Origin of the sequence: Streptomyces sp. NPDC047108, assembly GCF_040643575.1 — a bacterium.
Classification (GTDB): domain Bacteria; phylum Actinomycetota; class Actinomycetes; order Streptomycetales; family Streptomycetaceae; genus Streptomyces.
The window spans coordinates 57,138-111,088 of record NZ_JBEYUP010000007.1 but is presented as its reverse complement, the minus strand read 5'-3'; the positions used below and the strand labels follow the sequence as shown (position 1 = coordinate 111,088).

Here is a 53,951-nt window from a genome sequence, read left to right as displayed (position 1 = left end):
CCTGTGGGCTCCTGGGCCGGGCCGGGTCAGCCCTGTGCGAGTCCGACGGACTCGAAGCGCCAGCGGTGCACCGCCCGGCGCGCCAACTCCTCCGCCGGTTCCGGGAGTTCGGGCAGCTCGGTGTCGTAGGCGGCGTCCCACCAGGTGATGACGAGGACCCGGTCACCGGGGGCGGCGAACGTCTCGCGGCGCAGGGGGGACGGCGTCAGGGCCTGTTCCCGCGCCCAGTCCAGGAGTTCGGGGCCCCGCCCTTCGGCCGCCCTGGCCTCCCACATCAGCGCGACCGTCATGTGTAGAGGTTGTCCTTGCTCATCTCGTGGACATGGTCGTGGTCGTGGCTGTGGCCATGGGCGTGCCCCCCAGGCGCCGGGACGTGCGGGTCCGTCACCGGGAGCGAGGAGTCCGCCGAGAGATCCCAGGCCGAAGCCGGGCGGCCACGGGCCACCATCTCCGCGCCGAGCGCCGCCACCATCGCGCCGTTGTCCGTGCACAGCTTCGGCCGCGGTACGCGGAGCGCGATCCCGGCGTCCTCACAACGGCGCTGGGCCATCGCCCGGAGCCGGGAGTTGGCGGCGACGCCGCCGCCGATCATCAGATGCTCGACGCCGTTGTCCTTGCACGCCCGTACGGCCTTGCGCGTCAGCACGTCGACGACGGCCTCCTGGAAGGACGCGGAGACGTCGGCGACGGGTACCTCCTCGCCCGCGTTGCGCTTGGCCTCGATCCAGCGCGCGACGGCGGTCTTGAGGCCGGAGAAGGAGAAGTCGTAGACCGGGTCGCGTGGGCCGGTGAGCCCGCGGGGGAAGGCGATGGCGGCGGGGTCGCCCTCGCGCGCCCAGCGGTCGATGACCGGGCCGCCGGGGAAGCCGAGGTTGAGCACGCGGGCCACCTTGTCGAACGCCTCGCCCGCCGCATCGTCGATCGTCGAGCCCAGCGGCCGCACGTCCGTGGTGATGTCGGAGGACATCAGCAGGGAGGAGTGGCCGCCGGAGACGAGGAGCGCCATCGTCGGCTCGGGCAGCGCGCCGTGTTCGAGCTGGTCGACGCAGATGTGCGAGGCGAGGTGGTTCACGCCGTACAGCGGCTTGCCGAGGGCGTACGCGTACGCCTTCGCCGCCGAGACACCGACGAGCAGCGCGCCGGAGAGCCCGGGGCCCGCCGTGACCGCGATGCCGTCGAGGTCGCCGGCCGCGACGCCCGCTTCCTTCAGGGCCCGCTGGATGGTCGGGACCATCGCCTCCAGGTGGGCGCGGCTGGCGACTTCGGGCACGACGCCGCCGAAGCGGGCGTGCTCGTCGACGCTGGAGGCGATCGCGTCGGCCAGCAGCGTGTGGCCGCGGACGATGCCGACGCCGGTCTCGTCACAGGAGGTCTCGATACCGAGGACAAGCGGCTCGTCAGCCATCGTGGGTCATTCCCTGTTCGTGTGCGTCCATGGAACCGGCACCGGTTCCGTCGTGCTCGTCGTCCGCGATGGGCTCCACGCGGCGCATCACCACGGCGTCGACGTTGCCCGGCTGGTAGTAGTTCGGGCGCAGGCCGATGGGCTCGAAGCCGAAGCGCTCGTAGAGGCGCTGGGCGCGGGTGTTGTCGACCCGCACCTCCAGCAGCACTTCGCGGCACTCGAAGTCGGTCGCGCCGGCGAGCAGGTCGCCGAGGAGGCGGGCGCCGAGGCCCGTACCCCAGTAGGTGCGGGCGGCGGCGATCGTCTGGATGTCGCCGGTGCGGTCGACGGCGGCCAGGCCGCCGTAGCCGACGATGGTGCGGCCCGCGGCGGGGGCCTCCGCCTCGTCCGCGCCGGGCGCGTGGCTCGCGCGGATCTGAAGGTCCTCGCCCGACGCCTCGCCGTACGCCTCGGCGACGATGTAGCGGCGGGTGGCGTTCGGGCCGCGGGCGTGGGCCAGTTCGGACCAGAACAGGCCGCGCGACCAGGCGTCGTCGGGGAACAGCTCGCGCTCCAGCCCCAGCACGGGCTCGATGTCCCACCACCGCATCTCGCGCAGCGCGACCTTCCCGTTCGTCACCGCGGCGTGACCACCTTGTAGTTGGCCGGCACCTGGGCGTCCGGGCGGCGCAGGTAGAGCGGCCGGTCCGGCAGGAACTCCCCACCCCCGTCCAGCTTTTCGGCGGCGAGCGCGGCGAGCGCGGCCGCCGACTGGAGCTCGGGCATGCCGTCCGGTACGTCGGTGAAGACCTCGCGGTAGAGGTGGGCGCCGGCACCGACGGCCGGCAGTCCCGCCACCATGTCCGCGATGTCGGCGGGACGGTCGACGGACGGACCGGAGACGCGGGTGCGGGGGTCGGCGTAGCTCGCCCAGTAGACCTCTTTGCGGCGGGCGTCGGTGGCAACGGTGAAGGGGCCTTCGAGACCGGCCTGCCCCGCGGCGTACGCGATGCCGTCCAGCGTGCACAGGCCGTGGACGGGGGCGCCGGTCGCGGCGCTGAAGGCGGCGGCGGTCGCGAGGCCGACGCGCAGCCCGGTGTACGGGCCGGGTCCGACGCCGACGACGAACCCCGTCACCTCGGCCAGTTTCACCCCGGCCTCGCCCAGCACCCGGTCGACGGCGGGGAGCAGCAGCTCGCCGTGGCGCCGTGCGTCCACCTCGTGTGACCGGGCGACGACGCCGTCTCCGTCGTGCAGGGCCACGGTGACGGCGGGAGTGGCGGTATCAAGAGCGAGCAGCAGCACGAGTACAGCCTACGGCGCGTATCGCGGCCTCTGTCCCCCTCTTCCGGACTCTTCCGGTAGGAGTGCTCCGCTCCGTGGAAGCTCCTGGGGGCGGAGCGGGACGGCGTGGGGACGGCGTGGGGACGGCGCGCAGCCCGCGTCCGGGGTGCGTGGCCCGTATGCACCCGGCCAGGGCGCTCCGCGCCGAAAGTGGGTTCGGGCGGTGCTACCTTCGGGCGCGACGGCATACAGCGCACGGCACATGACGCTCGGCGCAGGGCGCAGGCGCATACGGGGCGAGAGGCGGAACGGCGTGGCACGGAGCAACTCGGGGCCGATCGTGGCGGGAATCACGGCCGCGGCCCTCGCCGTGGTCACCTTCCTCGCCTACCAGGCGTCCGCGACCGCGCCGGACGACCTCTCGACGGCCCGCCGCGACTCCTCGCAGTCCACCGACCGCCGCGACGGTTCCGGTGACGACAGCGACAAGCAGGAGAAGCACCCTCTCCCCGCCGCCTCGGGCAACGGCGTCCGCGTCGTCTACGCGCTCGACGAGCGGCGGGTGTGGCTGGTCGGCCAGGACGACAAGGTGGCGCGGACCTACCCGGTCACGCCGAGCACGGTCAGTCCGGAGCCCGGCCAGTACGCGGTGACCTCGCGGTCGGCGCGGATCGCGGGCTCGGACGGGGTGCCGGTCGAGCACGTCGTACGGTTCACGACCGTCGACGGCGTGGTGGTCGGCTTCAGCGCCGCGGTGAACGGCGAGATGCCCGACCCGGGCTCCGACCGGAAGACCGGCGGCATCCGCGAGGAGCGCGCCGACGGCAAGGCGATGTGGACCTTCGCGACGATCGGCACCAAGATCGTCGTGGTCGACTGAACCTGCGCCCGCCGCACGTGCGGGACGGACGGCGGACCGCCGAGCCGGGGCGGACAGGCCCGATCCGCGGGGGCAGGACTGCTCCCGCGGACATCACTCGTACGGACTACGCGGCGTCGCGCCGCACCTCACCCTCGGACTCCGGCATCCGGGAGCCGCCCCGGGGGTCCTCCGGGGGCGTGGACACGGCGTTGGCGGCCGCGCAGGCGGCCAGGAGCTGGCTCATCGACGGGCCGGACGCGGCCGGAGCTCCGGGCTCCGCCGGTTCCTCACCTGGGTGCCCGTGCGTCAGCACATCAGCGTCGGGCTCATGACGCGGCATGGGTGCCTCCTCGCGGGTTCGGACGGGCGAGCCGGGTGCTAACTTAGGTAGACCTAACCAAGTTCTCCGTCACCATGTGACCACGCCCGGCACCGGCGGCGCAACATCTTGCCGACGCTTTGTCGGAACGTACACACCGAGGAAGACGCACCTCTGAGCTGGTCGGGTTCCCCGGACGGGCACGAAAACGCGCAAGGAGCGGCGTGTGCCCGGGCACGGGGTGGTGACGGGTGCGCGGCCGGGCACGGCACGGCAGGTCAGGGCCCGGCGGCCGCGGGTCATCGCGGTCCGGGGCCGACGCGGCTCGAGCCCGGCCGGGGCGGCGGATCCGCACGGCTGACGCGGCCGTACGCGCTACGGAAGCGTGCAGGTCCGGGAGTTGTGCGGGGCCCGAGTCGCTGCGGGCCCCGGGGTCGTACGGCGGACCGGAGTCGTACGGCGTTCCGGCTCCGCGTCGTAGGGCGTTCGGGGCGCGCCGTCAGCCCGCGAGGGGCGAAAGGTCCGTGGCCGCCCAGCGCGGGCCGACGCCGGTGACGCTCACCTCGCGGACGTCGTCCTCCACGGTCTCGTCGCCCTCGGCACGCCCGATGACGACGTGCAACCGGTCCTCCGACAGGTCCTCGACCTTGCCGTCGCCCCACTCGACGATGACCACGGACTCGGGCAGCGACACGTCGAGGTCGAGGTCCTCCATCTCGTCGAGCCCGCCGCCCAGCCGGTAGGCGTCCACGTGCACGAGCGGCGGCCCGTCGCCCAGCGGCGGGTGGACCCGGGCGATGACGAAGGTCGGCGAGGTCACCGCGCCGCGCACGCCGAGCGCCTCGCCCAGGCCGCGCGCCAGCGTCGTCTTTCCGGCGCCCAACGGCCCGCTGAGCAGCACGAGATCACCGGGGCGCAGCATCTTCGCCAGCCGCCGCCCGAGGTCCTGCATCGCGTCCGGTCCGGCGATGGTGAGCTGTGCGGAGGTCATGGCTCCGGGGGCTGTCGTCAGCGACCCGCCGCCGGGGGCGGAAGCGGGTGCGCGGTCGTACGGGGCGTCCATATCCGCCGATGGTACGGGGCCCGGGAGCCCGGGCGGCGGTTCTCCCGCCGGCCGGACCGGCACCGGCGCGGCCGGTCCGGCGCCGCGCTCAGCCGCGGGCCGAGCGGGAGGAACGGGAGGGGCGGGGCGCGCGCTCGGTGGCGGACGGCGCCGCGCCCGTCCGCGTCAGGAGCTCCGCCAGCAGGTCCGTCACCGTCTCCGGGTGCTCCAGCATCACCAGGTGGCCCGCGTCGGGGACGAGGGCCAGCTCGGCGTCCGGCAGCAGCGCGGCGATGGCCTCGCTGTGCGAGCTGGGCGTCACCAGGTCACCGGTGCCGGCCAGGACCAGGACGGGCAGATCGCGGAACGCGGCCAGCGCCTCGGCCTTGTCGTGCTCCTGGAACGCCGGATAGAACTCCGCGACCACGTCGATCGGCGTCGACTCGATCATCCGTTCCGCGAACCGCGCGATCGCCGGGTCCACGTCCCGCGAACTGAACGAGTACCGCTTGATCAGCAGGGCGAAGAGGTCCGCGGTCGCCCGCCGCCCCCGTTCGACCAGATCCACCTGCCGCCCCAGCGCCTTGAGCACGCCTGGCACGAAGCGCCGCACCGCGTTGACGCCCGCCACCGGCAGGCCGTAGTTGACCTCGCCGAGCCGGCCCGAGGACGTGCCGACCAGGGCGACGCCGACGACCCGTTCCCGTACGTAGTCGGGGTAGTGCGCGGCCAGAGCCATGACCGTCATGCCGCCCATCGAGTGCCCCACCAGCACCACGGGCCCCTCCGGAACCGCCGCGTCCAGGACCGCCTTCAGGTCACGGCCGAGCTGGTCGATGCTGACGGGCATGCCATCGGCCTGTGCCAGGCCGCGCGCGGAACGGCCGTGGCTGCGCTGGTCCCAGTGGACGGTGCGGACGATGCCGCGCAGCGCGGCCCGCTGGAAGTGCCAGGAGTCCTGGTTCAGGCAGTAGCCGTGGGAGAAGACGACGGTCACGGGGGCGGGCCTGCGGCGCCCGAACAGGCGGCGCCTGCGCGGCGGATCGCCCGCCGGCTCGATCTCATCGGTCTCGTAGTAGAGCTGGGTGCCGTCGTCGGCGACGGCCCGGCCCGGCGTGCCGTGCAACTGGCCGTACGGGCTGGACGCGTCCAGCGCGAGCCGCGCCTTGGTGCGCATGCCGCGGCCCACGGTCATCCGCTCGATCGCCACTCCCGCGGCGGCGCCTGCCGCGACCACACCGATCGCGGCGCCCGCGATGCCGGCGCGGCGCCAACCGGCCGCCGTCCCCGCCGGATACACAGTGGTCTCGCCCATGGTCGTGCCTCCCCTGGCCCGTGGCAGAGGTGACCTCACCCCGTGGCTAGCATCTGCCCCTGCCCTGCGGCCTCATGCGTACGGCCTCCCCGGCCGCACACGTCGTCGGTCAACTACGGTGCCGCATCCGGCGCCCGTGCCCGAGGGTGGCCGGCGTGCCGTCGGTCACCCCCGGCACGGCCCGCGGTGCGGTCGCCGGACGGGGACGAGGCCGTTGCTCAGGCGCCGCTGTCCGCGGCGCCGCTCTCGTCCCCCTCGCCCACATAGACGCGCGGAACCCGCAATCCGATCCGTGTGACGATCTCGTACGCGATGGTGCCGGCCGCGCGGGCCCAGTCCTCGGCGGTCGGTTCGCCCCGGTCGCCCGGCCCGAACAGCACCGCCTCGTCGCCCGCTTCGGCGCTGTCGCCTCCGAGGTCGACGACGAACTGGTCCATCGCGACCCGGCCCGCGACCGTGCGCCACTTCCCGCCGACCAGCACGGGACCCGCGCTCGATGCGTGCCGCGGAATGCCGTCCGCGTAGCCGACGGGGACGAGCGCGAGCGTCGTGTCGCCCGGGGTGACGTACTGGTGGCCGTAGCCGACACCGTGTCCGGCCGGGACCCGCTTGACCAGGGCGAGGTCCGCGGAGAGCGTCATGACCTGGCGCAGGCCGAAGTCGGACGCGGAGCCGACGTCCGGGACCGGGGAGACCCCGTAGATCGCGACCCCGGTCCGTACGAGATCGAAGTGCGACTCCGGGAGCGTCAGCGTGGCGGGCGAGTTGGCAAGATGACGGACCTCGGGACGCAGCCCGACGCGCTCGGCCGCGGCGACGGCGTCGCGGTAGACCTCGAGCTGCGCAGCGATCGACGGATGGCCGGGCTCGTCGGCGCACGCGAAGTGGGACCAGACACCGGTCACCTTCAGCACGCCCTCGGACTCGGCGTCGCGGGCGGCATGGACGAGTTCCAGCCAGTCGTCGGGCTGGCAGCCGTTGCGCCCCAGACCGGAGTCGATCTTGAGCTGGACGCGGGGCGTGCGGCCCTGCGTACGGGCCTCCCGCGCCGCGGCGGTGACCTCCCGCATGGCCCACATGCCGCTCACCGACACGTCGATGTCCGCCTCGATGGCCTCGCGCCAGGGGCCGCCGGGCGTGAACAGCCAGCACAGCAGCCGGCCGGTGTCGCCCGCGGCACGCAGCGCCAGCGCCTCCTCGGGAGTGGCGGTGCCGAGCCAGCTCGCCCCGGCCGCACGGGCGGCGCGGGCACACGGTACGGCTCCGTGGCCGTACGCGTCCGACTTGACCACGGCCATCAGCTCCGAGCGCGGCGCGCGGGCGCGCAGCGCACGGATGTTGTCGCGCAGGGCGGCCAGGTCGACCACGGCGCGGGCGCGTAGCGGAAGGGCGGGACGGCTGGGGACACCGCCGGAGTGTGCTGTCATCGGGAACAGTGTCTCACCAGGCTCCCTGCATGCCCCTCCCGATACGGAGCGGGGACGTCACGAGGGTGTCGCGGTACGGGCGAGGGCGGTTCGCGGACGCGGCTACGCGGCTACGGCGGCACGGCGGCCATCCGGCGGCCGTGCGGCAGGCCCGCGTCGAGCCGTAGGGGCCGGGGCGGATCGCGGTGGCCCTACGGGCTCGGGGCGTCGCGGTGGCCGTAGGGGCGCGGGGCCGCGCGGGGGCGGTGGCTTGCGCGCCCGGACGCGGGCGCGGGCGCTGGTGCGGAACATATGGCTCCGCATCATGTGCCGGGGCGGCGACCCCAGGAGTAGACGCGGTCCCGCGCGAACAGCACGTTCCACAACTCCTTCGCGTCGTCGTAGCGGAGGTTGACGCAGCCGTGCGAGCCGCCGTTCGGGTCGTAGATGTTGCCGTAGACGCCGTGGAACGCCTGGCCGCCGTTGAAGAACTGGGCGAACGGCATGGGCGAGTCGTAGAGCGTCGAGACGTGGTCCTTGCTCCTCAGATAGACGGCGTTCCAGCCCACGCGGGTCGGGAAGCCGGCCATACCGCTGCGGATCGGGACGGGGCCGAAGACCACGTCCGCCCCGTGCTGGACCCACATCAACTGGCGCGGCAGGTCCACGCAGGCGACCCGGGCGGCCCGTACCGGGCAGGCGCCCGAGGCGTTGGGATCGCGCCGCGCCTCGGACAGCCGGACCATGCCCCAGCTCGTGGGCCCCGCGAACCCGATGGCCGGAACGATCTCCTCCTTGACCTGCCACGCGCGGATGGCGCGGCAGTCCTCCCGGGACTGCTTGCCGTCCACGGTCAGGCCCAGGAAGCGCTCGACTTCGCGCTGGTACGGGCCGGTTGAGGACGAGCACGTCACGGGCGGGGAATCCGCAGGACCGGCCTGCGCCTCCGCGGGCGGGACGAACTCGACCGCGGCGGGGGGAGAAGAAGGCGCGGAGGGGGCGGGGGCGGGGGGCGCTGGAGGAGCGGCGGGGGCAGATGCGGCCGGAGGCGCGGCCGGCGGCGGATTGCCGGACGTATCCTGCCCGTTGGGGCCGTTGCCGCCCTCCTCCCTGCCGGACGGAGTCCCGGCCTGCGGGACGACCGGCGGGAGGGCCTGGTCGGGGGTGTCGATGTGCTGCTCGTGGGGCCCGGGCGGGACGCCCGGCACGAGCCCGTCGAGCGGCACCGCGCCGCCGGCTTCCTCGCGCCCCGGAGGTACGGGGTCGGCGGCCGCCCGGGCTCCGCCGGCCGTCAGCGGCAGCAGTGCCGCCACGGCGACGGCGGTCGCCAGCGACCGCCCGCTCCTCTTCACCACTGACCGCATTCCGTCGCCTCTCCGGCAGCCGGTGCACGGAGGCGGCGCGCGGGCGCGGCGCCGGCACACGGCAGCACGATCCGAACCGAACGGAATCACCCATGCCGCCGGGCCACCGCGCCGCCACCGCGCGGGGCGGCACTCCACCCCGATGCCACGCGCATTCCGCCCGGCGGGCGTACGCGCGACGGCCCGCCGGGCGGCGCGAGTTCACGGCGCTACGGGGGCTGACGCCGTTCGCGGCATTCCAGGGCGGGCGACAGGGTGCGGCGCGGAGTGCCTACGTGCGTCCCCCGCGCGTCCCCTTTGCATCCCCCGCGCGTCGCCCCGCATCCCCGCATCCCCGCGCCCCGCGTCCCCGCGTCCCCGGCGAGCGTTCAGGCCGTCGCGGCGATGTCCCGCCATGCCGTGACGAGAGAGGCCGCCACGTCCGAGGCGCCGACCGGGCCGCCGTCCCGGCCCGCGGCGAGACGGCCGGCGAGGCCGTGCACGTACGCCGCCGCCGACGCCGCGTCCCGGGCCCCGAGCCCTGAGGCGAGGAACGCACCCGCGATCCCCGAGAGAACGTCCCCGCTGCCGGCCGTGGCAAGCCAGCCGGTGCCCGTCGGGTTGGCCCGCACGGGACCGCCCGTCGGGTCGGCGACCAGCGTGGTCGAGCCCTTGAGCAGCGCGGTCGCCCCGTACCTCGACGCCAGCCGCCGTACCGCCGCCAGCCGCCCGGCCTCGACCTCCTCCCGCGCGACGCCGAGCAGCGCGGCCGCCTCGCCCGCGTGCGGGGTGAGCAGGGTGGCCGCGCGGCGGGCGCGGACGCGTTCGCGGTCGAGCAGGCGCAGCCCGTCGGCGTCGACGAGGACCGGGACGTCGGAGGCGATGACCTCGTCCAGCGACTGCCGGGCGTCCTGGCCGTCGCCGAGGCCGGGGCCGACGATCCACGCCTGCACGCGGCCGGCCTTCGCGGGCGGCCCGGCGTGAACGAGCGTCTCGGGGAAGCGGGCGATGACGGCGTCGGCCGCCGGACCGACGTACCGCACGGCACCGGCGCCGCCGCGCAGCGCGCCCGACACCGCGAGCACGGCCGCGCCCGGGTAGCGCGCCGAGCCCGCCACGACACCGATCACCCCGCGCCGGTACTTGTCGCTCTCGGCCGTGGGCACCGGCAGCATGCGGGCGACGTCCGCGTGCTGCAGGGCCTCCACGTCGGGTGCGTCCGGCAGGAACGGGTCGAGACCGATACCGACGAGGCGCAGGGCGCCGGTCCGCGTCGCGGCGGGATCGATGAGCAGCCCGGGCTTGTACGCGCCGAAGGTGACGGTCGCGTCGGCGAGCACGGCCGGGCCGTCGACCTGACCGGAGTCCGCGTCGACACCGCTGGGAAGGTCGACGGCGAGGACCGCGGCTCCGGACGCGCGGGCGGCGTCCGCCAGCCGCGCCGCACCGGGACGGAGACCGCCGCGCCCGCCGATGCCGACGATGCCGTCGAGGACGAGGTCGGCGCGGGCGAGGACGCGTTCGTCCTCACCGCCCGCGGATCCGTCGGCCTCCCCGCCTGCGGAACCGTCGGCCCCGGCCGCGGGGAGCGCGCGGCCTCCGGCGGCGCGCAGAGCGGCGAGGCCGCCGGGGTGGGTGCGGTCGGGGGCGAGCAGGACGGCGGTGACGCCGGCGCCGCGGCGCGCGAGCCGGGCACCGGCGTAGAGCGCGTCGCCGCCGTTGTCCCCGCTGCCGACGAGGAGAACGACGCGGGCGCCGTAGACCCGACCGAGCAGATCGGCGCAGGCGGCGGCCAGGCCGGCGGCGGCGCGCTGCATCAGCGCTCCTTCGGGCAGCCGCGCCATCAACTCCCGCTCGGCGCCCCGTACGGTCTCCACGCTGTAGGCAGTCCTCATGCCCCCAGTCTTCCGAAGACCCGGACGCGGCGCGCGACCTCGGTGCGATCTTCCGCGGGGCCCGGAGCACTGCCGGTGCGTGCCGCCGGGGCCGGTCAGCCCTCGGCGATGACCACGGCCGACGCCACTCCGGCATCGTGGCTGAGCGAGATGTGCCAGTCCCGGACGCCGAGTTCGGAGGCGCGGGCGGCGATCGTGCCCGTGACGCGCAGGCGCGGACGGCCACTGTCCTCCGAGACGACCTCGGCGTCCGTCCAGTGCAGACCGGCCGGGGCGCCGAGCGCCTTGGCCAGGGCCTCCTTCGCGGCGAAGCGCGCCGCCAAGGAGGCCACCCCGCGGCGCTCGCCGCTGGGCAGCCACAGCTCGGCCTCGGCGAAGAGGCGGCGTGCGAGACCCGGCGTACGCTCCAGTGCCGCCTCGAAGCGGTCGATCTCGGCCACGTCGATGCCGACCCCGATGATCACGCCCGCCCCGTCCCGATGGTCCGCCCCGTCCCGATGGTCCGCCCCGTCCTGGCGGTCCGCCCCGTCGCTGACCGCGTCACCGACCCGGTCCCGGTCCCGGTCACTCGACCGTGACCGACTTGGCCAGGTTGCGCGGCTGGTCGACCTCGTTGCCGCGGGCCGTGGCCAGTTCACAGGCGAAGACCTGCAACGGCACGGTGGCGACCAGCGGCTGGAGCAGCGTCGGGGTCGCCGGGATGCGGATGAGGTGGTCGGCGTACGGCACGACCGTCTCGTCGCCCTCCTCCGCGATCACGATGGTGCGGGCCCCCCGGGCCCGGATCTCCTGGATGTTGGAGACGATCTTGTCGTGGAGGACGGAGCGGCCCTTCGGTGACGGGACGACCACGACCACCGGCAGGTCGTCCTCGATGAGCGCGATCGGCCCGTGCTTCAACTCGCCCGCCGCGAAGCCCTCGGCGTGCATGTACGCCAGCTCCTTGAGCTTGAGCGCGCCCTCCAGCGCCACCGGGAATCCCACGTGCCGTCCGAGGAAGAGCACGGTGTTCTTGCTCGCCAGGGTCCGCGCCAGCTCCCGTACGGGCTCCATCGTGGCGAGCACCTGCTCGACCTGGGTGCCGATCGCGGACAGTTCGCGGATCATGGACCGGACCTCGTCGCCCCACTTCGTACCGCGCACCTGGCCCAGGTACAGCGCGACCAGGTAGCAGGCCACGAGCTGGGTCAGGAAGGCCTTGGTCGACGCGACGGCGACCTCGGGCCCGGCGTGGGTGTAGAGGACGGCGTCCGACTCCCGGGGAATCGTCGAGCCGTTGGTGTTGCAGATGGCGAGCACCTTCGCGCCCTGCTCGCGCGCGTGCCGCAGCGCCATCAGCGTGTCCATGGTCTCGCCGGACTGCGAGATGGCGATGACGAGCGTCCGCGGGTCGAGGATCGGGTCGCGGTAGCGGAACTCGCTCGCCAGCTCGGTCTCGCAGGGGATCCGGGTCCAGTGCTCGATCGCGTACTTGGCGATCATGCCCGCGTGGTACGCCGTTCCGCACGCCACGATGACGACCTTGTCGACCTCGCGCAGGACCGAGTCGGGGATGCGGACCTCGTCGAGCGAGAGCGAGCCCGCGGCGTCGATCCGGCCCAGGAGCGTGTCGGCGACCGCCTTCGGCTGCTCGGCGATCTCCTTGAGCATGAAGTAGTCGTAGCCGCCCTTCTCGGCGGCGGAGGCGTCCCAGTCGACGTGGTACTCGCGCACCTCGGCGGGCGAGCCGTCGAAGTCGGTGACGGTGACACCGTCGCGGCGGAGCTCCACGACCTGGTCCTGGCCCAGCTCGATCGCCTCGCGGGTGTGCGCGATGAACGCGGCCACATCGGACGCGAGGAAGGACTCGCCGTCACCGACGCCCACGACGAGCGGCGAGTTGCGGCGGGCCCCGACGACGACGTCCGGGTCGTCGGCGCTGGCGGCGACGAGGGTGAACGCGCCCTCGAGCTGCCGGCACACCTGCCGCATCGCCTCGGCCAGGTCGCCGCAGGAGGAGAAGGACTCGGCGAGCAGATGCGCGACGACCTCGGTGTCGGTCTCGGAGGCGAGCTCGTGGCCGCGGTCGGTCAGCTCGGCGCGCAGGGCGGCGAAGTTCTCGATGATGCCGTTGTGGACGACGGCGACGCGGCCGGCGTTGTCCAGGTGCGGATGGGCGTTGACGTCGTTGGGGGCACCGTGGGTGGCCCACCGGGTGTGGCCGATGCCGGTGTTGCCGCTCGGCAGCGGCCGGTCGGCCAGCTCCTTCTCCAGATTGGCGAGCTTGCCCGCCTTCTTGGCGGCGGCGAGCCCGCCATCGGCGAGCACGGCCACCCCCGCCGAGTCATAGCCCCGGTACTCCAGCCGCTTGAGACCGGCGATCACGACATCGAGGGCGGACTGCCCTCCCACATAGCCAACGATTCCGCACATGGCGGAAGCCTACGTCGCGTGCGTCCCCGGATCGTTCACCGGCCACGCTCCATCCGGTCGATGGCCTCCCTGACCAGGGCGATGTACTCCACTTCCTCGCAGCGGGGCTTGCTCCCCGGCTCGTAGAGGTCGAGGGAGTCGTCGAGGTCCTCGCGTACGTCCTCGTCGGGCAGTTCGGCCGCCAGGTCGCTCTGGACCAGACCGGCGAGATCGAGCCGGGCGAGACGTGCGGCGGTGGCGCGCTCGGCCCGCCGCCGACGGAGGTCCCGCAGGCGCTCGGGCACACGAGTCGGGATGTGTACGGACATCGGCCCCCCAGGGATGACGTCGTCGGCTATTCCCCGCGGCGACCGTAGCGGCCAACGCACCCCCGGTACAGACGTTTCGCGAACCCGGTCCTGAAACCGGCCCATTTCCGCACGAGAGCGGCGCACCTGCCGCCTCACGCCCGGGGCGCGTACGCCGGTGGCGCCCGCATCCGCTCCCGGGCCGCCGACCCGCCGACCGCGCCCACGTCCGTACCCGGGCCCAGGACCGTCGCCTCCCGCCCGTACCCGGCCCAGGACCGTCGGATCCCGTCCGCGCCCGGACGTCAGACCCGCGCCCGGTACGCCCGCATCGCCAGCGGCAGGAACACCGCGGCTATCCCGGCCGCCCAGACCAGCGACCACAGCACGGGCCCCGCCACTTCGCCGCCGACGAGCAGCCCGCGGAAGGCGTCCGAGAGATGCGTGACGGGGTTGACGTCGACCCACGCCTGGAGCCAGCCCGGCATCGTGTCGACCTGGACGAACGCACTGCTGGTGAAGGTGATCGGGAAGATCAGCACGAAGGCGAAGACCTGCACCTTCTCCGGATCGCCCGCGAGCATCCCGATCAGCACCGCGCTCCACGACACCGCCGCGGCGAAGACGACGAGCAGCAGGAGCGCCGCGAAGAACCCCTCGACGCCGCCCGTGACCCGGAAGCCGAGCGCCATCCCCAGCGCGATCATCAGCAGCATCGCCCACACCTGCTTGGCGAGGTCGGCGGTGATCCGGCCGAACAGCGGCGCGGACCGGGCTATCGGCAGACTGCGCAGCCGGTCGAAGACACCCTTGGTCAGGTCGGAGTTGAGCGCCATGGCCGTGTACATGCTCATGAACAGCGTGTTCTGCACGATGATCCCGGCCAGCGCGTACTGCAGGTACTCCTTGGGCGAACCGGCCATCTGACCGCCGAAGACGTACGTGAACAGAAACACGAACATGATCGGCGTGACGCTGTAGTCGACCAGTTCGAGCGGATTGTGCTTGACCGACACCAGGCTCCGCCACGCCATCGTGGCCGTCTGCCGCACCCCGGCACCGATCCGCACCCGCCCGCTCTTGGTCAGCGGGGCGGTGATCGTCGTGGCGGTCATGACGGGCTCCCGACCTTCTCGAACTCGTCCTCACCCGCGGCGGACTCCTCGCCCTCCCGCGTCTCCGGCTCGGCCCGGTGGCCGGTCAGCGCCAGGAACACCTCGTCGAGCGAGGAGCGGCGCAGCGCCAGCTCCCCCACCGCGATGCCCGCCTGGTCGAGGCGGCGCACGACCGAGGGCATCAGCCCCGGATCGTTCACCGGAGCGGTGATCACGTCGCCCTCGATCTGGGTCTGCGGGCCGGCCTCCTCGGTGATCAGGGCGTGGGCCCGGGCCAGATCGGGTGCGTGCACCGGTTGAAGCTGCAGCACCTGTCCCCCGACCTGGGACTTCAGCTCGTCCGGTGTGCCCTTGGCGATCACCCGGCCCTTGTCGATGACCACGATGTCGTCCGCGAGCTGATCCGCCTCGTTCAGATACTGGGTGGTCAGCAGGGCCGTGACGCCCTCGGCGACCAGGCCGCGCAGCATCTCCCACAGCTCGCCCCGGCTGTGCGGGTCGAGCCCGGTGGTGGGCTCGTCGAGGAAGAGGATCTGCGGCCTGCCGACCAGGCTCGCCGCCAGGTCCAGGCGCCGCCGCATACCGCCGGAGTACGTCTTCGTGGCCCGGCCGGCCGCGTCGCTGAGCTGGAAGCGCTCCAGCAGCTCGGCCGAGCGCACCCGTGCGTCAGGGCGCGGCATGCCCAGCAGACGGCCGATCATCAGCAGGTTCTCGGTGCCGGTGAGATTCTCGTCGACCGCCGCGTACTGCCCCGTCAGCCCGACGACGGAGCGGACCAGGCCGGCCTCCCGCACCACGTCGTGCCCGGCGACCGTGGCCCGCCCGCCGTCGGGCCGCAGCAAGGTGGCGAAGATCCGAACCGCGGTGGTCTTCCCCGCCCCGTTGGGCCCCAGCATCCCGAGGACGGTGCCCGTGCGCGCGGCCAGGTCCACACCGGCCAGCGCCTGGGTCTCCTTGAACCGTTTGACCAGGCCCTCCGCCTGAATCGCGTACGTCATGGAATTCCCCTTGCATCTACGGAAGTCCGCCTCGGGCGCATATCTCCCACAACTGTGACGCACACCACTGACATTCCGCGCACCCTGTGGACAACCACCACAGGCCCGCCTGAGCAGGTCCACCGGCGTGAGCGACACCACGCCCCGTCCCGGCCGCCGAGCCCTGACAATGAGGGACGTGACGATCACCTCACCGACGGCAGCGGCCCACCGCGGCGAGCGCAGCCCCGAACGGCGACGGCCCGACACCAGCCCGTACGTGGACCTCACCCGCGCCGAGTGGAGCGCCCTGCGCGAGAAGACCCCGCTCCCCCTGACGGCCGAGGAGGTCGAGCGGCTGCGCGGGCTCGGCGACGTGATCGACCTCGACGAGGTGCGCGACGTCTACCTCCCGCTCTCCCGCCTCCTCAACCTCTACGTGGGCGCCACCAGCAATCTCCGCGGCGCCCTCAACACCTTCCTCGGCGAGGCGGGGAACGGCCACGGCTCCCAGCCCGGCACGCCCTTCGTCATCGGCGTCGCGGGCAGCGTCGCCGTGGGCAAGTCGACGGCCGCCCGCCTCCTCCAGGCCCTGCTCGCCCGCTGGCCCGAGCACCCCCGCGTGGAGCTGATCACCACCGACGGCTTCCTGCTCCCCAACGCCGAGTTGCACCGCCGCGGCCTGATGTCCCGGAAGGGCTTCCCCGAGTCCTACGACCGCCGCGCGCTCACCCGCTTCGTCGCGGACGTGAAGTCCGGCAAGGACGAGGTGACGGCACCCGTCTACTCGCATCTGATCTACGACATCGTGCCCGGCGAGCGCATGACCGTACGCCGCCCCGACATCCTCATCGTCGAGGGCCTCAACGTCCTGCAGCCCGCCCTGCCCGGCAAGGACGGCCGGACGCGCCTGGGGCTGGCCGACTTCTTCGACTTCAGCGTCTATGTGCACGCCCGCACCGAGGACATCGAGGAGTGGTACCTCGGCCGCTTCCGCAAGCTGCGCGCGACCGCGTTCCAGGACCCTCACTCGTACTTCCGCAAGTACACCCAGGTCTCCGAGGAGGAGGCGCTGGACTACGCCCGGATGATCTGGCGCACCGTCAACCGGCCGAATCTGGAACAGAATGTCGCCCCGACCCGCGGCCGGGCGAACCTCGTGCTGCGCAAGGGCCCCGACCACAAGGTCCAGCGTCTGTCCCTGCGGAAACTCTGAGACCTTCGACGATGCGAGGAGGAAGGCGGCCGTGCTCCATCTCCGTCTGATCGTGCCCGCCGGACGCACCGAGGACGCGCTGGCCCGGATCGAGAGCAACATCGGCGCCACGCATGTGGTGGTGCTGAAGGGGGCCGCGCGTGCCCCGGCCGGTGACGTCATCATGTGCGACGTCGCCCGGGAGGCGTGCGACGACCTGATCGGCGAGCTGCGCGATCTGGGGCTCGAGGACGACGGCTCGATCTCCCTCGAGAACATCGACCTGTCGCTGTCCAAGCGCGCGGACCAGGCGGAGGAGGACGCCCCGGGCGAGGGAGCGGACGCCGTCCTGTGGGAGCACCTGGAGGAGTCGACGCACGAGGAGTCCACGCTCTCGGTCACCTATCTGGCGTTCCTCACCGTGGCGACGATGATCGCCGCCTGCGGTGTGGTGCTGGACAACGCGGTCCTGATCGTCGGCGCGATGGCCGTAGGCCCGGAGTTCGGACCGGTCGCGGGCATCTGCACGGCGCTGGTGCAGAGGGCCCCGCGGCTCGCCCTGCGGTCCCTGACCGCCCTGCTCGTCGGCTTCGCCGTCGCCATGGCGCTCACCGTCGGCTTCAGCCTGATGATGGACGCCTCCGGCCTCTTCCACGACGCCGACCTCACGGCCGAACGCCCGAACACCGACTTCATCTGGAAGCCAGACCTCTTCTCGTTCGTCGTGGCCGTCCTCGCGGGCATCGCGGGGACGTTGTCGCTGACCTCGGCGAAGTCCGGCGCCCTGGTGGGCGTGGCGATCTCGGTGACCACCGTCCCGGCCGCGGCCAACGCCGCCGTCGCCCTGAGCTACGGCTTGTACGCGCAGGCCCGTGGCTCCGCCGAGCAACTGCTGCTGAATCTCGCGGGGATCGTGGTGGCGGGGACGCTCACGCTGCTCGTCCAGAAGCTGTTCTGGGCGAGGCAGCGGGCACGCCTCAAGGCACCCGCCCACTGACCTGCACTACCGCACGCCGGGCACGCCGTCCCCGCCGTCACCGGGCCCAGCAGCTCAACAGCGGCGCCGGAGTGCCGCTGCCGGTGGCCTCGAAGCCGAACGTGGTCTCGCCGGTCGCCGTGATCGTGCCGTGCGTACGGTCGTTGGTCGCGGTGACGTTGCGGCCGGACTGCTGGAAGGTCGCATTCCAACGGTCGACGACTTTCTGCTCGGCGGGCCAGGTCCAGCCGACGGTCCAGCCGCGGATCTCCGCACCGGACGTGTTGATCACCCGGATCGTGGCGGTGAAATGCTCCCACTGGCTGTCGACCTGCCAGGAGGCGCGGCACCCGCGGTCGCCCTCCTGCGGCACGGCGCCCACGTTCCCGGCACCGCCCGTGTACGTGGGATCCGGGGAGCGGCCGGGGTGAGCGGACCGGGACGGCGAACCGGACGGCTTGCCGGGCGACTTCGAGGGACGGTCCGGCGATGGGCTCTCCTTGCCGGACGGTGAGTCGTCCGGATCGGGCGTTCCCGGGGCGGAGTCGCTCGGCTCCTGCGGCGCCACGGGCGTGAGGGACGCCGGGGACTTCGCCTCGGGACGCGCGGCGCCGAACGGCCACAGTCCGGCCTGGTGGGCGATGACCGCCGCGAGGACGAGGACGAGCCCCGCCGCGACGCCGCCCACGACCGCCGACCGGAACGGCCCTCCGCGCCGCCCCTCCCCCGTCCCTCCGCGGTCGGAGACGGTCTCCTCCCCCGGCCTGGCCAGGGCGTCGAGCACCGAGCGGGTGAGGGTGACGGGTGCCTCGACCATCCGGGCCGGAAGGCGGGCATAGGGGCGTACGAGGGCGGGCTGGGCCGGGCCGTCGTGCGACCGGGACGCCGGACCGTTCCGGTCCGGGGCGTCACGGGCTGGATCGAGATCGTCCTGACGCAAAAGGCTCTCTCTGCGCTGCGGGGCTTGACGAGGAACCGTCATCCTTCAGGCCGTCGGCCGGATCCGCACTCGAAGGATTCACCAGTTACCGGCCGGTCCGCCGCGCGGACGGGCCGACGCCGGAATCCTGCACTCCGCCGCCACACGGACGTTGCCTGGGCGTGGCGCTCGGGACGCCTCCGTCTCACTCGCGCCCCGCGCGTGGCGCAGGACCTTCGCGCAGGACCCGTGACACGGAACGGCGCGCCCCGGGGCGGTCCAACCGCCTCCGGAGCGCGCCGCGTCGCTTCGTTCGGCCCAGTTCGGTTCAGGCCGGTTCAGCTCAGCCCAGCGCGGACTTCACCACGTCCGCCAGCCGGCTGGCCACCGACCGCGCCTGGTCGGTGTCGGCGGCCTCGACCATGACCCGTACGAGCGGCTCCGTGCCGGAGGGGCGCAGCAGGACCCGGCCGGTGGAGCCCAGTTCGCGTTCGGCGTCGGCGACGGCGGCCGCCAGCTCGGGGGACGTGCCGACGCGGGACCTGTCCACGTCCGGGACGTTGATCAGCACCTGGGGCAGGCGGTCCATGACGGACACCAGGTCCGCCAGGCTGCGGCCGGTGGCCGCCACGCGCGCCGCCAGCATCAGGCCGGTCAGGGTGCCGTCGCCGGTGGTGGCGTGGTCGAGGATGATCACGTGGCCGGACTGCTCGCCGCCCAGCGCGTAGCCCTCGTTCTTCATCGACTCCAGGACGTAGCGGTCGCCGACCGCTGTCTGCACCAACTCGATGCCCTCGCGCTCCATGGCCAGTTTGAAGCCGAGATTCGACATGACCGTGGCCACGACGGTGTTCTTGCGCAGGCCCTCCGCCTCGCGCAGCCCGAGCGCGAGCACCGCGAGGATCTGGTCGCCGTCGATGTCGTCGCCCTGCGCGTCCACCGCCAGGCAGCGGTCCGCGTCACCGTCGTGCGCGATGCCCAGGTCGGCGCCGTGCTCGACGACCGCGGCACGGAGCTGATCCATGTGCGTGGAGCCGCAGTTGTCGTTGATGTTGAGGCCGTCGGGGTCGGCACCAATGGTGACGACATCGGCGCCCGCCCGCGCGAACGCCTCCGGGGAGACCCGCGAGGCCGCCCCGTGCGCCTCGTCCAGGACGACCTTCAGCCCGTCGAGGCGGTTCGGCAGGACGCCGATGAGGTGCGCGACGTAGTTGTCGAACCCCTCGTCGTAGGTCCGTACGCGGCCGACACCCTCGCCGGTCGGCCGGTCCCACGGCTCGCCCGACCTGTGCTCCTCGTAGACCGATTCGATGCGGTCCTCGAGTTCGTCGGCGAGCTTGTGCCCGCCCCGGGCGAAGAACTTGATGCCGTTGTCCGGCATCGGGTTGTGACTGGCGGACAGCATCACGCCGAGGTCGGCGCCCAGCGCGCCGGTGAGATACGCCACCGCGGGGGTGGGCAGCACACCGACGCGCAGAACGTCCACGCCCGCGCTCGCGAGGCCCGCCACGACGGCGGCCTCCAGGAACTCTCCGGAAGCGCGCGGATCACGCCCCACCACCGCCGTCGGCCGATGGCCCTCGAACGTGCCGGCCTCAGCAAGCACATGTGCCGCCGCGACCGACAGACCGAGCGCCAGCTCCGCCGTCAGGTCCGCGTTCGCGACACCGCGCACGCCGTCCGTGCCGAAGAGTCGTCCCACTGGTGTCCTCCGAGTTGCTGTCGAAATGAGCCGCGCATGAACGCCTTATGTCTGTATACGCTCTCCGGCTGCCCATATACGACCGCCCCGACGGCACAATGCGTGCCGCCGGGGCGGTCGTACGGAAACGAGCGATCAGCGCTTGCTGTACTGCGGCGCCTTACGAGCCTTCTTCAGACCCGACTTCTTGCGCTCGACGGCGCGGTCGTCGCGGCTGAGGAAGCCGGCCTTCTTGAGCGGGCCGCGGTTGTTGTCGACGTCCGCCTCGTTCAGCGCACGGGCGACACCGAGGCGCAGCGCACCGGCCTGACCGGACACGCCGCCGCCGTTGATGCGGGCGACGACGTCGTAACGGTCGTCGAGCTCGAGCACCTTGAAGGGCTCGTTGACTTCCTGCTGGTGCACCTTGTTGGGGAAGTACTCCTCCAGGGTGCGACCGTTGATCTTCCACTGACCGCTGCCCGGCACGATGCGGACGCGGGCAATGGCGTTCTTGCGCCGCCCGAGGCCGGCGGCCGGCTGCGGCTCGCCGAAGCGGGACGCGAGCGACTCGGAGGTGTACTCCGACTGCTCGGGCGTCTCGGTGGTGTACTCCTCGACCTCTTCGATCGGGGTCTCAGCGGTGGTCTCGGCCACGATGCTCCTCAGATTCTCTTCGTCTTAGGGGTGGCCGGGACTACTGCGCGACCTGGCTGATCTCGAACGGGACCGGCTGCTGGGCACCGTGCGGGTGCTCGGAGCCGGAGTAGACCTTCAGCTTCGAGAGCATCTGACGGCCCAGGGTGTTCTTCGGGAGCATGCCCTTGATGGCCTTCTCGACGGCCTTCTCGGGGTTCTTGTCCAGCAGCTCGTCGTAGCGGACGGACCGCAGACCACCCGGGTAACCGGAGTGGCGGTAGGCCATCTTCTGGGTCCGCTTGTTGCCGGAGAGGTGCACCTTGTCGGCGTTGATGATGATGACGAAGTCACCAGTGTCAACGTGCGGCGCGTAGACCGGCTTGTGCTTTCCCCGGAGAAGGGTGGCGGCCTGTGTGGCCAGACGGCCCAGAACAACGTCGGTGGCGTCGATGACGTGCCACTGACGCGTCACGTCGCCGGGCTTGGGGCTGTACGTACGCACGGTCGTAGCCTTCGATTCTTCAGTGATGGGGTCTCCCCCAGCCCGCCCAGGGCTGTGGGGACGTGGTCCTAGCACAGGCCACCCGGACGATCACGACAGCCGTGGCCGCACATCGGTGACGCAAACCGAGTGCATGCCGCTGGTCATCGGCCCGGTGGACCGGCGTAACGGCCTCTCACGTGAGAACGAGCAAGCCAGTACGCATAACGAACTGGCAGAATACCGGCCCGGCAGGAGAGGGTCAAAATCGCCCCGGCCCGCACGCCACGCTCACCGCGCCCGCACCACGCGCCCCTCGTCCCACACGGGCTCCGGCGCCTCCCTCACCAGCCCGTCCTGGCCGAAGACGAGGAAGCGGTCGAAGGAGCGGGCGAACCAGCGGTCGTGCGTCACGGCCAGGACCGTCCCCTCGTACGCCTCCAGGCCCTGCTGGAGGGCCTCCGCGCTCTCCAGGTCCAGGTTGTCCGTGGGCTCGTCCAGGAGGAGCGCGGTCGTCCCGGCCAGCTCGAGCAGCAGGATCTGGAAGCGGGCCTGCTGGCCGCCGGAGAGCCGGTCGAAGGTCTGGTCGCCCTGGCGCTCCAGCTCGTACCGGCGCAGGACGGACATGGCGCCGCCCCGGTCCTTGGCATGTTCCTTCCAGAGGATGTCGACCAGGGTGCGGCCCTCCAGCTCGGGGTGCGCGTGCGTCTGCGCGAAGTGGCCGGGCACGACGCGCGCGCCGAGCTTCCACTCCCCCGTGTGCCGGACGGCGTCCCCGGCGAGCAGCCGCAGGAAGTGCGACTTGCCGGAGCCGTTGGAGCCCAGGACCGCGACCCGCTCGCCGTAGAAGACCTCCAGCGAGAACGGCTTCATCAGACCGGTCAGCTCCAGCTTCTTCGCCGTCACCGCGCGGACGCCGGTACGCCCGCCGCGCAGCCGCATCCGGATGTCCTGCTCCCGCGGCGGCTCCTGTGGCGGCCCGGCCTCCTCGAACTTCCGCAGCCGGGTCTGGGCGGCCTGGTAGCGGGAGGCAAGACCGTCGTTGTAGGCGGCCTTGTTCTTGAGTGTGTTCACGAGCTGCTTGAGCTGGGCATGCCGCTCGTCCCAGCGGCGGCGCAGCTCCTCGAAGCGGGCGAAGCGCTCGCGCCGGGCCTCGTGGTACGTGGCGAAGCCGCCGCCGTGCACCCACACGTCACTCCCGGCCGGGCTCGGCTCCACGCTGACGATCTTCTCCGCGGAGCGGGCGAGCAACTCGCGGTCGTGGGAGACGAAGAGCACCGTCTTCCGCGTCTCGCGCAGCTGCGCCTCCAGCCATCGCTTGCCGGGGACGTCGAGGTAGTTGTCCGGCTCGTCGAGAAGGAGCACCTCCTCGGGCCCGCGCAGCAGCGCCTCCAGCACCAGCCGCTTCTGCTCGCCGCCGGAGAGCGTGCGCACCTGCCGCCACTGCGCCTTCTCGTACGGGACGCCGAGGGCGGCCGTGGTGCACATGTCCCAGACGGTCTCGGCCTCGTACCCCCGCGCCTCGGCCCAGTCGCTGAGCGCCTGCGCGTACGCCATCTGCGCGGCCTCGTCGTCGACGGTCATGATCGCCGTCTCGGCGTCGTCGACGGCCCGCGCCGCCTGCCGGATGCGCGGCTGGGCGACGGAGACGAGCAGGTCGCGAACGGTCCGCTCGTCCCGCACACTGCCCACGAACTGGGGCATGACGCCGAGGCCGCCGCTGACCGTCACCGATCCGCCGTGCGGCGCCAGTTCTCCCGACAGCAGCCGCAGCAGCGTGGTCTTCCCGGCGCCGTTGGCCCCGACCAGCGCCACGGCCGCGCCCTCGCCCACCCGGAACGAGGCGTCGGCGAGCAGAACGCGCCCGTCCGGCAGGTAGTACTCCACGTGCGCTGCCTCGATATGCCCCATGAGGCGCATTCTGGGCTCCGGACCACCCGCGCACCAACCCGTTTTTCTTCCGTAGGATGCGCGCCATGAGCTTTGGGCAAGGGGGGCCTTTCGGCCCGGGGGGTTCACAGCAGTCGGGGACGCCCGACTGGGGAGCGATGGCCGACCGTACGGCGGCCCGCAAGCGCAAGCAGCGGCTGACGCTGATGATCGGCGGCGCGGCCGCGACCGCAGCGGTGGCCGTGCTCGTGGCGACGGCGGTGGTCAACGCGGGGGGCTCCGACGACAAGCCGCAGTCGCTGCCGACCCCGGAGACCCTGCCCGCGGAACCGGACCAGCCGGAACCGACCTTCTCCGACGTCTCCGTGCCGCCCCCGCCGAAGCCCATCGACTTCATCTCCAACGTGAAGAAGGACAAGGCGCCGCTCAGCGCCGGCACCCTCTTCCCGGGCAAGTCCGTGACGATGAGCAGCCGTTCGTACGACCGGGGCGCCTCGGCCTCCAGCAAGAAGTGCGCCTCCGGTGTCTCCGGCCGGCTCGCTCCCGCGCTCAACCGCAACGACTGCACCCGGCTGATCCGGGCGAGCTTCGAGCGTGGCGGTGTCGCCGTGACCGTCGGCGTCGCGGTGTTCGACACCGAGGCGCAGGCGACGAAGGCCAAGGAGCAGGCGAACGGGAACGTGCAATCGCTCGCGGGCGACGGCATTCCGTCGTTCTGCCGCGCGACCGCCTGCCGCCTCACCACGAACGCCATCGGCCGCTATGCCTACTTCACGGTCTCCGGATTCACCTCGGGCAAGGCGGTGACCTCCTCCGACACCAAGGCCCGGCAGGCCGGCAAGGACATCGCCGACTACACCTTCAGCCGCATCGTGGACCGGGGCGAGAGCCAGGCGTCCGCCGCGGCAACGGCGCAGACGGGGAACTGAGCGCGCGTCGCGGGCAGAGCGCGGCCGGCCTCGCGGAGGCGCAGGCCGGGGAAGAACCGGAACGACCCCCTCCGCCCCGTGGCGCGGAGTCTCACCGGGACAGGCTTTCGACCGATATCGCATCGTCATCCGAACCCCCTGGTCAGGAGCGCGGCACGGGTCGTTGAATGAACGACCGTGCCCTCCCTCCGTGCCCTGATCGCCTTCCCGCGCATGCTGCGCCACGGCTCTCGCGTCGGCACCGACCTGCCGCCCGACGAGGCGGTGGTCCTGGACGCGCCGGAGGCTCCGCTCCGCGCCGCGCTCACCGCCGCCGCCGCGGGCGACTTCGCCCCGGCCCGCCACCTGCTCGCCGCCACCCGCCTCGGCGCCGAATGGGAGCGGCGCGACGGATACGTCTCCGTGCTGGCCGAGTTCGCCGTGCACAACCCCGGCTGGCTGGACGCCTGGCTCGCCGCCTCCCCCGAGGACCCCGACGCCGTCCTCGTCAAGGCCGGCCTCGGCATCGACCAGGCCTGGCGCATCCGCAGCGCGGCACGCGCCGCGGACGTGTCACGTGAGCAGTTCCGCGCCTTCTTCGCCCTGCTCGAGGACGCCGTCCCGGTCATCCGCGCCGCAGCGGACCTCAACCCGACCGACCCCGTGCCCTGGCGGATCGCCCTCACCCACGCCCGCGGCGTCCAGGCCCCGCGCGAGGTCTTCGACGCGTACTGGCGGGAGGCCGTCGAACGCGCCTCGCACCACTACGGCTGCCACAGCACCGCCCTCCAGTACCTCAGCGAGAAGTGGTACGGCTCGCACGAGGAGATGTTCGCCTTCGCCGAGCGCGCAGCGGCGGCGGCCCTGCCCGGATCCCAGCTGCACGCCCTCCCCCTGCTGGCCGCCGTCGAGTACGAGGTCGTCGCCGACCGCACCCAGGACGGCCCCATCGCCGGGGACCGTATCGACGCGGCGATCGACCGCGCCCTGGAACTCTCCTCCTGGTACGAGCCGGGCGACCCCGAGATCGCCGGCGTCCGCAACCACCTCACCCTCATGCTGCTGCGCGCCGGGCGCTGGACCGTCGCGCTCGACATGTTCCGCGCGATCGGCGTGCACGCCCGCAGCGCCCCCTGGTCCTACTTCGGCGATCCGCGCAAGGAGTTCCTCGACTTCCGTACAGGCGTGCGCATGCAGGTCGCCATGCAGACGCCGTTCTTCGGCACCCCGCACCAGCCGCGCACCGCCCCGCCCGTCCACGCCGAGTGGGCGCCGCGCACGCTCGCCATCTGCGCGGCCGTGCCGCACAAGGTCGCCCAGGCCGCCCTCATGTGCAACGCCTCCCTCCGCGTCGCCCCGGCCGGACCGTCGGCCACCTACGTGGAGACGGCCGCGGAACCGGGCACGCCCCGGCGCGGCACGCTCCTCGGCGAGGAGCCGCTGATCGCCGCCGTCGACACACTGACCACGGGAGAGAAGTGGCCGGCGATCGTCCTCCACCGCAGCGGCGACCGTTCCGGATTCACGGTCTTCCAGCGCGGCAGGCGCACGGCCGCGCACCAGTGGGACCCGGCCGCGGCGATCCCCTCCCTCCAGGACGCCTCCGCGACCGCCCGCGCCCTGTCCGCCGCCTTCTCCGTCGCGGACGCCCGGCCGCTGACGGCGCTGCTGCGCGGCTCGGACGAGGCGGCCCGGCGCCAGGCCGACCTGGTCCGGGCGCTCGGCCTGCCCGCGCCGCCCACCGGTTTCGGCGAGCGCACGGACGTCCTCGACGGCGTCCCCGGCGCGCAGGTCATCGCCCGCCGCGGCCTGCTCACCGGCTTCCGCGAATCGGTCACCACCAAGCCGGGCGCCATGCCCGGGGAGAGCGGCCCGCGCCCCGAATCGGCCCGCCTGCCCACCCGATGGTGGGCGCTGCGCTCCATCGCGCTGCTGGTCTTCCTGCCCACCACGGTCTACGCCTGGTGGGCCCCCGGCCTCGGCGTCCTGCGGCCCGCGCTCGCCACCTGCGCCACGCTGTACGTCGCCGGCCAGCTCCTGCGGGCCTGGCGCCGCCGGCCACGAAGCGCCTGAGCGGGATACGGACGGGGCGGCCCCGTACGAGGCCCCGCCCCGCACGTACGGATCCGGAGCCGTAACGGATCCGGAGCCGTGACGGATCCGGAGCCGTACGGGATCCGGGGTCGCCCCGCCCACACCGTGACGCGGATCTCCCGCTCCCGCCTTCCTCCGGCGCCCCTGCGGGTGATAGGCACGGAAGCAGACATTCCTCTTCAGGCCCGGTCAAGCCTGTTCGGGCCCAGTCAAGCCCGTTCAGGTCCGATCAGGCACCTTCGAGAACTCGTCAGCCTCTCCACAGCACGCGAAAGCCCCCGCCATGGCCCACGACAGCACCCCCGACGCCCACATATTCGAGATCGACCTCACCCGCGAGGAAGCGCGCCGCCGCGCCGAGGTCCTCGCGGCGATGGGCCCGGAGTGGGACCCGGCCGCGGTGATGGAGGCCGAGGACGAGGCCTACCGGATGCTCTACTCGAACCTCGACGAGCGCCAGCAGGAGATCCACGACCGCCTGGTGGCCGAGGGCGTCCTGCCCGCCCGTCCCGAGGACGGCCGTGCTCCCTCTTGATCCCGATGCCGACAGGGCCCGCCGGGCCTGGCTCCCCTGCCCCCGCTGCGAGGACCACCTCGACTGCGACACCTGCCTCGCGGGCAGCACGTGCGGTGACCACTGGCGTTACCTGCTGTCCAACCGAGGTCACGTGGTGCATCTGCAGTGCCCGGCATGCACACACATCTGGTCGCACGACACCTCAGCGTAGCCGCGGCGTACCGAGGCAGGGGCCACAGGGCCGCGACGGCGTCCGGTGTCAGCAGCAGCCCGCGCCCGCCGCGTCCCCCGGCAGGGTCCGCTTGTTCCGCGCCGCCAGATTGCGCGCCGCGAGCCGGTCGTCCGGCGGGTAGCCGACCTCCTCCAGCGTCAGGCCGTGGGGACGCACCACATTGACCGCGGAGTGGCGCACCCGCCCCGCCAGGACCTCGCGCGGGAAGTCGACCGGACGGTGTCCGTCGCCGACGAGCAGCATCGCCCCCACCAGGGCGCGCACCATGTTGTGGCAGAAGGCGTCCGCCCGGACCGTCGCGACCGCGAGGCCCGCGTCCTCCTGTCCCGGGAGCGGCCGCTCCCAGTGCAGGTCGAGCAGCTTGCGGATGGTCGTCGCGCCCTCGCGCTTCTTGCAGTACGCGGCGAAGTCGTGCTCGCCGAGCAGCCGCTTCGCCGCCCGGTTCATCAGATCCACGTCGAGCGGCCAGTCGTGCCACAGCACATGCCCGCGGCGCAGCGGATCCACTCCGCCGCGGCGGTCCCCGACCCGGTACGCGTAGCGGCGCCAGATCGCCGAGAATCGCGCGTTGAAGCCCTCCGGGGCCTCCGCCACGCTCCAGACCCGTACATCGTGCGGGAGGCGGCCCGCGAGCCGCCTCAGCAGCTTCTCGCGATGCTCTGCCCACACCTCCTCGGCCAGATCGACGTGCGCGACCTGCCCGCGGGCGTGCACGCCCGCGTCCGTGCGCCCCGCGACGGTCAGCTGAGGCGGCTCCGGCAGCCGCAGCACGGTCCGCAGGGCGCTCTCCAGCTCGCCCTGGACCGTACGGCGCTCCCGCTGCCGCGCCCACCCGGAGAAGTCCTTGCCGTCGTACGCACAGTCCAGCCGGACCCGTACGAAGCCGGGCTCCACCTCGTCACTCACCCACACGTTCCTCTCCATGCGGAAGGGCCCGCCCCCAGCCGGAACTGGGTGCGGGCCCTCCGAAAGCCATCGGAATGGCTCAGGCGTCCTTCCCGCCCTCACCAGCCGCGTCCGCGGCGGGCTCGGCCGGGGCCTCGGCGGCCTCGTCCTTGGCGTCGGCGGCCGGGGCCGCCTCGTCCTTCTTGAGGTCCGCGACGGCCTGGTCACCGGCAGCGTCCTTGGCGGAGCGCTTGGTGGCGGCCTCGGCCTCACCCACCGCCGCCTGCTGCACGGTCAGGGCCTCGACCAGCTCGATGACCGCCATGGGCGCGTTGTCGCCGCGACGGTTGCCGATCTTGGTGATCCGGGTGTAGCCACCCGGACGGTTCTCGTAACGCGGGCCGATCTCCGTGAACAGGGTGTGGACGACACCCTTGTCGCGGACGGTCTGGAGCACCAGACGGCGGTTGTGAAGGTCACCCTTCTTCGCCTTGGTGATCAGACGCTCGGCCACCGGACGCAGGCGACGGGCCTTGGCCTCGGTGGTCGTGATACGGCCGTGCTCGAACAGCGCGGTGGCGAGGTTCGCCAGCATGAGCCGCTCGTGCGCAGCGCTGCCGCCCATACGGGCGCCCTTGGCGGGCTTCGGCATGGTGTTTCTCCTCGATGTCTGCACCGGCCGTGTCAGGTACCGGTGTCAGGGTCCGTACGGGCTGCTGCCCGCCGGAATTCTTGAGCGGTCGAGGTGCCGGGCGCATCGCCCGGCACCTCGACCCGAACATCAGTACTGCTCGGTCTCCACGAAGCCGGTGTCGCCCTCGTCCTCCGCGCCGAACGCGTCGGCGGCGGCGGTCGGGTCGAATCCGGGCGGGCTGTCCTTGAGGGCCAGGCCCATGCCGGCCAGCTTCGCCTTGACCTCGTCGATCGACTTCGCACCGAAGTTGCGGATGTCGAGCAGGTCGGCCTCCGAGCGGGCCACGAGCTCGCCCACCGTGTGGATGCCTTCGCGCTTGAGGCAGTTGTACGAGCGGACCGTGAGTTCGAGCTCCTCGATCGGGAGCGCGAGGTCGGCGGCCAGGGCGGCGTCCGTCGGGGACGGGCCCATGTCGATGCCCTCGGCGTCGATGTTGAGCTCGCGGGCCAGGCCGAACAGCTCGACCAGGGTCTTGCCGGCCGACGCCATGGCGTCGCGCGGGCGCATGGCCTGCTTGGTCTCGACGTCGACGATCAGCTTGTCGAAGTCGGTGCGCTGCTCGACACGGGTCGCCTCGACCTTGTAGGTGACCTTGAGCACCGGGCTGTAGATCGAGTCGACCGGGATCCGGCCGATCTCCTGGCCCAGCTGCTTGTTCTGCACCGCGGAGACGTAGCCGCGACCGCGCTCGACGGTCAGCTCCATCTCCAGCTTGCCCTTGCCGTTCAGGGTGGCGAGGACGAGGTCCGGGTTGTGGACCTCGACGCCGGCCGGCGGGGCGATGTCGGCGGCGGTGACCAGACCCGGGCCCTGCTTGCGCAGGTACATCACGACCGGCTCGTCGTGCTCCGAGGAGACGACGAGCTGCTTGATGTTGAGGATCAGGTCGGTGACGTCCTCCTTGACGCCCGGCACGGTGGTGAACTCGTGCAGGACGCCGTCGATCCGGATGCTCGTCACGGCGGCACCGGGGATCGAGGAGAGGAGCGTGCGACGCAGGGAGTTTCCGAGGGTGTAGCCGAAGCCCGGCTCGAGCGGCTCGATCACGAACCGTGAGCGGAATTCGTCCACGACCTCTTCGGTCAGAGAGGGACGCTGAGCGATCAGCATGAAAATTGCCTCCAGTCTTCGGCACCCGCTATTTGATGCCGAGCCCCGGGCGGCAGCCCGAGGTCGATACTGCAAGGGTACGGGCGGTACGGCCCGAATGGAGCCGTACCGCCCGAGACCGAGCTACTACTTCGAGTAGAGCTCGACGATGAGCTGCTCCTGCACCTGCGTGTCGATCGCCTGACGCTCGGGCATGGAGTGCACGAGGATCCGCAGCTTCGACGGGATCGCCTCCAGCCACGCCGGGACGGTCCTGTCACCCGCCTCGGCCTGGGCCACCTGGAAGGGGGTCATGTTCCGGGAGGACTCGCGGACCTCGATGATGTCGTTCACGACCACGCGGGCCGACGGGATGTCGGTCTTGCGGCCGTTCACGTTGATGTGCCCGTGGCGGACCAGCTGACGGGCGTGGTCACGGGACTTGGCGAAGCCGGCCCGGTAGACCACGTTGTCGAGACGGGTCTCGAGGATGCGCAGGAGGTTCTCACCCGTCTTGCCCTGCCTGCGGTTGGCCTCGCCGTAGTAGCCACGGAACTGCTTCTCGAGGACACCGTAGATACGGGCACACTTCTGCTTCTCACGCTTCTGCAGAAGGTACTCGCTGTCCTTGGTGCGCCCGCGTCCGTGCTCACCCGGGGGGTAAGGACGGATCTCGATCGGGCACTTCGCGCTCTCGCACTTGCTCCCCTTGAGGAAGAGCTTCTGCTTCTCCCGACGGCAACGCTTGCAGTCGGCCCCGGTGTAACGCGCCATTGTTGTCTTGTCTCCTACCTCAGATGATCAGACGCGGCGGCGCTTGGGCGGGCGGCATCCGTTGTGCGGGGTGGGGGTGACGTCCTGGATCGAACCGACCTCGAGGCCCGTGGCCTGGAGGGAGCGGATCGCGGTCTCACGGCCGGAGCCGGGACCCTTGACGAAGACGTCGACCTTGCGCATGCCGTGCTCCTGCGCGCGGCGGGCGGCCGACTCGGCGGCCATCTGCGCGGCGAAGGGGGTGGACTTGCGCGAGCCCTTGAAGCCGACGTGGCCGGCCGAGGCCCAAGAGATCACGTTCCCGGTCGGGTCGGTGATCGAGACGATCGTGTTGTTGAACGTGCTCTTGATGTGAGCGTGCCCGTGGGCGACGTTCTTCTTCTCCTTGCGGCGCACCTTCTTGGCGCCGGCCGTACGGCTCTTCGGAGGCATTGAGTGAATCTTCTCCCGTGGAGGTGGTCGGTCCTACAGCTCGGACCGCTCGGCAGCGTCCGGTGAGGACTACTTCTTGCCCGGCTTCTTCTTGCCGGCGATCGCGCGACGCGGGCCCTTGCGGGTGCGGGCGTTGGTGTGAGTCCGCTGACCGTGGACCGGAAGGCCACGGCGGTGGCGAAGACCCTGGTAGCAACCGATCTCGACCTTGCGGCGGATGTCGGCCTGGATCTCGCGACGGAGGTCACCCTCGGTCTTGTAGTTCGCGTCGACGTACTCGCGGATCTTGACCAGGTCCTCTTCGCCCAGGTCGCGAACGCGGGTGTCGGGGTTCACACCGGTGTTCTTCAGCGTCTCCTGAGCGCGGGTGCGCCCGATGCCGAAGACATAGGTGAGGGCAACCTCCACGCGCTTCTCACGCGGGAGGTCAACGCCTGCAAGGCGTGCCATTCATGGCTCCTGTTGACTTGCGGAGGTCTTCCGCAGCACCGGTCCCGGCCGCCGTACCAGGTACGTACCGGGTCCCCGGCCTCCGACCGAGGGTGTCGACCCGCCTCAGGAGCGGAATCGGGTGACTGCGTATGTATGTGTGTCGCGTACGTCGCGCGAAGAACTGCGAAGTGCAGGTCGGCGTGCGTCAGCCCTGGCGCTGCTTGTGGCGCAGGTTGTCGCAGATGACCATGACCCGGCCGTGACGGCGGATCACCTTGCACTTGTCGCAGATCTTCTTGACGCTCGGCTTGACCTTCATGGGATGTGAGGTTCTCCGGGTCAGTGCCGCACCCCACGGGAGGGGGCGGGGCAAGATCTACTTGTAGCGGTAGACGATCCGACCGCGCGTCAGGTCGTACGGAGACAGCTCCACAACGACCCGGTCATCCGGGAGGATACGGATGTAGTGCATCCGCATCTTGCCGCTGATGTGCGCGAGGACCTTGTGACCGTTCTGGAGCTCCACCTTGAACATGGCGTTCGGGAGGGACTCGATCACGGTGCCCTCGATCTCGATGGCACCTTGCTTCTTGGCCACGCTTCGCCCTTCGAATCGGCTACCTTGATCAGCCCTCGCGCGCGCATGCGGACATACGGATGCACGAGAGCCGACGCATCAGTCTACGTCAGGGCATCCTGAAAGACGAAATCGGGCCTGGAATCTGCCCGGCCACCAAGATCCTTAACCCAGGGGGTCAGGGGCGGCGGTGACGCCCAGCTCGGCGAGCTTCGCCTTGCCGCCGTCGACGGCGGTCAGCACGAGAGGGCCGGCCTCGGTCAGCGCGACCGAGTGCTCCCAGTGGCTGCTCCACGTCCCGTCGTCGGTCTTGACCGTCCAGTCGTCCTCGAGGACATGGGTGCGCGGGGTACCGAGGCTCACCATGGGCTCGATCGCGATGCAGAAGCCGGGCACCAGCCGCGGGCCCCGACCGCGCCTGCGGTCCACGTAGTTGAGCAGGTGCGGGTCCATGTGCATCTCGGAACCGATGCCGTGGCCGCCGTAGTCCTCGATGATCCCGTACTTGCCGGTGGCCGGACGCGGCTGACGGCGGATGTAGCCCTCGATCGCCTTGGAGATGTCGACCAGCCGGTTGCCCTGCTGGACCGCGGCGATGCCGGCCCACATGGACTCCTCGGTGACCCGGCTGAGTTCATGCAGTTCCGGAGCGTGACCGGAGCCCACGAAGACCGTGATCGCCGCGTCGCCGTGCCAACCGTCGACGATGGCCCCGGCGTCGATGGAGAGGAGGTCACCGTCCTTCAGCACGGTGTCCGTGTCCGGGATGCCGTGGACCACGACCTCGTTGGCCGAGGTGCAGATGGTGGCGGGAAAGCCGCCGTAGCCGAGGAAGTTGGACTTGGCGCCGTGCTCGGCGAGGACCTTGCGCGCGGTGTCGTCCAGGTCCTTGGTGGTGGCGCCCGGGACGGCGGCCTCCCGGCAGGCCGCGTGCACCGCGGCCACGACCAGCCCCGCCTCGCGCATCTTCGCGATCTGCTCCGGGGTCTTGATCTCTACCATCGGTGCCGCTCCTCCGGCGGGCCCAGCCGCCGCTCCCGCGGAGGTGGTCGCCCTCCGCTGTTCTTTCTCCGTCTTCCGTTACCGCTCTACGGTAACGGCTCCCGACAGCGCTCGGCCGCGGTGCCCATGAGGAACACCGCGGCCGTCATGACGCCGTCGTCGAACTCAGGCGGCCTTCTGCCGCAGGGCCTCCATGGCCCGCTGCGTGACCTCGGCCACCTTGCCGAGGGCCGAGATCGTCACGACCAGGCCCTGGGTCTTGTAGTAGTCGATGATCGGCTCGGTCTGCTCGTGGTAGACCTCGAGCCGCTTGCGGACCGTTTCCTCGCTGTCGTCCTCGCGCTGGTACAGCTCGCCGCCGCACTCGTCGCAGACTCCGTCCGCCTTCGGCGGCTTGTACTGGACGTGGAAGGTGTGCGCGCTGTTGTTCCGGCAGGTCCGGCGACCCGCGATCCGCTTGACGACCTCTTCCTCGGGGACCTCCAGGTCGAGCACGGCGTCGAGCCCGATGCTCTTCTCCTCGAGGATCACGTCGAGCGCCTGCGCCTGGCTGAGATTCCTCGGGAAGCCGTCCAGCAGGCATCCACCGGCGGCGTCCGGCTGCTCGAGCCGGTCCTTGGCCATACCGATGGTCACCTCGTCGGGTACCAGCTCGCCGGCGTCCATGTACTCCTTCGCCTGGCGGCCCAGGGGCGTGCCCTGGCTGATGTTGGCGCGGAACAGGTCGCCCGTGGAGATGTGCGGGATCGACAGGTTCTCGGCGAGGTACGCGGCCTGCGTACCCTTCCCGGCCCCGGGAGGCCCGACGAGGACGATTCGCATCAGCGGAGGAACCCTTCGTAGTTACGCTGCTGAAGCTGGCTCTCGATCTGCTTGACGGTCTCCAGACCCACACCCACGATGATCAGGATGCTCGTCCCACCGAACGGGAAGTTCTGGTTCGCTCCGAAGCCTGCCAACGCCGTTGTCGGCACAAGTGCGATCAAGCCCAGGTACAGCGACCCCGGCCAGGTGATCCGATTGAGCACGTAGCTCAGGTACTCAGCAGTGGGTCGACCAGCCCGGATGCCCGGGATGAAGCCACCATACTTCTTCATGTTGTCGGCGACTTCCTCGGGGTTGAACGAGATGGCCACATAGAAGAAGGCGAAGAAAACGATGAGGAGGAAGTACGTGCCCAGGTAATACGGGCCGGTCCCCTGCGTCAGATGCTGCTGGATCCACTGAGCCCAGGGCTCCTTGGAGTTGCTGAACTGCACCAGCAGGGCGGGAATGTAGAGCAGCGAGGACGCGAAGATGACGGGAATCACACCCGCCTGGTTGACCTTCAGCGGAATGTAGGTCGAGGTGCCGCCGTAGGACCTGCGGCCGATCATGCGCTTCGCGTACTGCACCGGAATGCGGCGCTGAGCCTGTTCGACGAAGACCACGAGGCCGACCATCGCGAGCCCGACCAGGATCACGATGCCGAACTCCAGCCAGCCGTCGAGGATCTTGCCTTCGAGCTTGATCGCCCACAGGGCCTGCGGGAAGCTCGCGGCGATCGAGATGAACATCAGGATCGACATGCCGTTGCCGATACCGCGGTCGGTGATCAGCTCGCCGAGCCACATGATCAGCGCGGTACCGGCGGTCATGGTGATGACCATGACGACGGTCACGAAGATCGACTGGTCCGGGATGATGTCCGCGTTGCGAGTGCACTGCGGGAAGAGGGAGCCGGAGCGGGCGGTGGCCACGAGGCCGGTGCCCTGGAGTACGGCGAGGGCGACCGTCAGATAGCGGGTGTACTGCGTGATCTTCGCCTGCCCGGACTGCCCCTCCTTCTTCAGGGCCTCCAGCCGGGGAATGACCACGGTCAGCAGCTGCAGGATGATGCTCGCCGTGATGTACGGCATGATGCCGAGCGCAAAAATCGTGACCTGCAGCAGAGCGCCGCCGCTGAACATGTTGACCAGACCGAACAGCCCCTGGCTGCCCTCGGCCTGCTTCATGCAGTAGTTGACGTTCGGGTAGCTGACCCCGGGGATCGGGATGTGTGCCCCGAGCCGGAACAGCACGATGACGCCCAGCGTGAAGAGCAGCTTCTTGCGCAGGTCGGGCGTCTTGAACGCCCGGGCGAACGCGGTGAGCACGGTGCCTCCTGCGACCCCCGCGTATCGGCGCGAGAGGTGACGGTCTAGAAAGTCGACGAGTACTGGTCAGTCAAAAGCCGCGCGGATGCGGACCGCGCGGCCCGGAGCAGGGCCCCAGGTGCTGCAAGCAACACCGCACGCCACCTTACCGGCGGACATGTCCCCCGTGGAACGACCAACCGGGGATGCCTCATGAGAGGCATCCCCGGCTGAATGCGTCATCGTGCTCAGACGAGCTCGGTGACAGTGCCGCCGGCGGCGGTGATCTTCTCCTTGGCGGAGCCGGAGACGGCGTCGACCGTCACCTGCAGCGCCACGGAGACCTCGCCGGTGCCCAGCACCTTCACGAGCTGGTTCTTGCGCACCGCACCCTTGGCGACCAGGTCGGCCACCGTGACCTCGCCACCCTGCGGGTAGAGCGCGGCCAGCTTGTCCAGGTTGACGACCTGGTACTCGGTGCGGAAGGGGTTCTTGAAGCCCTTGAGCTTCGGGAGACGCATGTGGAGGGGCATCTGCCCACCCTCGAAGCGCTCCGGAACCTGGTAGCGGGCCTTGGTGCCCTTGGTGCCACGACCTGCGGTCTTACCCTTGGACGCCTCACCACGACCGACACGGGTCTTGGCGGTCTTGGCGCCCGGGGCGGGCCGGAGGTTGTGGACCTTCAGCGGCTTGTCCTCCGCCATGTCAGTCGACCTCCTCAACCGTCACGAGGTGGCGCACGGTGTTGGCCATGCCGCGGATCTCGGGACGGTCCTCCTTGACCACCACGTCGTTCAGGCGCTTGAGCCCGAGCGAACGCAGGGTGTCGCGGTGGTTCTGCTTGCTGCCGATGTAGGACTTCGTCTGCGTGATCTTGAGGCGGGCCATTACGCACCCACCCCGGCACGCGCCCGCAGCAGAGCGGCGGGGGCGACGTCCTCCAGCGGCAGGCCACGACGGGCGGCGATCTCCTCGGGACGCTGCAGCCCCTGGAGAGCCGTCACCGTGGCGTGCACGATGTTGATCGGGTTCGACGAACCGAGCGACTTGCTCAGCACGTCGTGGATGCCCGCGCACTCCAGAACGGCGCGCACCGGGCCACCGGCGATCACACCGGTACCGGGGGAAGCCGGCTTGAGCAGGACGATGCCCGCAGCCTTCTCGCCCTGGATGGGGTGCGGGATGGTGCCCTGGATCCGGGGGACCTTGAAGAAGTGCTTCTTGGCCTCCTCAACACCCTTGGCGATGGCGGCCGGCACCTCCTTGGCCTTGCCGTATCCGACACCCACGGTGCCGTCACCGTCGCCCACCACGACCAGCGCGGTGAAGCTGAAGCGACGACCACCCTTCACAACCTTGGCGACGCGGTTGATCGCGACGACACGCTCGACGTAGGCGGTCTTCTCGGCAGCAGAGCCGCCGTCCCGCCGGTCCTTCCGGTCCCGCCGCTCGCCGCCACCGGCGCCGCCACCGCGGCGCTGGGGTCCAGCCATTGGAATTACCTCTCTCGTTTAATCCGCTAGCTACGCAGCGACACAAGGTCGCTGGCGCGACGGGCGGCTCAGAACTTGAGCCCGGCTTCGCGGGCGGCGTCGGCCAGGGCGGCGATGCGCCCGGCGTACTTGTTGCCACCGCGGTCGAACACGACGGCCTCCACGCCGGCGGCCTTGGCACGCTCGGCGACCAGGGCGCCGACCTGCTTGGCCTGAGCGCTCTTGTCACCCTCACCGCTGCGGATCGACGTGTCCAGCGACGACGCCGAGGCCAGCGTGTGGCCCGCGATGTCGTCGATGACCTGCGCGACCATGTGGCGGTTCGACCGCGTCACGACCAGGCGCGGACGCTCCGGCGTACCGGAGACCCGCTTGCGGACGCGGATGTGGCGACGCTTGAGAGCAGCGCCCTTGTAGGCCTTGCCCTTGGCGATCTTCACACCGTATGTCATGGCTTACTTACCAGCCTTTCCGACCTTGCGGCGGATGACTTCGCCCTCGTACTTGACGCCCTTGGCCTTGTACGGGTCGGGCTTGCGCAGCTTGCGGATGTTCGCGGCCACCTCGCCGACCTTCTGCTTGTCGATGCCCTCGACGCTCAGCTTGGTCGGGGACTCCACCTTGAAGGTGATGCCCTCGGGGGCCTCGACGAGAATCGGGTGGCTGTAGCCCAGGGAGAACTCCAGGTTGGAGCCCTTGGCCTGGACGCGGTAGCCGACACCGCTGATCTCGAGCCTCTTGACGTATCCCGTGGTCACGCCGGTGATCATGTTCGCCACCAGCGTGCGGGACAGGCCGTGGAGGGCCTTGTTCTGACGCTCGTCGTTGGGGCGGGACACCGCGAGGGTGCCGTCTTCGCCCTTGGCGATCTCGATCGGCGCGGAAACGGTGGTGGAGAGGGAACCCTTGGGGCCCTTCACCGAGACCGTCCGGCCATCGATGGTGACGTCCACGCCGGCGGGAACCGGGATGGGGAGCTTGCCGATACGCGACATTGCTGTTCCTCCGTTCCCGACTACCAGACGTAGGCGAGGACTTCCCCGCCCACACCCTTCTTGCTGGCCTGCTTGTCGGTGAGGAGACCGTGGGACGTGGAGATGATCGCCACGCCCAGGCCGCCGAGCACCTTCGGCAGGTTGGTGGACTTTGCGTAGACCCGCAGACCCGGCTTCGAAATCCGCTTGATGCCGGCGATCGAGCGCTCGCGGTTGGGGCCGAACTTCAGCTCGAGGACGAGGTTCTTGCCGACCTCGGCGTCCTCGACCTTCCAGCCGGTGATGAAGCCCTCCTGCTGGAGGATCTCCGCGATGTGCGACTTGATCTTGCTGTGCGGCATCGACACGGAGTCGTGGTACGCCGAGTTCGCGTTTCGCAGACGCGTCAGCATGTCTGCGATCGGATCGGTCATGGTCATGATGGCCTTCGGCCTCTCTCGCCGGGGTTTCCTGTCTGCTCCATCCCTCTCCCCGGAACAAGCCGGGACGGGTGCGGTGCGGGGACCTACGGCGTAGTAAGACGGTCTTGGGCGGCAGGCGCCCAACCCCACAATCCTAGGGGACGTGAGGAGGGCTTCCTGCCGACCAGATGCTTACCAAGAGTCCGGTAGCAGCCCGTAAGGGCTGGTTACCAGGAGCTCTTGGTCACGCCCGGCAGCTCGCCGCGGTGAGCCATCTCACGAAGGCACACACGGCAGAGGCCGAACTTGCGGTACACGGAGTGCGGACGGCCGCAGCGCTGGCAGCGGGTGTACGCGCGCACACCGAACTTGGGCTTGCGAGCAGCCTTGGCAATCAGAGCCTTCTTCGCCATCTCGCTCACGCCTCCTTGAACGGGAAGCCGAGGTGACGAAGGAGAGCGCGGCCCTCATCGTCGTTGGTCGCCGTGGTGACCACGGTGATGTCCATACCCCGGGTACGGTCGATCTTGTCCTGGTCGATCTCGTGGAACATGACCTGCTCGGTGAGACCGAAGGTGTAGTTGCCCCGACCGTCGAACTGCTTCGGGGACAGACCACGGAAGTCGCGGATGCGCGGCAGCGCGAGCGACAGCAGGCGGTCCAGGAACTCCCACATGCGGTCACCGCGGAGGGTGACGTGGGCACCGATCGGCTGGCCCTCACGCAGCTTGAACTGCGCGATGGACTTACGGGCCTTGGTGACGGCCGGCTTCTGGCCGGTGATCGTGGCGAGGTCGCGGATGGCGCCCTCGATCAGCTTGGAGTCGCGGGCGGCGTCGCCCACACCCATGTTGACCACGATCTTGGTCAGGCCAGGGATCTGCATGACGTTCTCGTAGGAGAACTCGTCCTTCAGCTTGCCCTGGATCTCTTCGCGGTAGCGCGTCTTGAGACGCGGCGCGTTGGTGGTGGCAGTCATCAGATGTCCTCACCGGTCCGCTTGGCAACGCGGATCTTGTTGCCCTCGTCGTCGAAGCGGTACCCGACGCGGGTGACGACCTTGTTGCCGTCCTTCTCCACCACGAGCTGAACATTGCTCACGTGGATGGGGGCCTCGGTCGTCACGATGCCGCCGGTCTTCGAACCACGAGCGGTCTGGCCGGCCTTGGTGTGCTTCTTGACCCGGTTGACACCCTCGACCAGGACGCGGTCCTCGCGGGGGAAGGCCTGAATGACCTTGCCCTGCTTGCCCTTGTCCTTACCGGTGATGACCTGGACCAGGTCGCCCTTCTTGATCTTCATCGGTTACAGCACCTCCGGCGCGAGGGAGATGATCTTCATGAACTTCTTCTCGCGCAGCTCGCGGCCCACGGGGCCGAAGATACGGGTGCCGCGGGGGTCGCCATCGTTCTTGAGGATGACGGCCGCGTTCTCGTCGAAGCGGATGTACGAGCCGTCCGGGCGCCGGCGCTCCTTCACGGTGCGCACGATGACCGCCTTGACGACGTCACCCTTCTTCACGTTGCCACCGGGGATCGCGTCCTTGACGGTGGCGACGATGACGTCACCGATGCCCGCGTAGCGGCGACCGGAACCGCCGAGAACACGGATGCAAAGGATCTCCTTCGCACCAGTGTTGTCGGCGACTCGCAGTCGCGACTCCTGCTGGATCACGTCTATCTCCTGATCGTCTGCCGGTTCCCGGCAGGGACCGTGTCACGGTCCCTGCCGAGCCTGGCGGAACTGTCCAGAAGGCTGTTGCCTTCAGGCTGTCTTCTTTGGAATTCCCTGACGGGAATTGCCTACTTGGCCTTCTCGAGGATCTCGACGACGCGCCAGCGCTTGGTCGCGGACAGCGGCCGGGTCTCCATGAGGAGGACACGGTCGCCGATACCCGCGGCGTTCTGCTCGTCGTGCGCCTTGAGCTTGTTGGTACGGCGGATGACCTTGCCGTACAGCGCGTGCTTGACGCGGTCCTCGACAGCGACGACGACGGTCTTGTCCATCTTGTCGCTGACGACCAGACCCTCACGGGTCTTGCGGAATCCGCGCTCGGTCTTCTGCTCAGTCACATTCTTCTCGCTCATCAGGCGCTCTCCACCGTCTCGATGCCGAGCTCGCGCTCCCGCATCAGGGTGTAGATCCGGGCGATGTCCTTGCGGACGGCCTTCAGCCGGCCGTGGTTCTCGAGCTGTCCGGTCGCCGCCTGGAAGCGGAGGTTGAACAGCTCCTCCTTGGCCTCACGAAGCTTGCCAACGAGGTCCTCGTTGTTCAGCTCGCGCAGCTCGGACGCCTTGGTTCCGGCCGCCATCACGACTCACCTGCCTCGCGCCGAACGATCCGGCACTTCATCGGAAGCTTGTGCGCGGCGCGGGTGAGCGCCTCGCGAGCAATCTTCTCGTTCGGGTAGGACAGCTCGAACATCACCCGACCGGGCTTGACGTTCGCGACCCACCACTCCGGAGAACCCTTACCGGAACCCATGCGGGTCTCGGCCGGCTTCTTCGTGAGCGGGCGGTCCGGGTAGATGTTGATCCAGACCTTGCCGCCACGCTTGATGTGGCGGGTCATGGCGATACGAGCCGACTCGATCTGACGGTTCGTCACGTAGGCCGGAGTCACCGCCTGGATGCCGTACTCGCCGAACGCAAGCTCGGTGCCGCCCTTGGCCATACCACTGCGCTTCGGGTGGTGCTGCTTACGGTGCTTGACCCTACGGGGGATCAGCATGACGGTCAGGCCTCCGTTCCGGTGCCGTTGGAGGAACCAGCCTCGGCAGCCGGAGCGGCAGCGGCGGGAGCCTCGGCCTTGGGGGCCTCGGCAGCCGGAGCCGACTGCTGCTGCGGCTTGCGGCCGCGGCCGCCGCGCTCGCCACCACGGCCACCACGGGCCGGGCGGTCACCGGCGCCGCGCGACGGGCGGTTACCGGCGCGGGCGGCGGCGTTCTCGGCGCGGACCTCGGCGATGTTCTTGACGTCGCCCTTGTAGATCCAGACCTTCACACCGATACGGCCGAAGGTCGTCTTGGCCTCGAAGAAGCCGTAGTCGACGTTCGCACGGAGCGTGTGCAGGGGCACGCGGCCCTCGCGGTAGAACTCCGAGCGGGACATCTCGGCGCCGCCGAGACGGCCACCGCACTGGATCTTGATGCCCTTGGCGCCGGCCTTCATCGTCGACTGCATGCTCTTACGCATGGCGCGACGGAAGGAGACGCGGGAGGACAGCTGCTCGGCGACGGCCTGCGCGACCAGCTGGGCATCGGTCTCGGGGTTCTTGACCTCGAGGATGTTCAGCTGGACCTGCTTGCCGGTGAGCTTCTCCAGCTCGCCGCGGATACGGTCGGCCTCCGCGCCGCGACGGCCGATGACGATGCCCGGCCGGGCGGTGTGGATGTCGACGCGGACGCGGTCACGGGTGCGCTCGATCTCCACCTTGGAGATACCGGCGCGCTCCATGCCCTTCGTCATCATCCGGCGGATGGCGACGTCTTCCTTGACGTAGTCCTTGTACAGCTTGTCGGCGTACCACCGGGACTTGAAGTCCGTGGTGATGCCGAGGCGGAACCCGTGCGGGTTAACCTTCTGGCCCATTACCGGGTTCCTTCCTTGCTGCTGACGACCACGGTGATGTGGCTGGTCCGCTTGCGGATCCGGTAGGCACGGCCCTGGGCGCGCGGCCGGAACCGCTTCAGGGTCGGGCCCTCGTCGACGTACGCCTCGGATACGAAGAGGCTGCCGGCGTCGGTGTGGTCGTAGTTGTGCGCGGCATTGGCAATGGCGCTGTCCAGCACCTTGCCGACCGTCACGCTCGCGGCCTGCGGAGCGAATCGCAGGACCGCCTGAGCCTCCGTGGCGTTCATGCCACGGATGAGGTCCACCACGCGGCGGGCCTTCATGGGCGTGACGCGGATGTACCGCGCCTGGGCCCTGGCTTCCATGGTTGTCCCTTCGGTGTCTGTCATCGGTCTTCGCTGTTTCCGCAGATCAGCGACGCCGCGACTTGCGGTCGTCCTTCTCGTGGCCGCGGAAGGTGCGGGTCGGCGCGAACTCGCCGAGCTTGTGGCCGACCATCGACTCGGTGACGAACACCGGGACGTGCTTGCGGCCGTCGTGCACCGCGATCGTGTGGCCGAGCATGGCCGGGACGATCATCGAGCGGCGGGACCAGGTCTTGATGACGTTCTTGGTGCCTGCGTCGTTCTGTGCGTCCACCTTCTTGCCCAGGTGGTCGTCGACGAAGGGCCCCTTCTTGAGACTGCGCGGCATCGAACCTGCTCCTAGCGCTTCTTGTTCGTCTTGCGGCGGCGGACGATGTACTTGTTGCTGGCCTTCTTCGGCGAGCGCGTACGGCCCTCCTTCTGACCCCAGGGCGAGACCGGGTGGCGACCACCGGAGGTCTTGCCCTCACCACCACCGTGCGGGTGGTCGACGGGGTTCATCGCGACACCGCGGACGGTCGGGCGAACGCCCTTCCAGCGCATGCGGCCGGCCTTGCCCCAGTTGATGTTCGACTGCTCGGCGTTGCCGACCTCGCCCACAGTGGCGCGGCAGCGGATGTCGACCAGACGAACCTCGCCCGAGGGCATGCGCAGGTGGGCGTGAGTGCCCTCCTTCGCCAGCAGCTGGACGGAAGAGCCCGCGGAACGGGCGATCTTCGCGCCGCCGCCGGGACGCATCTCGATGGCGTGGATGACCGTACCCACCGGGATGTGGCGCAGCGGGAGGTTGTTGCCGGGCTTGATGTCGGCCCCGGGGCCGTTCTCGACCCGGTCGCCCTGGCCCAGACGGGCCGGAGCGAGGATGTAGCGCTTCTCGCCGTCCGCGTAGTGCAGGAGCGCGATGCGCGCGGTGCGGTTCGGGTCGTACTCGATGTGCGCGACCTTGGCCGGCACGCCGTCCTTGTCGTGACGACGGAAGTCGATCACGCGGAAGGCGCGCTTGTGGCCACCGCCCTGGTGGCGAACGGTCACACGACCGGCGTTGTTACGGCCGCCCTTGCTGTGCAGCGGGCGGACCAGCGACTTCTCCGGCGTGGACCGCGTGATCTCGACGAAGTCGGCGACGCTGGAGCCACGACGGCCCGGGGTCGTCGGCTTGTACTTGCGGATTCCCATTTCTCAGTCCTCGTCCGATATCGGACGACTCGGACTCCGTTAGGAGACCGGGCCGCCGAAGATGTCGATACGGTCGCCCTCGGCAAGGGTCACGATGGCGCGCTTGGTGTCCTTGCGCTTACCGAAACCGGTGCGGGTGCGCTTGCGCTTGCCCTGGCGGTTGATCGTGTTGACCCCGGTGACCTTGACCGAGAAGACCGCCTCGACGGCCTGCTTGATCTGGGTCTTGTTCGCACGCGGGTCGACGATGAACGTGTACTTGTTCTCGTCCAGCAGCGCGTAGCTCTTCTCGGAGACCACCGGCTTGACGAGGACGTCGCGGGGGTCCGTGAAGGTCTTGCTGGTGACAGCGGTCGCCTCAGTCATCAGGCGTCGCTCCCTTCGAGCTGAGCGGCCTTGGGACCAGCCACGAAGGACTCGAAGGCGGCCTTGGTGAAGACCACGTCGTCGGAGACGAGCACGTCGTACGTGTTGAGCTGGCCCGGCTCCAGGATGTGGACCTGGGGCAGGTTGCGGGCGGACAGCCACGCGGCCTCGTCGGCCCGGTCGACGACCAGGAGCAGGTTCTTGCGCTCGCTGATCTTGCCGAACAGGGTCTTGGCGGCCTTGGTGGAGATGTCGCCCTCGACCACGCCGGACACGACGTGGATGCGGTTGTGGCGCGCCCGGTCGGAGAGGGCACCGCGCAGGGCGGCGGCCTTCATCTTCTTCGGGGTCCGCTGCGAGTAGTCACGCGGCACGGGACCGTGCACGACGCCACCACCGGCGAACTGCGGCGCACGGGTCGAACCCTGTCGGGCGCGGCCGGTGCCCTTCTGGCGGTACGGCTTCTTGCCACCGCCGCGGACCTCGCCGCGCGACTTGGTCTTGTGCGTGCCCTGGCGGGCAGCGGCCAGCTGGGCGACGACGACCTGGTGGATCAGCGGAACGCTGACCTGCACGTCGAAGATCTCCGAGGGGAGCTCGACGGTCCCGGCCTTGTCGCCTGCCGGCGAAAGGATGTCAATGGTGCTCATCGGTTACCTCAGGCCCCCTTGGCCGCGGTACGGACCAGGACGAGGCCGCCGTTCGGACCAGGAACTGCGCCCTTGATGAGCAGCAGGCCCTTCTCCGCGTCAACGGCGTGAACGGTCAGATTCTGGGTGGTGACCCGCTCGTTGCCCATGCGGCCGGCCATGCGCAGGCCCTTGAACACGCGGCCCGGGGTGGCGCAGCCACCGATGGAGCCGGGCGAGCGGTGCTTGCGCTGCGTGCCGTGGCCGGCGCCGAGGCCGGCGAAGCCGTGGCGCTTCATGACACCGGCGGTGCCCTTGCCCTTGCTGGTGCCGGTCACGTCGACCTTGACACCGGACTCGAACACCTCGGCGGTGACCTCCTGGCCGAGCGTGTACTCGCTGGCGTCAGCGGTACGCAGCTCCACCAGGTGGCGGCGCGGGGTGACATCCGCCTTGGCGAAGTGGCCCTTGAGGGGCTTGTTCACCTTGCGGGGGTCGATCTCGCCGAAGGCGATCTGGACGGCGTCGTAGCCGTCGGCGTCGTCGGTGCGGACCTGGGTCACGACGCAGGGACCGGCCTTGACGACGGTGACCGGGACGACGCGGTTGTTCTCGTCCCACACCTGCGTCATGCCGAGCTTCTCGCCCAGGACGCCCTTGATCTGCTTAGCCATCTCGCGCGTCACCTCAGAGCTTGATCTCGATGTCGACGCCCGCCGGCAGGTCGAGACGCATGAGCGAGTCGACGGTCTTCGGCGTGGGGTCGAGGATGTCGATGAGGCGCTTGTGCGTACGCATCTCGAAGTGCTCGCGCGAGTCCTTGTACTTGTGCGGCGACTTGATGACGCAGTACACGTTCTTCTCTGTGGGCAGCGGCACCGGGCCCGCGACCGACGCACCAGTGCGGGTCACCGTCTCGACGATCTTCTTCGCCGAGGAGTCGATGACCTCGTGGTCGTAGGCCTTGAGCCGGATGCGGATCTTCTGTCCCGCCATGGCTACTTCGTAGTCCTGTCTCTCGTAACGCTCTGGGACCCGGTCACCTTCACCGCCGACCCCCGCGGTCGGGCGTGTCGCAATCCCTTCACAGCTGATTTCCCGAAGGATTTCCCTGCTGGGGGATGCGGCCACGAGACCGCTGGACCGGGGGAAGGACACCCACCGGGTGCCTGGTCGGTACCCCGCTTTGCTTCCCGGAAGATTCCCGTACTTCCGCCCCTGAGAAGGGACGACGAGTACTGCGGGACTCGCTTCCAGTCCTCCCGGCGGGAGGCGCGCAGCATCGGCACTCAACCGAGCAACCTGGACAGTGTGCCATATAGGGCCAGGCGGTCGCGAATCGAGCCCAGGAGAGTACCCCACCACCCTGATCGCGACACCACAGCCGGGGCCGTACGAGCGGCCCGGGATCATGGATCACGCCCGGTCCGCGCCGTATGGGCGGGTACGCGCGGGCACGGGGCGCCTCCGCCGCGGCCGTTCGTCGCCCGCGGAAGCCGGCCGCGCGGCATCTGCGAGGATCGGCCCGCCCGTGGACGACGAGGGCCTCTACCGCGTCGTCGACGCCCTCGACGAGGTCGCGGAGGAGACAGGCAGAGCCGCACCACCGCGGATCGCGATCAACTGGCTGCCGCGGCGCCGACGGCCTCGAGCCTCATGAGGGCTTCGTCCGGCTCAACCCCCCGACGGTGACGGCGAGTTCAGGGCTCACTGCATGAGGCCGGCGCGCCTCTCCCCCGCGCAGAGCCGCCTCTCCCCCACGCGGGCACGAGCAAGGGCCCGTACGGCCGAAGCCGTACGAGCCCTCACCCATTGCTCCTAGGAGCGGCAGGTCACTTGTTGATCTTGGTGACCTGGCCGGCGCCCACGGTCCGGCCACCCTCACGGATGGCGAACTTGAGGCCCTCCTCCATGGCGACCGGCTGGATCAGCTGGACGGACATGGTGGTGTTGTCGCCCGGCATGACCATCTCGGTGCCCTCGGGGAGGGTCACGACGCCGGTCACGTCAGTCGTACGGAAGTAGAACTGCGGGCGGTAGTTGTTGAAGAACGGGGTGTGGCGGCCACCCTCGTCCTTCGACAGGATGTAGGCCTGGGCCTCGAACTCGGTGTGCGGCGTGACCGAACCCGGCTTGATGATGACCTGGCCGCGCTCGACGTCCTCACGCTTGATGCCACGGAGGAGCAGACCGACGTTCTCACCGGCCTGGCCCTCGTCGAGCAGCTTGCGGAACATCTCGATACCGGTGACCGTGGTGGAGGTCTTCTCGGTCTTGATGCCGATGATGTCGACGTTCTCGTTGACCTTGAGGACACCACGCTCGATGCGGCCGGTGACGACCGTGCCGCGACCGGTGATGGTGAAAACGTCCTCGACCGGCATCAGGAACGGCTTCTCGACGTCACGCTCGGGCTGCGGGATGGACTCGTCCACAGCCTTCATCAGGTTGAGGACGGACTCGCCCCACTCCTTGTCGCCCTCGAGCGCCTTGAGCGCCGAGACCTTGACGACCGGAACGTCGTCGCCCGGGAACTCGTACTCGGAGAGCAGCTCGCGGACCTCGAGCTCGACGAGCTCCAGGATCTCCTCGTCGTCGACCATGTCGGCCTTGTTCAGGGCGACGACGATGTACGGAACGCCGACCTGGCGGGCCAGGAGCACGTGCTCCTTGGTCTGCGGCATCGGGCCGTCGGTCGCGGCGACCACGAGGATGGCGCCGTCCATCTGCGCCGCACCGGTGATCATGTTCTTGATGTAGTCCGCGTGACCCGGGCAGTCAACGTGGGCGTAGTGACGCGTCTCGGTCTGGTACTCGACGTGCGCGATGGAGATCGTGATACCGCGCTGGCGCTCCTCAGGAGCCTTGTCGATCTGGTCAAAGGCCGAGGCCTCGTTCAGCTCCGGGTACGCGTCGTGCAGCACCTTGGTGATCGCCGCGGTAAGAGTGGTCTTACCGTGGTCGATGTGACCGATGGTGCCGATGTTGACGTGCGGCTTAGTCCGCTCGAACTTCGCCTTCGCCACTGGGGTCCTCCTGTGGACTGGTGCTGTACTCCACCCGCGCTTTGCGAGTGGGTTCAGGTGGTCTTACCGAATCGACCAGGACCCCGAGGGGATGCCCTTGGCCGTATTCGCTTGGGGGCGGGCCGCGGGGCCCGCCGCAAAGCGGTTGCTTTGCGACGGATTGCCCCGATGCCTTTGCTCCAGCCTAAAGCGTAAGAAACGTGGGCGGAGCCCCGTTACTCACCCTTGGCCTTCGCGATGATCTCCTCCGCGACGTTCCTCGGAACCTCGGCGTAGGAGTCGAACTGCATGGAGTAGCTGGCGCGACCGGAGGTCTTGCTGCGCAGGTCCCCGACGTAGCCGAACATCTCCGACAGCGGCACCAGACCGGTGACCAGCTTGGCGCCGGACCGCTCTTCCATCGACTGGATCTGACCGCGGCGGGAGTTGATGTCGCCGATCACGTCGCCCATGTAGTCCTCGGGCGTCGTGACCTCGACCTTCATCATCGGCTCGAGCAGGGCCGGGCTGGCCTTGCGGGCGGCCTCCTTGAAGGCCATCGAACCGGCGATCTTGAAGGCGAGTTCGGAGGAGTCGACGTCGTGGTAGGCGCCGTCGAGCAGCGTCACCTTCACGCCGGTCAGCGGGTAGCCGGCCAGCACGCCGAACTCCATGGCCTCCTGGCAGCCCGCGTCCACGGACGGGATGTACTCCCGCGGGATACGGCCACCGGTGACCTTGTTCTCGAACTCGTACCCGTCGCCCTCGAGGGGCGCGATCGCGATCTGCACCTTCGCGAACTGGCCGGAACCACCAGTCTGCTTCTTGTGCGTGTAGTCGACCCGGTCGACGGCCTTACGGAGCGTCTCGCGGTAGGCGACCTGCGGCTTGCCGACGTTCGCCTCGACCTTGAACTCGCGCTTCATACGGTCGACCAGCACGTCGAGGTGCAGCTCGCCCATACCCGCGATGATCGTCTGGCCGGTCTCCTCATCGGTGTTGACCTGGAAGGACGGGTCCTCCTCGGCCAGCCGCTGGATCGCGACGCCCAGCTTCTCCTGGTCGCCCTTCGACTTGGGCTCGATCGCGACCTGGATGACCGGGGCCGGGAAGTCCATCGACTCCAGGATCACCGGGTTCGAACCGTCGCAGAGGGTCTCACCGGTGGTGGTCTGCTTCAGACCCATGACGGCGACGATGTCGCCGGCACCCACCGACTCGATCTCCTCACGCTTGTTCGCGTGCATCCGGTAGATCTTGCCGATGCGCTCCTTCTTGCCCTTGACCGAGTTCTGCACCTGCGTGCCGGTCACCATGCGGCCCGAGTAGACCCGGACGAAGGTGAGCTTGCCGAGGTGCGGGTCGCTCATGATCTTGAAGGCGAGGCCGGCGAACGGCTCCTCGTCGGACGGCTTGCGGGTGACGACCTGCTCGGCGTCGTTGACCGCGTGGCCCTCGATCGCCTCGATGTCGATCGGCGACGGCAGGTAGCGCACGACCGCGTCGAGCAGGGGCTGAACGCCCTTGTTCTTGAACGCGGTACCACAGAACACCGGGGTGACCGTGGTGTCGCCGCCCTTGCCGGAGTTGATGGTGATGCGGCGGATCGCCGCCATCAGCTGCTCCTCGGTGGGCTCCTGGCCCTCGAGGTACAGCTCCATCATCTCCTCGTCGTTCTCGGCGACGGCCTCGAGCAGCTTGCCGCGCCACTCGTCGGCCGCCTCGACGTGGGTGTCGGGGATGTCGACGGTGTCGTACATCTCGCCCTTGGTCGCCTCGGCGGACCAGACGAGAGCCTTCATACGAACCAGGTCGACGACGCCCTTGAAGTCGGCCTCGGCACCGATCGGGAGCTGCATGACCAGCGGCGTCGCGCCCAGCCGGTCGACGATCATGTCGACACAGCGGTGGAACTCGGCGCCGGTGCGGTCCAGCTTGTTGACGAAGCAGATACGCGGAACGCGGTAGCGGTCCGCCTGACGCCACACCGTCTCGGACTGGGGCTCGACACCGGCGACACCGTCGAACACCGTCACGGCACCGTCGAGCACGCGCAGCGAACGCTCCACCTCGACGGTGAAGTCGACGTGCCCGGGGGTGTCGATGATGTTGATGGTGTGGTCGACGTCGTCCATGGGCCAGTGGCAGGTCGTCGCGGCGGACGTGATGGTGATGCCGCGCTCCTGCTCCTGCTCCATCCAGTCCATCGTGGCAGCGCCGTCGTGGACCTCACCGATCTTGTAGCTCACACCGGTGTAGAACAGGATCCGCTCGGTGGTGGTCGTCTTGCCCGCGTCGATGTGGGCCATGATCCCGATGTTGCGGACCTTGGCCAGGTCAAGTGAAGTGGTGGCCATAAGGCTCAGTCTTCTCTCGGATCTCGATGGGGTAGCGACTACCAGCGGTAGTGCGCGAAGGCCTTGTTGGACTCGGCCATCTTGTGGGTGTCCTCGCGGCGCTTGACGGAGGCGCCCAGACCATTGCTGGCGTCCAGCAGCTCGTTCATCAGGCGCTCGGTCATGGTCTTCTCACGACGGGCGCGCGAGTAACCGACGAGCCAGCGCAGCGCGAGGGTGGAGGCGCGGCCGGGCTTGACCTCGACCGGCACCTGGTAGGTGGCGCCACCGACACGGCGGGACTTGACCTCAAGGGTCGGCTTGATGTTCTCCAGCGCGCGCTTGAGCGTGATGACCGGGTCGTTGCCGGACTTCTCGCGCAGGCCCTCCATGGCGCCGTACACGATGCGCTCTGCGGTGGAGCGCTTGCCGTTCAGCAGCACCTTGTTGATCAGCGAGGTGACCAGAGGAGAACCGTAGACCGGGTCGATGATGACCGGGCGCTTCGGGGCGGGGCCCTTACGAGGCATGCTTACTTCTCCTTCTTGGCGCCGTAACGGCTGCGGGCCTGCTTGCGGTTCTTGACACCCTGGGTGTCGAGCGAACCGCGGATGATCTTGTAGCGAACACCCGGCAGGTCCTTCACACGGCCACCACGCACGAGCACGATGGAGTGCTCCTGCAGGTTGTGTCCCTCACCCGGGATGTAGGCCGTGACCTCGATGCCGCTGGTCAGACGCACACGCGCGACCTTGCGGAGGGCCGAGTTCGGCTTCTTCGGGGTGGTCGTGAACACACGCGTGCAGACGCCGCGGCGCTGAGGGGATCCTTCGAGCGCGGGCGTCTTGTTCTTCTCGACCTTGTCCTGCCGGCCCTTTCGGACCAGCTGCTGGATCGTAGGCACCGTTTCTCCGGTTTCTGTGTGCCGTCTAGTGAAGCTAACCTGGGGCACCTCCGACCCACGCGGTCGGGTGTGTCGCGAACCCCACACGTACTCCGTGAACGGAAAGCGCGGATGTGGTCGGCGATTCGGCCTCGGTCCCGTACGGCCGGAGTCCTCCCCCGGACTCCGTCCGGGAGGGGGCCCACCCGGCCGGTGGCTGGGATGGCACGCACGAGAACCCGGGCACACCCCAGGCACAAGGTCAGAGCGTACCTATAGCACCGGCTCCGGTCAAAACAAAAGCACCTGCGCAGGACACTCCGGGCACCTGCTCGGCTACGCCCCGGAGTTGGGGCCGCATACGGCGCCGACCTGGGTCATGACGTACTCACCGCCACGAGCACACCGACGATCACGAGAAGGCCGACGACCAGCCCCAGATACCCCAGCACGAGGCCCGCCGTCGCGTATCCCTCACCGCTCTCCCCCGTCCGCCGCATCTCCGCCCGCGCCTTGTGGCCGAGAATCACCGCGGGGATCGCGGTCAGCCCCCACGTCATCGGGGTCAGCACACCGCAGACCATGGCGGCGGTGGCCGAGCCGTTCGTCGGCGGAACGGGGGGCGGCGCCGCCCAGAACGTCGGCGGCGGCACGTGCTGCCGTGCCGGGTACGCGTAGCCGCTCGTGGCGCCCGGCCCCTGCGGCAGATCGGAGACGAGGGTCTGCAACTGCCCGTAGGTCTGGGCGTGATGAGCCCGCGTCAGCCGCTGCTCGTACTCCTCCTGGGAAAGGCGGCCTTCGGCGAAACCGGCCTTGAGCACGTCGATCGTGCGCTCCCGGTCGGCGTGCGACGCCCGCATCATCGAGGACTGCTGCCCCTGCGGCTGCCCACCGCCCGGCCACGGCTGCATTGACACCGCGATCCACCTCCCCGCCCAGGAATTGTCGTCCCATCATCCCCGACGTTCTGACGCCACGCCCAGTTCCCCCGCGCATGGCCGGATGGCCACTCACCGGCATGCCGCAGGGCGGCCCCCTCGAAAGGGGACCGCCCTGTGAGCAACGTGCCTGCGGGCCTTACTGGTTGTACGGCCCGTAGTCGTAGTCCTCCAGCGGGACCGCCTGGCCGGAGCCCGTGCCGAAGGGCGAGTAGTCGATGTCGTCGTAACCGACGGCCGAGTACATCGCGGCCTTCGCCTCCTCGGTCGGCTCGACCCGGATGTTGCGGTAGCGGGACAGGCCCGTACCGGCCGGGATGAGCTTACCGATGATCACGTTCTCCTTGAGGCCGATCAGGGAGTCCGACTTGGCGTTGATCGCCGCGTCGGTCAGGACCCTGGTCGTCTCCTGGAAGGACGCCGCCGACAGCCAGGACTCGGTCGCCAGCGAGGCCTTGGTGATACCCATGAGCTGCGGACGGCCGGAGGCCGGGTGGCCGCCTTCCTGGACCACGCGACGGTTCTCACCCTCGAAGCGCGTGCGCTCCACGAGCTCACCGGGCAGCAGCTCGGCGTCGCCGGACTCGATGATCGTCACGCGGCGCAGCATCTGCCGGATGATGATCTCGATGTGCTTGTCGTGGATCGACACACCCTGCGAGTTGTAGACCTTCTGCACCTCGCCGACCAGGTGGACCTGAACGGCCCGCTGGCCGAGGATGCGCAGCACGTCGTGCGGGTTGATGGCACCCACGGTCAGCGCCTGGCCGACCTCGACGTGGTCGCCCTCGCCCACCAGGAGACGGGCACGCTTCGAGACCGGGTAGGCGGTCTCGTCGGAGCCGTCGTCCGGGGTGACGATGAGCTTCTTGGTCTTCTCGGTCTCCTCGATGCGCACCCGGCCGGCCGCCTCCGAGATCGGGGCGACGCCCTTGGGCGTACGGGCCTCGAAGAGCTCGACGACACGCGGCAGACCCTGGGTGATGTCGTCACCGGCCACACCACCGGTGTGGAAGGTACGCATCGTGAGCTGGGTTCCGGGCTCACCGATGGACTGGGCCGCGATGATGCCGACGGCCTCACCGATGTCGACCAGCTTGCCGGTGGCCAGCGAACGGCCGTAGCACATCGCGCAGGTGCCGACCGCGGACTCACAGGTCAGGACCGAGCGGGTCTTGACCGTCTCGATGCCGTGGCGGACCAGCTCGTCGATGAGCACGTCGCCCAGGTCGGTGCCGGCCGGGGCCAGCACCTTGCCGTCGACGACGATGTCCTCGGCGAGGCAGCGCGCGTACACGCTGGTCTCGGCGTCGTCCGCCTTGCGCAGCACGCCGTCGGCGCCCTTGGACGCGATCTCCAGCTTCAGGCCGCGGTCGGTGCCGCAGTCCTCCTCGCGGATGATCACGTCCTGCGAGACGTCGACCAGACGACGGGTCAGGTAACCCGAGTCCGCCGTACGCAGGGCGGTGTCCGCCAGACCCTTACGGGCACCGTGCGTGGCGATGAAGTACTCCAGCACGGAGAGACCGTCACGGTACGAGGCCTTGATCGGCCGCGGGATGGTCTCGTTCTTGGCGTTCGCCACCAGACCACGCATACCGGCGATCTGACGCATCTGCATCATGTTTCCTCGCGCACCGGACTCGATCATGATGAAGATCGAGTTGGTCCGCGGGAAGTTGCGCTGCATCGCCTCGGAGACCTCGTTGGAGGCCTTGTTCCAGATGACGACCAGTTCCTGGTGACGCTCGTCCTTGGTGATCAGACCGCGCTCGAACTGCTTCTGGACCTTGAGGGCCTGCTCCTCGTAGTTCTCGAGGATCGCCGGCTTCTCGGGCGGACCGACGATGTCGGAGAACGCCACGGTGACACCGGACCGGGTGGCCCAGTGGAAGCCAGCCGCCTTCAGGTTGTCGAGCGTCGCCGCCACGATGACCTTGGGGTAGCGCTCGGCCAGGTCGTTGACGATCTCGGAGAGCTGCTTCTTGCCCACCGAGTAGTCGACGAACGGGTAGTCCTCGGGCAGCAGCTCATTGAAGAGCGCGCGGCCCAGGGTCGTCCGCAGGCGGAAGCTGTCGCCCTGCTGCCACTCCGGCTCACCCTCCTCCGGCGCCGGCGGGGTCCAGCCGCGGGGCGGGACGGTGCCGATCGGGAAGCGGATGTCGATCTTCGCCTGGAGCGAGAGCTCGCGGGCGTCGAAGGCCATGATCGCCTCGGCGGTGGAGCCGAACGACCGTCCCTCGCCCTTGACTACGCGCTGCTCCTCGTCCGTGGTGAGGAAGAAGAGACCGAGCACCATGTCCTGGGTGGGCATGGTGACGGGGCGACCGTCGGCCGGCTTGAGGATGTTGTTCGAGGACAGCATCAGGATGCGGGCCTCGGCCTGCGCCTCCGCGGACAGCGGCAGGTGCACGGCCATCTGGTCACCGTCGAAGTCCGCGTTGAACGCGGTGCAGACGAGCGGGTGGATCTGAATGGCCTTGCCCTCGACCAGCTGCGGCTCGAAGGCCTGGATGCCGAGGCGGTGCAGGGTCGGCGCACGGTTGAGCAGCACGGGGTGCTCGGCGATGACCTCTTCCAGCACGTCGTACACGACCGTACGGCCGCGCTCGACCATGCG

Annotated in this window: 66 protein-coding genes (1 of these 66 only partly in view); 8 read left to right on the top strand and 58 right to left on the bottom strand. The window is 70.1% G+C overall.

Going from position 1 to position 53,951, the window contains the following annotated elements; translation table 11 throughout:
- Window positions 1–26: 26 nt before the first annotated feature.
- Genes ABZ822_RS16915 through tsaB form a run of 4 tightly spaced genes read right to left on the bottom strand, consistent with a single transcriptional unit; the run spans window position 27 to window position 2,689 of the window.
- The gene (locus tag ABZ822_RS16915; RefSeq protein WP_360853654.1) at window positions 27–290 is read right to left on the bottom strand and encodes a hypothetical protein; all 264 of its coding nucleotides are present in this window, start codon (window positions 288–290) and stop codon (window positions 27–29) included.
- The gene (tsaD, locus tag ABZ822_RS16910) at window positions 287–1,405 is read right to left on the bottom strand and encodes a tRNA (adenosine(37)-N6)-threonylcarbamoyltransferase complex transferase subunit TsaD (RefSeq protein ID WP_360853652.1); all 1,119 of its coding nucleotides are present in this window, start codon (window positions 1,403–1,405) and stop codon (window positions 287–289) included. The genes ABZ822_RS16915 and tsaD overlap by 4 nt, the downstream gene beginning before the upstream one ends.
- Window positions 1,398–1,994 (bottom strand): GNAT family N-acetyltransferase, encoded by a 597-nt coding sequence (locus ABZ822_RS16905; RefSeq protein ID WP_360854203.1) that lies wholly within the window; start codon window positions 1,992–1,994, stop codon window positions 1,398–1,400. The genes tsaD and ABZ822_RS16905 overlap by 8 nt, the downstream gene beginning before the upstream one ends.
- A gap of 26 nt (window positions 1,995–2,020) precedes the next feature.
- Window positions 2,021–2,689, bottom strand: coding sequence for a tRNA (adenosine(37)-N6)-threonylcarbamoyltransferase complex dimerization subunit type 1 TsaB (tsaB, locus tag ABZ822_RS16900; protein WP_360853649.1), 669 nt, complete (start codon window positions 2,687–2,689; stop codon window positions 2,021–2,023).
- A 292-nt stretch (window positions 2,690–2,981) separates the two neighbouring features.
- Between tsaB and ABZ822_RS16895 the strand changes: the two genes are divergently transcribed.
- A complete protein-coding gene (locus ABZ822_RS16895; protein WP_360853646.1) occupies window positions 2,982–3,548 on the top strand; it encodes a L,D-transpeptidase in 567 nt (188 codons plus the stop codon).
- Window positions 3,549–3,654: 106 nt separating this feature from the next.
- Here ABZ822_RS16895 and ABZ822_RS16890 read toward each other — a convergent pair whose 3' ends face one another.
- The 11 genes from ABZ822_RS16890 to ABZ822_RS16840 all read right to left on the bottom strand — a co-directional run bounded on the left by ABZ822_RS16890 (window position 3,655) and on the right by ABZ822_RS16840 (window position 15,662).
- Window positions 3,655–3,870, bottom strand: coding sequence for a hypothetical protein (locus tag ABZ822_RS16890; RefSeq protein ID WP_360853643.1), 216 nt, complete (start codon window positions 3,868–3,870; stop codon window positions 3,655–3,657).
- Window positions 3,871–4,348: 478 nt separating this feature from the next.
- A complete protein-coding gene (tsaE, locus tag ABZ822_RS16885; RefSeq protein WP_360854200.1) occupies window positions 4,349–4,840 on the bottom strand; it encodes a tRNA (adenosine(37)-N6)-threonylcarbamoyltransferase complex ATPase subunit type 1 TsaE in 492 nt (163 codons plus the stop codon).
- A 160-nt stretch (window positions 4,841–5,000) separates the two neighbouring features.
- Window positions 5,001–6,206 (bottom strand): alpha/beta hydrolase, encoded by a 1,206-nt coding sequence (locus ABZ822_RS16880; protein ID WP_360853640.1) that lies wholly within the window; start codon window positions 6,204–6,206, stop codon window positions 5,001–5,003.
- A 218-nt stretch (window positions 6,207–6,424) separates the two neighbouring features.
- Window positions 6,425–7,633, bottom strand: a complete 1,209-nt coding sequence (gene alr, locus ABZ822_RS16875) for an alanine racemase (protein WP_360853637.1) — start codon at window positions 7,631–7,633, stop codon at window positions 6,425–6,427.
- A gap of 302 nt (window positions 7,634–7,935) precedes the next feature.
- Window positions 7,936–8,967, bottom strand: coding sequence for a L,D-transpeptidase (locus ABZ822_RS16870; RefSeq protein ID WP_360853634.1), 1,032 nt, complete (start codon window positions 8,965–8,967; stop codon window positions 7,936–7,938).
- 377 nt (window positions 8,968–9,344) lie between these two features.
- Window positions 9,345–10,850, bottom strand: coding sequence for an NAD(P)H-hydrate dehydratase (locus ABZ822_RS16865; RefSeq protein ID WP_360853631.1), 1,506 nt, complete (start codon window positions 10,848–10,850; stop codon window positions 9,345–9,347).
- A 95-nt stretch (window positions 10,851–10,945) separates the two neighbouring features.
- A complete protein-coding gene (locus tag ABZ822_RS16860) occupies window positions 10,946–11,314 on the bottom strand; it encodes a holo-ACP synthase (RefSeq protein ID WP_360853629.1) in 369 nt (122 codons plus the stop codon).
- 100 nt (window positions 11,315–11,414) lie between these two features.
- The gene (glmS, locus tag ABZ822_RS16855; RefSeq protein WP_360853626.1) at window positions 11,415–13,262 is read right to left on the bottom strand and encodes a glutamine--fructose-6-phosphate transaminase (isomerizing); all 1,848 of its coding nucleotides are present in this window, start codon (window positions 13,260–13,262) and stop codon (window positions 11,415–11,417) included.
- A gap of 35 nt (window positions 13,263–13,297) precedes the next feature.
- Complete coding sequence (locus ABZ822_RS16850) at window positions 13,298–13,546, bottom strand: hypothetical protein (protein ID WP_360853623.1); 249 nt, start codon at window positions 13,544–13,546, stop codon at window positions 13,298–13,300.
- A 308-nt stretch (window positions 13,547–13,854) separates the two neighbouring features.
- Entirely contained in the window at window positions 13,855–14,664 is an 810-nt protein-coding gene (locus tag ABZ822_RS16845) for an ABC transporter permease (RefSeq protein WP_360853620.1), read from the bottom strand.
- Entirely contained in the window at window positions 14,661–15,662 is a 1,002-nt protein-coding gene (locus ABZ822_RS16840) for an ATP-binding cassette domain-containing protein (RefSeq protein WP_360853617.1), read from the bottom strand. The genes ABZ822_RS16845 and ABZ822_RS16840 overlap by 4 nt, the downstream gene beginning before the upstream one ends.
- Window positions 15,663–15,921: 259 nt before the next feature.
- On the opposite strand from ABZ822_RS16840, the gene coaA reads away from it, so the two are divergent.
- Entirely contained in the window at window positions 15,922–16,857 is a 936-nt protein-coding gene (coaA, locus tag ABZ822_RS16835; protein WP_360854197.1) for a type I pantothenate kinase, read from the top strand.
- A 31-nt stretch (window positions 16,858–16,888) separates the two neighbouring features.
- Window positions 16,889–17,833: a DUF389 domain-containing protein gene (locus ABZ822_RS16830; RefSeq protein WP_360853614.1), complete on the top strand. Its 945-nt coding sequence runs from the start codon at window positions 16,889–16,891 to the stop codon at window positions 17,831–17,833.
- Between the two features lie 37 nt (window positions 17,834–17,870).
- On the opposite strand, the gene ABZ822_RS16825 is transcribed toward ABZ822_RS16830, so the two are convergent.
- From ABZ822_RS16825 to ABZ822_RS16805, 5 genes are all read right to left on the bottom strand, one after another.
- Window positions 17,871–18,752, bottom strand: a complete 882-nt coding sequence (locus ABZ822_RS16825; RefSeq protein ID WP_360853611.1) for a cellulose binding domain-containing protein — start codon at window positions 18,750–18,752, stop codon at window positions 17,871–17,873.
- Window positions 18,753–19,074: 322 nt separating this feature from the next.
- On the bottom strand, window positions 19,075–20,433 hold the full coding sequence (glmM, locus tag ABZ822_RS16820) for a phosphoglucosamine mutase (protein WP_360853608.1): 1,359 nt from the start codon (window positions 20,431–20,433) through the stop codon (window positions 19,075–19,077).
- A gap of 135 nt (window positions 20,434–20,568) precedes the next feature.
- The gene (gene rpsI / locus ABZ822_RS16815) at window positions 20,569–21,069 is read right to left on the bottom strand and encodes a 30S ribosomal protein S9 (protein WP_360853605.1); all 501 of its coding nucleotides are present in this window, start codon (window positions 21,067–21,069) and stop codon (window positions 20,569–20,571) included.
- 40 nt (window positions 21,070–21,109) lie between these two features.
- Window positions 21,110–21,553, bottom strand: coding sequence for a 50S ribosomal protein L13 (gene rplM / locus ABZ822_RS16810; protein WP_360853602.1), 444 nt, complete (start codon window positions 21,551–21,553; stop codon window positions 21,110–21,112).
- A gap of 270 nt (window positions 21,554–21,823) precedes the next feature.
- The gene (locus ABZ822_RS16805) at window positions 21,824–23,443 is read right to left on the bottom strand and encodes an ATP-binding cassette domain-containing protein (RefSeq protein WP_360853599.1); all 1,620 of its coding nucleotides are present in this window, start codon (window positions 23,441–23,443) and stop codon (window positions 21,824–21,826) included.
- Between the two features lie 137 nt (window positions 23,444–23,580).
- Between ABZ822_RS16805 and ABZ822_RS16800 the strand changes: the two genes are divergently transcribed.
- The 4 genes from ABZ822_RS16800 to ABZ822_RS16785 all read left to right on the top strand — a co-directional run bounded on the left by ABZ822_RS16800 (window position 23,581) and on the right by ABZ822_RS16785 (window position 27,152).
- On the top strand, window positions 23,581–24,351 hold the full coding sequence (locus ABZ822_RS16800; protein WP_360853596.1) for a hypothetical protein: 771 nt from the start codon (window positions 23,581–23,583) through the stop codon (window positions 24,349–24,351).
- Between the two features lie 177 nt (window positions 24,352–24,528).
- Window positions 24,529–26,403, top strand: coding sequence for a hypothetical protein (locus ABZ822_RS16795; RefSeq protein ID WP_360853593.1), 1,875 nt, complete (start codon window positions 24,529–24,531; stop codon window positions 26,401–26,403).
- Window positions 26,404–26,707: 304 nt separating this feature from the next.
- On the top strand, window positions 26,708–26,959 hold the full coding sequence (locus ABZ822_RS16790) for a DUF6400 family protein (RefSeq protein ID WP_360853590.1): 252 nt from the start codon (window positions 26,708–26,710) through the stop codon (window positions 26,957–26,959).
- On the top strand, window positions 26,946–27,152 hold the full coding sequence (locus ABZ822_RS16785; RefSeq protein ID WP_360853587.1) for a hypothetical protein: 207 nt from the start codon (window positions 26,946–26,948) through the stop codon (window positions 27,150–27,152). Before ABZ822_RS16790 ends, ABZ822_RS16785 begins: the two co-directional genes overlap by 14 nt.
- Window positions 27,153–27,200: 48 nt before the next feature.
- Here ABZ822_RS16785 and truA read toward each other — a convergent pair whose 3' ends face one another.
- The 32 genes from truA to rpsJ form a co-directional block, all read right to left on the bottom strand.
- Window positions 27,201–28,079: a tRNA pseudouridine(38-40) synthase TruA gene (truA, locus tag ABZ822_RS16780; protein ID WP_360853584.1), complete on the bottom strand. Its 879-nt coding sequence runs from the start codon at window positions 28,077–28,079 to the stop codon at window positions 27,201–27,203.
- A 79-nt stretch (window positions 28,080–28,158) separates the two neighbouring features.
- Window positions 28,159–28,710: a 50S ribosomal protein L17 gene (gene rplQ, locus ABZ822_RS16775; RefSeq protein ID WP_360853581.1), complete on the bottom strand. Its 552-nt coding sequence runs from the start codon at window positions 28,708–28,710 to the stop codon at window positions 28,159–28,161.
- 129 nt (window positions 28,711–28,839) lie between these two features.
- Window positions 28,840–29,862 carry a DNA-directed RNA polymerase subunit alpha gene (locus tag ABZ822_RS16770; RefSeq protein WP_360853578.1) on the bottom strand — a complete coding sequence of 341 codons (1,023 nt, stop codon included), beginning with the start codon at window positions 29,860–29,862 and terminating at the stop codon, window positions 28,840–28,842.
- Window positions 29,863–29,988: 126 nt separating this feature from the next.
- Window positions 29,989–30,615: a 30S ribosomal protein S4 gene (gene rpsD / locus ABZ822_RS16765; protein ID WP_360853575.1), complete on the bottom strand. Its 627-nt coding sequence runs from the start codon at window positions 30,613–30,615 to the stop codon at window positions 29,989–29,991.
- A gap of 27 nt (window positions 30,616–30,642) precedes the next feature.
- Complete coding sequence (gene rpsK / locus ABZ822_RS16760; RefSeq protein WP_009715860.1) at window positions 30,643–31,047, bottom strand: 30S ribosomal protein S11; 405 nt, start codon at window positions 31,045–31,047, stop codon at window positions 30,643–30,645.
- Between the two features lie 69 nt (window positions 31,048–31,116).
- Complete coding sequence (gene rpsM / locus ABZ822_RS16755) at window positions 31,117–31,497, bottom strand: 30S ribosomal protein S13 (RefSeq protein WP_360853571.1); 381 nt, start codon at window positions 31,495–31,497, stop codon at window positions 31,117–31,119.
- 187 nt (window positions 31,498–31,684) lie between these two features.
- Window positions 31,685–31,798 (bottom strand): 50S ribosomal protein L36, encoded by a 114-nt coding sequence (gene rpmJ / locus ABZ822_RS16750; protein ID WP_003956441.1) that lies wholly within the window; start codon window positions 31,796–31,798, stop codon window positions 31,685–31,687.
- 57 nt (window positions 31,799–31,855) lie between these two features.
- The gene (infA, locus tag ABZ822_RS16745; protein ID WP_003956442.1) at window positions 31,856–32,077 is read right to left on the bottom strand and encodes a translation initiation factor IF-1; all 222 of its coding nucleotides are present in this window, start codon (window positions 32,075–32,077) and stop codon (window positions 31,856–31,858) included.
- A gap of 144 nt (window positions 32,078–32,221) precedes the next feature.
- Complete coding sequence (gene map / locus ABZ822_RS16740) at window positions 32,222–33,058, bottom strand: type I methionyl aminopeptidase (RefSeq protein WP_360853568.1); 837 nt, start codon at window positions 33,056–33,058, stop codon at window positions 32,222–32,224.
- 165 nt (window positions 33,059–33,223) lie between these two features.
- On the bottom strand, window positions 33,224–33,880 hold the full coding sequence (locus ABZ822_RS16735) for an adenylate kinase (protein ID WP_360853565.1): 657 nt from the start codon (window positions 33,878–33,880) through the stop codon (window positions 33,224–33,226).
- Window positions 33,880–35,193: a preprotein translocase subunit SecY gene (gene secY / locus ABZ822_RS16730; RefSeq protein WP_360853562.1), complete on the bottom strand. Its 1,314-nt coding sequence runs from the start codon at window positions 35,191–35,193 to the stop codon at window positions 33,880–33,882. The genes ABZ822_RS16735 and secY overlap by 1 nt, the downstream gene beginning before the upstream one ends.
- 227 nt (window positions 35,194–35,420) lie before the next feature.
- Window positions 35,421–35,876: a 50S ribosomal protein L15 gene (rplO, locus tag ABZ822_RS16725; protein WP_360853559.1), complete on the bottom strand. Its 456-nt coding sequence runs from the start codon at window positions 35,874–35,876 to the stop codon at window positions 35,421–35,423.
- 1 nt (window position 35,877) lies between these two features.
- Complete coding sequence (gene rpmD / locus ABZ822_RS16720) at window positions 35,878–36,060, bottom strand: 50S ribosomal protein L30 (protein WP_351511179.1); 183 nt, start codon at window positions 36,058–36,060, stop codon at window positions 35,878–35,880.
- Window positions 36,060–36,665, bottom strand: coding sequence for a 30S ribosomal protein S5 (gene rpsE / locus ABZ822_RS16715; RefSeq protein WP_360853556.1), 606 nt, complete (start codon window positions 36,663–36,665; stop codon window positions 36,060–36,062). Before rpsE ends, rpmD begins: the two co-directional genes overlap by 1 nt.
- Window positions 36,666–36,733: 68 nt before the next feature.
- Window positions 36,734–37,117, bottom strand: a complete 384-nt coding sequence (rplR, locus tag ABZ822_RS16710; protein ID WP_360853553.1) for a 50S ribosomal protein L18 — start codon at window positions 37,115–37,117, stop codon at window positions 36,734–36,736.
- Between the two features lie 3 nt (window positions 37,118–37,120).
- Window positions 37,121–37,660, bottom strand: a complete 540-nt coding sequence (gene rplF, locus ABZ822_RS16705; protein ID WP_360853550.1) for a 50S ribosomal protein L6 — start codon at window positions 37,658–37,660, stop codon at window positions 37,121–37,123.
- Window positions 37,661–37,680: 20 nt separating this feature from the next.
- On the bottom strand, window positions 37,681–38,079 hold the full coding sequence (gene rpsH, locus ABZ822_RS16700) for a 30S ribosomal protein S8 (protein WP_360853547.1): 399 nt from the start codon (window positions 38,077–38,079) through the stop codon (window positions 37,681–37,683).
- A gap of 209 nt (window positions 38,080–38,288) precedes the next feature.
- Window positions 38,289–38,474, bottom strand: coding sequence for a type Z 30S ribosomal protein S14 (locus ABZ822_RS16695; protein WP_003956452.1), 186 nt, complete (start codon window positions 38,472–38,474; stop codon window positions 38,289–38,291).
- A gap of 5 nt (window positions 38,475–38,479) precedes the next feature.
- Window positions 38,480–39,040 (bottom strand): 50S ribosomal protein L5, encoded by a 561-nt coding sequence (gene rplE / locus ABZ822_RS16690; protein WP_360853544.1) that lies wholly within the window; start codon window positions 39,038–39,040, stop codon window positions 38,480–38,482.
- Window positions 39,040–39,363, bottom strand: a complete 324-nt coding sequence (gene rplX, locus ABZ822_RS16685; protein ID WP_030062892.1) for a 50S ribosomal protein L24 — start codon at window positions 39,361–39,363, stop codon at window positions 39,040–39,042. The genes rplE and rplX overlap by 1 nt, the downstream gene beginning before the upstream one ends.
- Before the next feature lie 3 nt (window positions 39,364–39,366).
- On the bottom strand, window positions 39,367–39,735 hold the full coding sequence (rplN, locus tag ABZ822_RS16680; protein WP_003998823.1) for a 50S ribosomal protein L14: 369 nt from the start codon (window positions 39,733–39,735) through the stop codon (window positions 39,367–39,369).
- Between the two features lie 128 nt (window positions 39,736–39,863).
- On the bottom strand, window positions 39,864–40,148 hold the full coding sequence (gene rpsQ / locus ABZ822_RS16675; protein ID WP_360853540.1) for a 30S ribosomal protein S17: 285 nt from the start codon (window positions 40,146–40,148) through the stop codon (window positions 39,864–39,866).
- Complete coding sequence (rpmC, locus tag ABZ822_RS16670; RefSeq protein ID WP_009715874.1) at window positions 40,148–40,372, bottom strand: 50S ribosomal protein L29; 225 nt, start codon at window positions 40,370–40,372, stop codon at window positions 40,148–40,150. The genes rpsQ and rpmC overlap by 1 nt, the downstream gene beginning before the upstream one ends.
- A complete protein-coding gene (rplP, locus tag ABZ822_RS16665; protein WP_055470929.1) occupies window positions 40,372–40,791 on the bottom strand; it encodes a 50S ribosomal protein L16 in 420 nt (139 codons plus the stop codon). Before rplP ends, rpmC begins: the two co-directional genes overlap by 1 nt.
- A gap of 5 nt (window positions 40,792–40,796) precedes the next feature.
- Window positions 40,797–41,651 (bottom strand): 30S ribosomal protein S3, encoded by an 855-nt coding sequence (rpsC, locus tag ABZ822_RS16660; protein ID WP_360853536.1) that lies wholly within the window; start codon window positions 41,649–41,651, stop codon window positions 40,797–40,799.
- A complete protein-coding gene (gene rplV, locus ABZ822_RS16655) occupies window positions 41,651–41,998 on the bottom strand; it encodes a 50S ribosomal protein L22 (RefSeq protein WP_360853533.1) in 348 nt (115 codons plus the stop codon). Before rplV ends, rpsC begins: the two co-directional genes overlap by 1 nt.
- A 46-nt stretch (window positions 41,999–42,044) precedes the next feature.
- The gene (gene rpsS / locus ABZ822_RS16650) at window positions 42,045–42,326 is read right to left on the bottom strand and encodes a 30S ribosomal protein S19 (protein ID WP_360853530.1); all 282 of its coding nucleotides are present in this window, start codon (window positions 42,324–42,326) and stop codon (window positions 42,045–42,047) included.
- A gap of 11 nt (window positions 42,327–42,337) precedes the next feature.
- Window positions 42,338–43,174, bottom strand: coding sequence for a 50S ribosomal protein L2 (gene rplB / locus ABZ822_RS16645; RefSeq protein WP_360853526.1), 837 nt, complete (start codon window positions 43,172–43,174; stop codon window positions 42,338–42,340).
- Between the two features lie 39 nt (window positions 43,175–43,213).
- The gene (rplW, locus tag ABZ822_RS16640) at window positions 43,214–43,540 is read right to left on the bottom strand and encodes a 50S ribosomal protein L23 (protein ID WP_262705012.1); all 327 of its coding nucleotides are present in this window, start codon (window positions 43,538–43,540) and stop codon (window positions 43,214–43,216) included.
- A complete protein-coding gene (gene rplD / locus ABZ822_RS16635) occupies window positions 43,540–44,190 on the bottom strand; it encodes a 50S ribosomal protein L4 (RefSeq protein ID WP_360853522.1) in 651 nt (216 codons plus the stop codon). The genes rplW and rplD overlap by 1 nt, the downstream gene beginning before the upstream one ends.
- Before the next feature lie 8 nt (window positions 44,191–44,198).
- Window positions 44,199–44,843, bottom strand: coding sequence for a 50S ribosomal protein L3 (gene rplC / locus ABZ822_RS16630; protein ID WP_254746274.1), 645 nt, complete (start codon window positions 44,841–44,843; stop codon window positions 44,199–44,201).
- A 13-nt stretch (window positions 44,844–44,856) separates the two neighbouring features.
- Window positions 44,857–45,165 carry a 30S ribosomal protein S10 gene (gene rpsJ, locus ABZ822_RS16625; protein ID WP_003948644.1) on the bottom strand — a complete coding sequence of 103 codons (309 nt, stop codon included), beginning with the start codon at window positions 45,163–45,165 and terminating at the stop codon, window positions 44,857–44,859.
- A gap of 535 nt (window positions 45,166–45,700) precedes the next feature.
- On the opposite strand from rpsJ, the gene ABZ822_RS16620 reads away from it, so the two are divergent.
- Window positions 45,701–45,829, top strand: coding sequence for a hypothetical protein (locus tag ABZ822_RS16620; RefSeq protein WP_360853519.1), 129 nt, complete (start codon window positions 45,701–45,703; stop codon window positions 45,827–45,829).
- A gap of 172 nt (window positions 45,830–46,001) precedes the next feature.
- Here ABZ822_RS16620 and tuf read toward each other — a convergent pair whose 3' ends face one another.
- The 6 genes from tuf to ABZ822_RS16590 all read right to left on the bottom strand — a co-directional run.
- Window positions 46,002–47,195, bottom strand: coding sequence for an elongation factor Tu (tuf, locus tag ABZ822_RS16615; protein ID WP_360853516.1), 1,194 nt, complete (start codon window positions 47,193–47,195; stop codon window positions 46,002–46,004).
- Window positions 47,196–47,410: 215 nt separating this feature from the next.
- On the bottom strand, window positions 47,411–49,531 hold the full coding sequence (gene fusA / locus ABZ822_RS16610; protein ID WP_360853513.1) for an elongation factor G: 2,121 nt from the start codon (window positions 49,529–49,531) through the stop codon (window positions 47,411–47,413).
- 38 nt (window positions 49,532–49,569) lie between these two features.
- A complete protein-coding gene (gene rpsG, locus ABZ822_RS16605; protein WP_360853510.1) occupies window positions 49,570–50,040 on the bottom strand; it encodes a 30S ribosomal protein S7 in 471 nt (156 codons plus the stop codon).
- 2 nt (window positions 50,041–50,042) lie between these two features.
- The gene (gene rpsL / locus ABZ822_RS16600; RefSeq protein ID WP_003948652.1) at window positions 50,043–50,414 is read right to left on the bottom strand and encodes a 30S ribosomal protein S12; all 372 of its coding nucleotides are present in this window, start codon (window positions 50,412–50,414) and stop codon (window positions 50,043–50,045) included.
- A gap of 356 nt (window positions 50,415–50,770) precedes the next feature.
- A complete protein-coding gene (locus ABZ822_RS16595) occupies window positions 50,771–51,253 on the bottom strand; it encodes a DUF1707 and DUF4190 domain-containing protein (protein WP_360854194.1) in 483 nt (160 codons plus the stop codon).
- Window positions 51,254–51,470: 217 nt separating this feature from the next.
- A protein-coding gene (locus tag ABZ822_RS16590) for a DNA-directed RNA polymerase subunit beta' (RefSeq protein ID WP_360853507.1) crosses the window boundary here: on the bottom strand, window positions 51,471–53,951 show its 3' portion. Its footprint extends 1,419 nt past the window's final position; the window shows 2,481 of its 3,900 coding nt (coding positions 1,420–3,900); the start codon falls outside the window, past its right edge; it ends in the stop codon at window positions 51,471–51,473.

Coding starts and splice junctions, on each gene's coding strand:
- alr (WP_360853637.1), bottom strand. CDS start 7,633: ATGACAGCACACTCCGGCGGTGTCCCCAGCCGTCCCGCCCTTCCGCTA.
- ABZ822_RS16915 (WP_360853654.1), bottom strand. CDS start 290: ATGACGGTCGCGCTGATGTGGGAGGCCAGGGCGGCCGAAGGGCGGGGC.
- rpsH (WP_360853547.1), bottom strand. CDS start 38,079: ATGACCATGACCGATCCGATCGCAGACATGCTGACGCGTCTGCGAAAC.
- tsaD (WP_360853652.1), bottom strand. CDS start 1,405: ATGGCTGACGAGCCGCTTGTCCTCGGTATCGAGACCTCCTGTGACGAG.
- fusA (WP_360853513.1), bottom strand. CDS start 49,531: ATGGCCACCACTTCACTTGACCTGGCCAAGGTCCGCAACATCGGGATC.
- rpsE (WP_360853556.1), bottom strand. CDS start 36,665: ATGGCTGGACCCCAGCGCCGCGGTGGCGGCGCCGGTGGCGGCGAGCGG.
- ABZ822_RS16890 (WP_360853643.1), bottom strand. CDS start 3,870: ATGCCGCGTCATGAGCCCGACGCTGATGTGCTGACGCACGGGCACCCA.
- ABZ822_RS16880 (WP_360853640.1), bottom strand. CDS start 6,206: ATGGGCGAGACCACTGTGTATCCGGCGGGGACGGCGGCCGGTTGGCGC.
- rplQ (WP_360853581.1), bottom strand. CDS start 28,710: ATGCCGAAGCCCGCCAAGGGCGCCCGTATGGGCGGCAGCGCTGCGCAC.
- rpsC (WP_360853536.1), bottom strand. CDS start 41,651: ATGGGCCAGAAGGTTAACCCGCACGGGTTCCGCCTCGGCATCACCACG.
- rpmJ (WP_003956441.1), bottom strand. CDS start 31,798: ATGAAGGTCAAGCCGAGCGTCAAGAAGATCTGCGACAAGTGCAAGGTG.
- rplC (WP_254746274.1), bottom strand. CDS start 44,843: ATGGCTAAGCAGATCAAGGGCGTCCTGGGCGAGAAGCTCGGCATGACG.
- rplB (WP_360853526.1), bottom strand. CDS start 43,174: ATGGGAATCCGCAAGTACAAGCCGACGACCCCGGGCCGTCGTGGCTCC.
- glmS (WP_360853626.1), bottom strand. CDS start 13,262: ATGTGCGGAATCGTTGGCTATGTGGGAGGGCAGTCCGCCCTCGATGTC.
- ABZ822_RS16840 (WP_360853617.1), bottom strand. CDS start 15,662: ATGACGTACGCGATTCAGGCGGAGGGCCTGGTCAAACGGTTCAAGGAG.
- ABZ822_RS16905 (WP_360854203.1), bottom strand. CDS start 1,994: ATGCGGTGGTGGGACATCGAGCCCGTGCTGGGGCTGGAGCGCGAGCTG.
- ABZ822_RS16595 (WP_360854194.1), bottom strand. CDS start 51,253: ATGCGGGCGTCGCACGCCGACCGGGAGCGCACGATCGACGTGCTCAAG.
- ABZ822_RS16845 (WP_360853620.1), bottom strand. CDS start 14,664: ATGACCGCCACGACGATCACCGCCCCGCTGACCAAGAGCGGGCGGGTG.
- rplF (WP_360853550.1), bottom strand. CDS start 37,660: ATGTCGCGTATCGGCAAGCTCCCCATCCCGGTTCCCGCCGGCGTGGAC.
- rpsD (WP_360853575.1), bottom strand. CDS start 30,615: ATGGCGCGTTACACCGGGGCCGACTGCAAGCGTTGCCGTCGGGAGAAG.
- rpmD (WP_351511179.1), bottom strand. CDS start 36,060: ATGGCCCGCCTCAAGATCACGCAGACGAAGTCCTACATCGGCAGCAAG.
- rplE (WP_360853544.1), bottom strand. CDS start 39,040: ATGACTGCCACCACCAACGCGCCGCGTCTCAAGACGCGCTACCGCGAA.
- rpsS (WP_360853530.1), bottom strand. CDS start 42,326: ATGCCGCGCAGTCTCAAGAAGGGGCCCTTCGTCGACGACCACCTGGGC.
- ABZ822_RS16805 (WP_360853599.1), bottom strand. CDS start 23,443: ATGGGGCATATCGAGGCAGCGCACGTGGAGTACTACCTGCCGGACGGG.
- rpsG (WP_360853510.1), bottom strand. CDS start 50,040: ATGCCTCGTAAGGGCCCCGCCCCGAAGCGCCCGGTCATCATCGACCCG.
- map (WP_360853568.1), bottom strand. CDS start 33,058: ATGGTAGAGATCAAGACCCCGGAGCAGATCGCGAAGATGCGCGAGGCG.
- ABZ822_RS16865 (WP_360853631.1), bottom strand. CDS start 10,850: ATGAGGACTGCCTACAGCGTGGAGACCGTACGGGGCGCCGAGCGGGAG.
- rplW (WP_262705012.1), bottom strand. CDS start 43,540: ATGACTGAGGCGACCGCTGTCACCAGCAAGACCTTCACGGACCCCCGC.
- rpsM (WP_360853571.1), bottom strand. CDS start 31,497: ATGGCACGCCTTGCAGGCGTTGACCTCCCGCGTGAGAAGCGCGTGGAG.
- rpsK (WP_009715860.1), bottom strand. CDS start 31,047: ATGCCTCCGAAGAGCCGTACGGCCGGCGCCAAGAAGGTGCGCCGCAAG.
- rplV (WP_360853533.1), bottom strand. CDS start 41,998: ATGGAAGCCAGGGCCCAGGCGCGGTACATCCGCGTCACGCCCATGAAG.
- rplP (WP_055470929.1), bottom strand. CDS start 40,791: ATGCTGATCCCCCGTAGGGTCAAGCACCGTAAGCAGCACCACCCGAAG.
- rpsJ (WP_003948644.1), bottom strand. CDS start 45,165: ATGGCGGGACAGAAGATCCGCATCCGGCTCAAGGCCTACGACCACGAG.
- ABZ822_RS16695 (WP_003956452.1), bottom strand. CDS start 38,474: ATGGCGAAGAAGGCTCTGATTGCCAAGGCTGCTCGCAAGCCCAAGTTC.
- rplX (WP_030062892.1), bottom strand. CDS start 39,363: ATGAAGATCAAGAAGGGCGACCTGGTCCAGGTCATCACCGGTAAGGAC.
- ABZ822_RS16770 (WP_360853578.1), bottom strand. CDS start 29,862: ATGCTGATCGCTCAGCGTCCCTCTCTGACCGAAGAGGTCGTGGACGAA.
- rplO (WP_360853559.1), bottom strand. CDS start 35,876: ATGGCGGAGGACAAGCCGCTGAAGGTCCACAACCTCCGGCCCGCCCCG.
- rplR (WP_360853553.1), bottom strand. CDS start 37,117: ATGACATACGGTGTGAAGATCGCCAAGGGCAAGGCCTACAAGGGCGCT.
- ABZ822_RS16800 (WP_360853596.1), top strand. CDS start 23,581: ATGGCCGACCGTACGGCGGCCCGCAAGCGCAAGCAGCGGCTGACGCTG.
- ABZ822_RS16735 (WP_360853565.1), bottom strand. CDS start 33,880: ATGCGAATCGTCCTCGTCGGGCCTCCCGGGGCCGGGAAGGGTACGCAG.
- ABZ822_RS16790 (WP_360853590.1), top strand. CDS start 26,708: ATGGCCCACGACAGCACCCCCGACGCCCACATATTCGAGATCGACCTC.
- rplD (WP_360853522.1), bottom strand. CDS start 44,190: ATGAGCACCATTGACATCCTTTCGCCGGCAGGCGACAAGGCCGGGACC.
- rpmC (WP_009715874.1), bottom strand. CDS start 40,372: ATGGCGGCCGGAACCAAGGCGTCCGAGCTGCGCGAGCTGAACAACGAG.
- tsaE (WP_360854200.1), bottom strand. CDS start 4,840: ATGACCTCCGCACAGCTCACCATCGCCGGACCGGACGCGATGCAGGAC.
- rpsQ (WP_360853540.1), bottom strand. CDS start 40,148: ATGAGCGAGAAGAATGTGACTGAGCAGAAGACCGAGCGCGGATTCCGC.